The organism is Actinomadura sp. CNU-125 (genome assembly GCF_001942465.1).
Lineage (GTDB): Bacteria > Actinomycetota > Actinomycetes > Streptosporangiales > Streptosporangiaceae > Spirillospora.
The window spans coordinates 1-54,538 of record NZ_MKJY01000177.1 but is presented as its reverse complement, the minus strand read 5'-3'; the positions used below and the strand labels follow the sequence as shown (position 1 = coordinate 54,538).

Annotated in this window: 54 protein-coding genes, 1 tRNA gene and 5 pseudogenes (1 of these 60 cut by a window edge); 14 read left to right on the top strand and 46 right to left on the bottom strand. The window is 70.8% G+C overall.

The features are described from left to right. A pseudogene (nucS, locus tag BJF79_RS21225) lies at positions 1-673 on the top strand (endonuclease NucS) (it extends 7 nt beyond the left edge of the window). Positions 674-957: 284 nt separating this feature from the next. On the opposite strand, the gene BJF79_RS21220 reads toward nucS, so the two are convergent. After that, positions 958-1,626 (bottom strand): hypothetical protein, encoded by a 669-nt coding sequence (locus BJF79_RS21220; protein ID WP_075899854.1) that lies wholly within the window; start codon positions 1,624-1,626, stop codon positions 958-960. Positions 1,627-1,906: 280 nt separating this feature from the next. Between BJF79_RS21220 and BJF79_RS21215 the strand changes: the two genes are divergently transcribed. Then, on the top strand, positions 1,907-3,181 hold the full coding sequence (locus BJF79_RS21215; protein ID WP_075899852.1) for a SecY family transport protein: 1,275 nt from the start codon (positions 1,907-1,909) through the stop codon (positions 3,179-3,181). Positions 3,182-3,284: 103 nt separating this feature from the next. Beyond that, positions 3,285-3,716, top strand: a complete 432-nt coding sequence (locus BJF79_RS21210; RefSeq protein ID WP_075899850.1) for a hypothetical protein — start codon at positions 3,285-3,287, stop codon at positions 3,714-3,716. Between the two features lie 73 nt (positions 3,717-3,789). On the opposite strand, the gene BJF79_RS60905 is transcribed toward BJF79_RS21210, so the two are convergent. Then, a complete protein-coding gene (locus BJF79_RS60905) occupies positions 3,790-3,924 on the bottom strand; it encodes a hypothetical protein (RefSeq protein ID WP_262402357.1) in 135 nt (44 codons plus the stop codon). A gap of 128 nt (positions 3,925-4,052) precedes the next feature. Next, positions 4,053-4,676, bottom strand: a pseudogene (locus BJF79_RS60900) (LysR family transcriptional regulator); the annotation flags it as partial. Between the two features lie 167 nt (positions 4,677-4,843). Between BJF79_RS60900 and BJF79_RS21200 the strand changes: the two are divergent. Next, complete coding sequence (locus BJF79_RS21200) at positions 4,844-5,293, top strand: carboxymuconolactone decarboxylase family protein (protein WP_262402349.1); 450 nt, start codon at positions 4,844-4,846, stop codon at positions 5,291-5,293. Positions 5,294-5,528: 235 nt separating this feature from the next. Here BJF79_RS21200 and BJF79_RS21195 read toward each other — a convergent pair whose 3' ends face one another. Genes BJF79_RS21195 through BJF79_RS21180 form a run of 4 tightly spaced genes read right to left on the bottom strand, consistent with a single transcriptional unit; the run spans position 5,529 to position 6,806 of the window. Next, complete coding sequence (locus BJF79_RS21195) at positions 5,529-5,702, bottom strand: DUF397 domain-containing protein (RefSeq protein WP_075899846.1); 174 nt, start codon at positions 5,700-5,702, stop codon at positions 5,529-5,531. Then, positions 5,699-5,866, bottom strand: a complete 168-nt coding sequence (locus BJF79_RS21190) for a DUF397 domain-containing protein (RefSeq protein WP_075899844.1) — start codon at positions 5,864-5,866, stop codon at positions 5,699-5,701. The genes BJF79_RS21195 and BJF79_RS21190 overlap by 4 nt, the downstream gene beginning before the upstream one ends. After that, positions 5,863-6,036, bottom strand: coding sequence for a DUF397 domain-containing protein (locus BJF79_RS21185; protein WP_075899842.1), 174 nt, complete (start codon positions 6,034-6,036; stop codon positions 5,863-5,865). Before BJF79_RS21185 ends, BJF79_RS21190 begins: the two co-directional genes overlap by 4 nt. Beyond that, positions 6,027-6,806, bottom strand: a complete 780-nt coding sequence (locus BJF79_RS21180; protein ID WP_075899840.1) for a helix-turn-helix domain-containing protein — start codon at positions 6,804-6,806, stop codon at positions 6,027-6,029. The genes BJF79_RS21185 and BJF79_RS21180 overlap by 10 nt, the downstream gene beginning before the upstream one ends. A 124-nt stretch (positions 6,807-6,930) precedes the next feature. Here BJF79_RS21180 and BJF79_RS21175 point away from each other — a divergent pair, with 124 nt between their 5' ends. Both BJF79_RS21175 and BJF79_RS21170 read left to right on the top strand, forming a co-directional pair. Next, positions 6,931-7,320 (top strand): ATP-binding protein, encoded by a 390-nt coding sequence (locus BJF79_RS21175; protein ID WP_075899838.1) that lies wholly within the window; start codon positions 6,931-6,933, stop codon positions 7,318-7,320. Continuing rightward, positions 7,317-7,541 carry a hypothetical protein gene (locus tag BJF79_RS21170; protein WP_075899836.1) on the top strand — a complete coding sequence of 75 codons (225 nt, stop codon included), beginning with the start codon at positions 7,317-7,319 and terminating at the stop codon, positions 7,539-7,541. The genes BJF79_RS21175 and BJF79_RS21170 overlap by 4 nt, the downstream gene beginning before the upstream one ends. On the opposite strand, the gene BJF79_RS21165 is transcribed toward BJF79_RS21170, so the two are convergent. Both BJF79_RS21165 and bla read right to left on the bottom strand, forming a co-directional pair. Then, the gene (locus tag BJF79_RS21165) at positions 7,528-8,175 is read right to left on the bottom strand and encodes a DUF6461 domain-containing protein (RefSeq protein ID WP_262402355.1); all 648 of its coding nucleotides are present in this window, start codon (positions 8,173-8,175) and stop codon (positions 7,528-7,530) included. The two genes, BJF79_RS21170 and BJF79_RS21165, sit on opposite strands and share 14 nt — an antisense overlap. Positions 8,176-8,250: 75 nt before the next feature. Further along, on the bottom strand, positions 8,251-10,170 hold the full coding sequence (gene bla, locus BJF79_RS60895; protein WP_262402348.1) for a class A beta-lactamase: 1,920 nt from the start codon (positions 10,168-10,170) through the stop codon (positions 8,251-8,253). Positions 10,171-10,313: 143 nt separating this feature from the next. Between bla and BJF79_RS21150 the strand changes: the two genes are divergently transcribed. Further along, positions 10,314-11,171, top strand: coding sequence for an NAD-dependent epimerase/dehydratase family protein (locus BJF79_RS21150; RefSeq protein ID WP_262402347.1), 858 nt, complete (start codon positions 10,314-10,316; stop codon positions 11,169-11,171). A 94-nt stretch (positions 11,172-11,265) separates the two neighbouring features. On the opposite strand, the gene BJF79_RS21145 is transcribed toward BJF79_RS21150, so the two are convergent. Next, positions 11,266-12,414 (bottom strand): epoxide hydrolase family protein, encoded by a 1,149-nt coding sequence (locus BJF79_RS21145; RefSeq protein WP_075899834.1) that lies wholly within the window; start codon positions 12,412-12,414, stop codon positions 11,266-11,268. A gap of 82 nt (positions 12,415-12,496) precedes the next feature. Between BJF79_RS21145 and BJF79_RS21140 the strand changes: the two genes are divergently transcribed. The 3 genes from BJF79_RS21140 (at position 12,497) to BJF79_RS21130 (ending at position 14,954) form a co-directional block, all read left to right on the top strand. Then, entirely contained in the window at positions 12,497-13,480 is a 984-nt protein-coding gene (locus BJF79_RS21140; RefSeq protein ID WP_075899832.1) for a helix-turn-helix transcriptional regulator, read from the top strand. Between the two features lie 92 nt (positions 13,481-13,572). Further along, positions 13,573-14,169: a TetR/AcrR family transcriptional regulator gene (locus BJF79_RS21135; RefSeq protein ID WP_075899830.1), complete on the top strand. Its 597-nt coding sequence runs from the start codon at positions 13,573-13,575 to the stop codon at positions 14,167-14,169. After that, positions 14,166-14,954: a site-2 protease family protein gene (locus BJF79_RS21130; protein WP_075899828.1), complete on the top strand. Its 789-nt coding sequence runs from the start codon at positions 14,166-14,168 to the stop codon at positions 14,952-14,954. The genes BJF79_RS21135 and BJF79_RS21130 overlap by 4 nt, the downstream gene beginning before the upstream one ends. 15 nt (positions 14,955-14,969) lie before the next feature. Here the strand turns inward: BJF79_RS21130 and BJF79_RS21125 are convergent, their stop codons facing one another. Next, positions 14,970-15,665, bottom strand: coding sequence for a TetR family transcriptional regulator (locus BJF79_RS21125; RefSeq protein ID WP_262402346.1), 696 nt, complete (start codon positions 15,663-15,665; stop codon positions 14,970-14,972). Positions 15,666-15,714: 49 nt separating this feature from the next. Here BJF79_RS21125 and BJF79_RS21120 point away from each other — a divergent pair, with 49 nt between their 5' ends. Continuing rightward, positions 15,715-16,536 carry an SDR family oxidoreductase gene (locus tag BJF79_RS21120; protein ID WP_075899826.1) on the top strand — a complete coding sequence of 274 codons (822 nt, stop codon included), beginning with the start codon at positions 15,715-15,717 and terminating at the stop codon, positions 16,534-16,536. A 27-nt stretch (positions 16,537-16,563) separates the two neighbouring features. On the opposite strand, the gene BJF79_RS21115 is transcribed toward BJF79_RS21120, so the two are convergent. The 3 genes and pseudogenes from BJF79_RS21115 to BJF79_RS21105 form a co-directional block, all read right to left on the bottom strand. Further along, a complete protein-coding gene (locus BJF79_RS21115; protein ID WP_075899824.1) occupies positions 16,564-17,052 on the bottom strand; it encodes a GNAT family N-acetyltransferase in 489 nt (162 codons plus the stop codon). Positions 17,053-17,054: 2 nt separating this feature from the next. Next, positions 17,055-18,556, bottom strand: a pseudogene (locus BJF79_RS21110) (aldehyde dehydrogenase family protein). 419 nt (positions 18,557-18,975) lie between these two features. Continuing rightward, on the bottom strand, positions 18,976-20,601 hold the full coding sequence (locus BJF79_RS21105; RefSeq protein ID WP_075899822.1) for a GMC family oxidoreductase: 1,626 nt from the start codon (positions 20,599-20,601) through the stop codon (positions 18,976-18,978). A gap of 78 nt (positions 20,602-20,679) precedes the next feature. Between BJF79_RS21105 and BJF79_RS21100 the strand changes: the two genes are divergently transcribed. Next, entirely contained in the window at positions 20,680-21,306 is a 627-nt protein-coding gene (locus BJF79_RS21100) for a cob(I)yrinic acid a,c-diamide adenosyltransferase (protein ID WP_075899876.1), read from the top strand. Positions 21,307-21,380: 74 nt separating this feature from the next. Here BJF79_RS21100 and BJF79_RS21095 read toward each other — a convergent pair whose 3' ends face one another. From BJF79_RS21095 to BJF79_RS20965, 27 genes and pseudogenes are all read right to left on the bottom strand, one after another. Next, positions 21,381-22,952 carry a M28 family peptidase gene (locus BJF79_RS21095; RefSeq protein ID WP_143220067.1) on the bottom strand — a complete coding sequence of 524 codons (1,572 nt, stop codon included), beginning with the start codon at positions 22,950-22,952 and terminating at the stop codon, positions 21,381-21,383. 170 nt (positions 22,953-23,122) lie between these two features. Then, a complete protein-coding gene (locus BJF79_RS21090; RefSeq protein ID WP_075899820.1) occupies positions 23,123-23,614 on the bottom strand; it encodes a DUF2550 domain-containing protein in 492 nt (163 codons plus the stop codon). 31 nt (positions 23,615-23,645) lie between these two features. Further along, on the bottom strand, positions 23,646-24,035 hold the full coding sequence (locus BJF79_RS21085; RefSeq protein WP_075899818.1) for a F0F1 ATP synthase subunit epsilon: 390 nt from the start codon (positions 24,033-24,035) through the stop codon (positions 23,646-23,648). 74 nt (positions 24,036-24,109) lie between these two features. After that, positions 24,110-25,539 (bottom strand): annotated as a pseudogene (gene atpD / locus BJF79_RS21080) (F0F1 ATP synthase subunit beta). 3 nt (positions 25,540-25,542) lie between these two features. Further along, positions 25,543-26,442, bottom strand: coding sequence for a F0F1 ATP synthase subunit gamma (locus BJF79_RS21075; protein WP_075899816.1), 900 nt, complete (start codon positions 26,440-26,442; stop codon positions 25,543-25,545). A 6-nt stretch (positions 26,443-26,448) separates the two neighbouring features. Continuing rightward, on the bottom strand, positions 26,449-28,086 hold the full coding sequence (atpA, locus tag BJF79_RS21070; protein WP_075899814.1) for a F0F1 ATP synthase subunit alpha: 1,638 nt from the start codon (positions 28,084-28,086) through the stop codon (positions 26,449-26,451). Between the two features lie 40 nt (positions 28,087-28,126). Then, positions 28,127-28,954 carry a F0F1 ATP synthase subunit delta gene (locus BJF79_RS21065; protein ID WP_075899812.1) on the bottom strand — a complete coding sequence of 276 codons (828 nt, stop codon included), beginning with the start codon at positions 28,952-28,954 and terminating at the stop codon, positions 28,127-28,129. Further along, on the bottom strand, positions 28,951-29,508 hold the full coding sequence (locus BJF79_RS21060) for a F0F1 ATP synthase subunit B (protein WP_075899810.1): 558 nt from the start codon (positions 29,506-29,508) through the stop codon (positions 28,951-28,953). The genes BJF79_RS21065 and BJF79_RS21060 overlap by 4 nt, the downstream gene beginning before the upstream one ends. 31 nt (positions 29,509-29,539) lie before the next feature. After that, complete coding sequence (atpE, locus tag BJF79_RS21055) at positions 29,540-29,773, bottom strand: ATP synthase F0 subunit C (RefSeq protein WP_026402447.1); 234 nt, start codon at positions 29,771-29,773, stop codon at positions 29,540-29,542. A gap of 105 nt (positions 29,774-29,878) precedes the next feature. Continuing rightward, on the bottom strand, positions 29,879-30,676 hold the full coding sequence (gene atpB, locus BJF79_RS21050) for a F0F1 ATP synthase subunit A (RefSeq protein ID WP_075899808.1): 798 nt from the start codon (positions 30,674-30,676) through the stop codon (positions 29,879-29,881). 61 nt (positions 30,677-30,737) lie between these two features. Beyond that, a complete protein-coding gene (locus BJF79_RS21045) occupies positions 30,738-30,962 on the bottom strand; it encodes an AtpZ/AtpI family protein (RefSeq protein ID WP_075899806.1) in 225 nt (74 codons plus the stop codon). A gap of 108 nt (positions 30,963-31,070) precedes the next feature. Further along, positions 31,071-31,490 (bottom strand): hypothetical protein, encoded by a 420-nt coding sequence (locus tag BJF79_RS21040; RefSeq protein WP_075899804.1) that lies wholly within the window; start codon positions 31,488-31,490, stop codon positions 31,071-31,073. A gap of 399 nt (positions 31,491-31,889) precedes the next feature. Next, a complete protein-coding gene (locus BJF79_RS21035; RefSeq protein WP_075899872.1) occupies positions 31,890-33,065 on the bottom strand; it encodes a glycosyltransferase family 4 protein in 1,176 nt (391 codons plus the stop codon). Positions 33,066-33,204: 139 nt separating this feature from the next. Continuing rightward, the gene (locus BJF79_RS21030; protein ID WP_083733626.1) at positions 33,205-34,272 is read right to left on the bottom strand and encodes a DUF2207 domain-containing protein; all 1,068 of its coding nucleotides are present in this window, start codon (positions 34,270-34,272) and stop codon (positions 33,205-33,207) included. 435 nt (positions 34,273-34,707) lie between these two features. After that, positions 34,708-35,649 carry an L-threonylcarbamoyladenylate synthase gene (locus BJF79_RS21025; RefSeq protein WP_083733625.1) on the bottom strand — a complete coding sequence of 314 codons (942 nt, stop codon included), beginning with the start codon at positions 35,647-35,649 and terminating at the stop codon, positions 34,708-34,710. 61 nt (positions 35,650-35,710) lie between these two features. Next, entirely contained in the window at positions 35,711-36,571 is an 861-nt protein-coding gene (prmC, locus tag BJF79_RS21020) for a peptide chain release factor N(5)-glutamine methyltransferase (RefSeq protein WP_075899798.1), read from the bottom strand. Beyond that, on the bottom strand, positions 36,568-37,632 hold the full coding sequence (prfA, locus tag BJF79_RS21015) for a peptide chain release factor 1 (protein WP_075899796.1): 1,065 nt from the start codon (positions 37,630-37,632) through the stop codon (positions 36,568-36,570). The genes prmC and prfA overlap by 4 nt, the downstream gene beginning before the upstream one ends. Positions 37,633-37,748: 116 nt before the next feature. Continuing rightward, the gene (rpmE, locus tag BJF79_RS21010; protein WP_075899794.1) at positions 37,749-37,967 is read right to left on the bottom strand and encodes a 50S ribosomal protein L31; all 219 of its coding nucleotides are present in this window, start codon (positions 37,965-37,967) and stop codon (positions 37,749-37,751) included. A gap of 213 nt (positions 37,968-38,180) precedes the next feature. Then, the gene (locus BJF79_RS21005; protein WP_075899792.1) at positions 38,181-38,834 is read right to left on the bottom strand and encodes a response regulator transcription factor; all 654 of its coding nucleotides are present in this window, start codon (positions 38,832-38,834) and stop codon (positions 38,181-38,183) included. 53 nt (positions 38,835-38,887) lie between these two features. After that, the gene (locus BJF79_RS21000) at positions 38,888-40,231 is read right to left on the bottom strand and encodes a sensor histidine kinase (RefSeq protein WP_262402344.1); all 1,344 of its coding nucleotides are present in this window, start codon (positions 40,229-40,231) and stop codon (positions 38,888-38,890) included. A gap of 259 nt (positions 40,232-40,490) precedes the next feature. Further along, positions 40,491-42,621 (bottom strand): annotated as a pseudogene (gene rho, locus BJF79_RS20995) (transcription termination factor Rho). A 456-nt stretch (positions 42,622-43,077) separates the two neighbouring features. Then, positions 43,078-44,016: a homoserine kinase gene (gene thrB / locus BJF79_RS20990; protein ID WP_075899790.1), complete on the bottom strand. Its 939-nt coding sequence runs from the start codon at positions 44,014-44,016 to the stop codon at positions 43,078-43,080. Next, complete coding sequence (thrC, locus tag BJF79_RS20985; protein ID WP_075899868.1) at positions 44,017-45,084, bottom strand: threonine synthase; 1,068 nt, start codon at positions 45,082-45,084, stop codon at positions 44,017-44,019. It abuts the gene before it with no gap. Positions 45,085-45,187: 103 nt separating this feature from the next. Next, complete coding sequence (locus BJF79_RS20980) at positions 45,188-46,474, bottom strand: homoserine dehydrogenase (protein ID WP_187357033.1); 1,287 nt, start codon at positions 46,472-46,474, stop codon at positions 45,188-45,190. 14 nt (positions 46,475-46,488) lie between these two features. Beyond that, on the bottom strand, positions 46,489-47,880 hold the full coding sequence (gene lysA, locus BJF79_RS20975; protein WP_075899786.1) for a diaminopimelate decarboxylase: 1,392 nt from the start codon (positions 47,878-47,880) through the stop codon (positions 46,489-46,491). Beyond that, entirely contained in the window at positions 47,877-48,485 is a 609-nt protein-coding gene (locus tag BJF79_RS20970) for a DALR anticodon-binding domain-containing protein (RefSeq protein WP_075899784.1), read from the bottom strand. The genes lysA and BJF79_RS20970 overlap by 4 nt, the downstream gene beginning before the upstream one ends. Positions 48,486-48,521: 36 nt before the next feature. Further along, on the bottom strand, positions 48,522-48,884 hold the full coding sequence (locus BJF79_RS20965; RefSeq protein ID WP_075899866.1) for a response regulator transcription factor: 363 nt from the start codon (positions 48,882-48,884) through the stop codon (positions 48,522-48,524). A 128-nt stretch (positions 48,885-49,012) separates the two neighbouring features. Here BJF79_RS20965 and BJF79_RS20960 point away from each other — a divergent pair. After that, positions 49,013-49,084, top strand: a tRNA-Arg gene (locus BJF79_RS20960). A gap of 48 nt (positions 49,085-49,132) precedes the next feature. Here BJF79_RS20960 and BJF79_RS20955 read toward each other — a convergent pair. After that, positions 49,133-49,762, bottom strand: a complete 630-nt coding sequence (locus BJF79_RS20955; RefSeq protein WP_075899782.1) for a TetR/AcrR family transcriptional regulator — start codon at positions 49,760-49,762, stop codon at positions 49,133-49,135. A gap of 58 nt (positions 49,763-49,820) precedes the next feature. On the opposite strand from BJF79_RS20955, the gene BJF79_RS20950 reads away from it, so the two are divergent. Continuing rightward, the gene (locus BJF79_RS20950; protein WP_075899780.1) at positions 49,821-50,285 is read left to right on the top strand and encodes a VOC family protein; all 465 of its coding nucleotides are present in this window, start codon (positions 49,821-49,823) and stop codon (positions 50,283-50,285) included. A 70-nt stretch (positions 50,286-50,355) separates the two neighbouring features. Here BJF79_RS20950 and cysN read toward each other — a convergent pair whose 3' ends face one another. The 4 genes from cysN to BJF79_RS20930 form a co-directional block, all read right to left on the bottom strand. Continuing rightward, positions 50,356-52,275 carry a sulfate adenylyltransferase subunit CysN gene (gene cysN, locus BJF79_RS20945; protein ID WP_075899778.1) on the bottom strand — a complete coding sequence of 640 codons (1,920 nt, stop codon included), beginning with the start codon at positions 52,273-52,275 and terminating at the stop codon, positions 50,356-50,358. Continuing rightward, positions 52,275-53,213, bottom strand: a complete 939-nt coding sequence (cysD, locus tag BJF79_RS20940) for a sulfate adenylyltransferase subunit CysD (RefSeq protein ID WP_075899776.1) — start codon at positions 53,211-53,213, stop codon at positions 52,275-52,277. Before cysD ends, cysN begins: the two co-directional genes overlap by 1 nt. 47 nt (positions 53,214-53,260) lie before the next feature. Further along, the gene (locus BJF79_RS20935; RefSeq protein WP_075899774.1) at positions 53,261-54,031 is read right to left on the bottom strand and encodes an SDR family NAD(P)-dependent oxidoreductase; all 771 of its coding nucleotides are present in this window, start codon (positions 54,029-54,031) and stop codon (positions 53,261-53,263) included. A gap of 22 nt (positions 54,032-54,053) precedes the next feature. After that, positions 54,054-54,538: hypothetical protein (locus BJF79_RS20930; protein WP_262402343.1), on the bottom strand; the 485-nt coding region annotated here is incomplete at its 5' end.

Here is a 54,538-nt window from a genome sequence, read left to right as displayed (position 1 = left end):
TCGTCATCGCCCGCTGCAGCGTCGATTACGCCGGCAAGCTCACCGCCCATCTCCCGATGGCCCCCCGCCTGATCCTGATCAAGGCGGACGGCAGCGTGAGCATCCATGCCGACGACCGCGCCTACAAGCCGCTGAACTGGATGAACCCGCCGTGCTCCCTCCGCGAGGAGCCCTACACCGACAACGGCGCCGTCGCGCGCTGGACGGTCACGCACGGCAAGTCGGGCGAGCGGCTGATCCTCACGATCGAGGAGATCCTGCACGACGCGAGCACGAACTCGGGCTCGACCCGGGCCTGCAGAAGGACGGCGTCGAAGCCCACCTGCAGGAACTCCTCGCCGAGCACATCACCACCCTCGGCGACGGCTACACGCTCGTCCGGCGCGAGTTCCCCACCGCGATCGGCCCCGTCGACATCCTCTGCCGGGACGCCGACAGCGCCACGGTCGCCGTCGAGATCAAGCGGCGGGGCGAGATCGACGGCGTCGAGCAGCTCACCCGCTACCTCGAACTCCTCAACCGCGACCCGCACCTCGCGCCCGTCCGCGGGGTGTTCGCGGCGCAGGAGATCAAGCCGCAGGCGCGCGTCCTCGCCACCGACCGCGGCATCCACTGCGTCACCCTCGACTACGACGCCCTCCGCGGCATCGAACACGAGGGCACCCTCTTCTGACGGCCGCGTCCGCCCGGACACCGGAAAGACACCTTCGTTCGCCGGACTGTGCGCCCACGGGCGCGCGGTCGGACGGAGCGAGCGGATGACGGACCGGGTCGACCTGCGCGGCGCGCGGGTCACGGCGATGCCGTCCGGATCGAGCCGTGCGCCGCGTCCGGCGCACGGCTCGTCGCGTCCGGCCATCCCGGTGCGGTGCGGCTGTGGGAACCGGCCTGGAGGCCGGGCGCCCGACGGTGACCGGCCGATCCCGCCGGGGACCGGCCGGCGCGTCCGTCCGGGCGTCAGGAAACGGTGCGGGTGATCGTGATCGGCGAGGTGACCTTGAACTCGCCGGTAAAGGTGACGGTCTCGCCGTCGGCGTCCACACCACCCGGGCAGCCGGTCGAACCGTCCTCGTTGGCGGTTGTATACGGGAGGGCGGTCCCGGTGGTGTACTTCAGGATCTGGGTGTTGTTGTTATAGGTCGCATTGACGTCACCGAATGCGAACTTGCAGTTGTCACCGAAGACCGTGATGCCCCACGGGGAGTACAGGTCTCCTCTGAGAGTGGTCGTGCCCGTGGCGGCGTCGTAATCGGTGGCGACGTACCGGAGACGGCCGTTGCCCAACCCGGGGTAATACCCGACCATGGGGGCGACGCTCCCGTTGGGGCGTGTGCATTCGGTATCGATGGTCGTCTCCGCGTACCCCACGATCGCGGTCGTGCCGGTCCGGGGTCCGTCTGCCATCGGCCCCGATTGTGTGACCGCGGGACAGGTGACCAACGTTTCCCCCGCCTCGTTCTTGATGGTCATCGAACCCGTCGATTCGGCCAGGTAATAGCCGTTGGGGTCGGAGTTGACGACCGTCCAGGTGGTGGTGGCGGCGTGCGCGGGAAGCGCCGTCGCGCCGAGCGCCAGAGGCGCGGCGGCGGTCGCGGCGAGAGCGAGGATCCGAGAGGACAGACGCATGGGGGTGATCGACCTCCTTCTGCCCGCCGAGCGGGCGCCAGTGGAAGATCCACTGGGTGAGCAAGATCAACGTAACTCGAATCCCACGAAGATCAACGACCGCTTTCGGCCACACTTCGAGCGATTTCGAGGCAACCAATAACGGTTTAGTTCTTCCGCTGTCCTATTAACGGTCGGGCCGATACGCGCCGACCAGCCGCAACGGGGCCGCGCAAAGTTTCACCTCTCGTTCACGGGCGCTGCGCTGACAGCTAATGAACATTGGTGTACATATGGCTGGGTGAGGGCCCTCCTACGCACCCCCGGCGTCCGGACGAAGCTGCTGTTCACGCTCCTGGCCGCGCTGCTCTACCGGATCGGGCAGAACGTGCCGAGCCCCGGCGCGGACGTCGCGGCGCTCCGCGACGCCGCCGCCGCGGCCGTCCGCGACGACCCCGTCTACGGACTGCTCGACCTGCTCAGCGGCGGCGGGCTCCTGCACCTTTCGGTCCTCGGCCTCGGCGTGTTCCCGCACGTCGCCGCCGCCGTCACGACGGGCTTCCTCACCCCCGCGATCCCCCGGCTGCGCGCGCTCGCCGCCGAGTCCGGCGGCGCCGCGCGGATCGGACGGTACATCGACGTCCTCGCCGTCGGCCTGGGCGCCGCGATGGGGACGGCCGTCGCGATCGCCGCCCACGAACGCGGCGTCCTGACCGGCCCGGGGCCCGTCGCGGTCGCGGTGTCGATGACGACCGGGACGGCGATCACCGCGTGGCTGATCCGGCTGCTCTCCGCACGCGGCTTCGGCCACGGCGTCGCACTCCTGTTCTTCACGCAGGTCGCCGCCGTCTTCCCCGGCCTCCTGCGGGACGTCCGCGAGACCGACGGCACCGCGACGTTCGCCGCCGCGCTCGCGGCCGTCCTGCTCACGACGCTGTTCGCCGTCGCCGCGCTGATCACCCTCACGCAGGCCGAGCGGCGGGTGCAGATCCAGTACTCGCGCAGGATGATGGGCGCCCGCGCATACGGAGGGCACAAGGTCTACATTCCGGTCCCGCTCCATCGATCCGGGCTCCGCTCGGTGCTCACGGCGCTCGCGCTCCTGCACGTCCCGGCGGTCGCCGCACGCCTGTGGCCCGGGGGCGGACGGCCCGACGGCCTGTGGACCGCGCCCCTGCACGACGACGCACGGTTCCTCCTCGCGCTGTTCGCACTGGCCGCACTCGCGAACGCCGCATCGTCCGCGGGCGCCCTCGACGTCACCGGAACGACGAACCGGCTCGCGCGCGAGGGCGCCTTCGTCCCCGGGATCCGGCCCGGCCGTCCGACGGCCGAATACCTGTCGTACGTCCGGTCGCGCGTCACGTTCGGAACGCCGATCGTCCTCGGTGTGCTCGCCGTCCTGCCGACCGCCGCGCTCGTCCTCGCAGGGGTCGACATGCCGCACCTGGGGACGTGCTTGCTGATCCTCCTCGGAGCCGCACTGGGCCCGGTCACCCGAACGGTGAAACAGGCCGTATTCGAACAGAAACTGCACGAGTACGCGCCGTACCTGCCGACGGGGCCCGCACGTTAACGCGTCCCGTCCATTCGTCGAACGATTTCCGCTCCGGTACCGATGCATGAGCCATTCCGCGAGACTTCCCCCCAGCGATTTCACCCCCCGGAGAGGTAACCCAATGCGCGCGATCGCCGCACTTGTGCCCGTCCTCGCACTGACGGCCGCCTGTCAGAGCGGGCCGGACAACGCGCTCTGGCAGATCCAGCCCGGCATGACGGTCTACATCGACGGCTGGGACCAGGACGGCGACGTCGGCGACCGCGCACTCGTCGAACAGAAAACCTCGAAAATGTGGGTCGTCCCACGGGACGCACCGTTCACGTACTCCCCGAGAAACGGCTTCACCGTCGAAGTGAAACTCGACGCCGCCCGCGGATTCGCCGTCACCGACCTGGGCGGCGTACCGGTAGGCCGCGACCACGACCACTGCCTGGAGAGCGGCGAGACCTACGCGTCCATGGACGTCCCGGCGAACACCCTCATATGGGAACCCGACATCAACGAAGGCATGAGCAACGACGACTGCGTCCTCGGCCCCGAACGCGACTGATCGCCCGACCGAACGGGCGCCCGCGAGGGCACGGAACCGCGGCCCGCCGCGCCCTATGCCGCCGCCTGACCGGTCACGGGCGCGGACCGAGGTCGCGGATGGTCCGGGCGAGGGCGCGGACGGCGTCGTTCTCGGCTTCGCGGCGCCAGACGAGGGCGTACGACAGGGGCGGCGTATCCGGCAGGGGCAGCCACCGGATGTGCGGCATGGACCAGTACTTCGTGACGTGGGCGGGAAAGCCGTGGACGATCTCGCCCGTGCTGACCAGGTGAATGATGTCTCGCCGTTGGCGACGACCTGGCTGCGCTCGATGGGGCGGCCCCGCGGGGTCTGGAACGGCAGGTAGCGGTCCTCCCAGTAGTCCGGCATGGCGGGGGCGGTGGCGTGCCGGCGTCCGGCGAGCGCCTCCAGCGGCACCGACGAGCGCGCGGCCAGTTCGTCCTCGGCGGACACCGCGAGCAGCCGCGCATCGGTGAACAGGACCGGGCCCACAGCCAAGTCGGGCTCCTCCACCGGCAGCCACACGATCAGGGCGTCCAGCTCACCGGCGCGGAGCCGCGCGAACGGGTCGGTGAACGGGGCGCGGCGAATCTGCAGCCGCCACTGCGGGTGCCGGGAGCGGAAGGTGTCCCAGAAGGGATGGAGGTCGGCGGTGTTGAACGGCAGCATGCCGACGCGCAGGACGTCGGTGACGCCCCGGGCGGCCAGCCGTGCGCGCTCCAGGCTTTCGTGCAGGCCCGCGTATACGGGCCGGAGGTCGTCGCGGAGCCGGCGGCCCAGCGCGGTCAGGCGGATCTGGCGGCGGTTGGAGCGGTCGAACAGCATCCCGCCCAGGTGGCGCTCCTGCTGCCGGATCGCCTGGCTGACCCGCGCCTGGGACACGTGCAGGCGCGCGGCGGTGCGGCCGAAGTGCAGCTCCTCGGCCAGGGTCAGGAAGATCTCGATGTCACGCAGCTCCACCGGCGTCCCTCTCGGGTCATAACCCGCGCGTTATCAGCACGTGCCCGAAGTTTACGTTGATCGTCTCCTGCGCCCCGACGAAGCTTGGTGATGCCGCCGGCGGCCCTTCAACGCGCCCCCTTCGGGGCCGCATCACCCTGCGAGAGGAACCGACCATGCAAGCACGCATGACCAATCCCGCTTTCGTCCTGTCCGACGGCGTGAAGGGCATCGGCACCATCTTCAAGGCGGTGAACCAGGGCGGCATCTCCCACGAACTGCAGGAGATCGTCGGCCTGCGCGCCAGCCAGATCAACGGCTGCTCGGCGTGCGTGCACGCCCACAACACCAACCTGCTCAAGGCCGGGGAGACCACCGAGCGGATCGCCGCGGTCTCCGCGTGGCGCGAGGCGCCGTTCTTCACCGACGCCGAGCGGGCCGCGCTCGATCTGACCGAGGCGGTCACCCGGCTGGCCGACCGTTCCGGGGACGCCGTGGACGACGAACTGTGGGACCGAGTCGCCGACCACTTCGACGAGAAGCAGATCGCCGCGCTGATCCTGCTGATCGGCGTGACGAACATGTTCAACCGCCTCAACGCGTCCATCAAGGAGCCCGCCGGCGCCTCCTGGAGCTGACACGGGGCGGCACCGGCCCGATACCGCACGGGCCGGTGCCGCTCCCCCTGGCCCAGACCAACGAACCCGGCGTCACCCTGGACGACACGACCCCTTCACGGACGAGCGCGGCGCCCACCGACTCGCCCGGCTCCGCATGACCGCCGCGCAGGAACCACCAGTCCGTCCCGCGCGCCCGCGCCAACTCTCGATGCCCGCCCCGACCGCGCCATCCCCGGCCTTAGATCACAGTGGCCTACCGCTTGAGTTCGTCCAGCAACACCCGGAACGCGGCGGGAGCAAGCACGAGATGCCCGCCCTCCGGCGCCCGGCTGTCACGAACCCCGCCCCCGGAAGGCAGAGCCGCGACTTCCACACACTGTCCCGACGTTCCCTCAGCCGATCGACTGGACTTCCGCCACCGAGTCATTTCCACTGCTCGACCAACTTACGGAAGCAGGCAGGGCTGAGGGTCAGGTGCCCGACGTCCGGCGCCTTGCTGTCACGCAGGCCCACACCGCCGGGGAGCGCCGCCAACTCCACGCACGCGTCACCCTGCGACCCGCTCCGGCTGGACTTCCGCCATCGGGTCATTTGCACTGCCCGATCAATCTGCGGAAGGCCGCAGGGGTGAGGACCAGGCGACCGCCGTCAGGGTCCTTGCTGTCACGCAGGCCCACACCGCCGGGAAGCGCCGCCAACTCCACACACGCGTCGCCCTGAGAGTCGCTCCGACTAGATTTCCGCCACTTGATCAGCTCCATCGGGTGGTCACCTTCCGAATGAACTCGACGGACTCGCTCGGACTCAACGCGTGCGCCTGGATGAACGAAAACGCGCTGACGACATACAAGATATCGGCGGGATCACTGGTGGTCACCCCACCCCGAGCATTGGCCATGTAGACCAACTCCTCTCCCGTTGGCTGAGTCGCCAGGTTGAATGAACCGGCCAGTCCCCAGTAACGCCCGGTCGGTGCGATCTGGAGCACGATGTTCTCCATCTGGGCGACTTCGATGAGACGCTCGCACTGCTCTCGCATGACGGCGGGCCCGCCCACCTCGGTGAAGAGGATGCCTTCACTGAGCACGACACTGACCTTGGGTGGATGCTGCCGCTTCAGGATGGCCTGACGCTTGAGTCGAGATTCGACGGCCTGTTCTGTGTCGAGCAGTGCGCGCATGTAAGCCTCGGTCTGGAACAAGCCGTAAACGGCTGTGAGTTCGAACGCGCGCAGGAGCACGGCGGTGGCCTCGGCCTTGGGGTAGTCGACGAAGAACTTGGGGTACGCCGCCGAGCTCAGGAGGTCGGTCCAGGCGTCCACCAGGGTCGGCGCGCACTTCATGGCCTCGTCCAGCCGCTCCGCGAAGTCCTGGCGGCATCGGGTCGTGCCGAGTTCGACCTGCGCGATGTACGAACGGGTGACGGCGGCCAGTTTGGCCAGCTCGACTCGGGAGAGCTCGCGCTCCTTGCGCAGCCGGGCGACCTCCGCGCCGAAGCCGAGCGTCTGGGGGGTGGGCTTCCTCGTGGCCATGGTGAACCTCCGAACGGACAGCGGATGACACCGCTACTTCTGTGAGCCGTCGCTTTCCTGGTGACGCTACGCACCGAAGTGAATCCTGTGCGTGGAGTCACAAAAATTCGGAGGTGACGGTTTTATGTCCGAACCGGCAACCCGCGTGATCAAGGCGGATCCCGGGGCGATCAAGGAGGCGCGCGACTTCGTCGCGGTGACGTTCGGTGCGTGGCGGCTTGCGGACGACGTCGCGCGGACGGTGATCAGCGAGCTGGCCACGAACGCGGTCCGGCACGGGTCGCGGGCGGGCGACCCCGTGGTCGTCCGCGCCTACCGGCGGGACGACGGGGCGGCCGTGGTGGAGGCGTGGGACGTGTCGGACGCGCTGCCGATCGTCCGCCCGGTGAACTTCGCGGCCGAGTCGGGGCGCGGGCTCCTGCTGATCGAGGCGCTCGTGCGCCGGTGGGGCACCCGTCCGCTGAGCGAGGGCGGAAAAGTCGTGTGGGCCGAGATCGAGCCGGTGCCCGCGTGAACGACGGGGTACTGCTGCTCTTCCTTCGGAAACTGTTCCCCGAATGGGCGATCACGCGGGATCGGGACGACGTGTGGCGCGCGACCGGTCGCGTCCACATCTCGGCGTCGTCCAGCGATGGTCTGCTGGAGATGCTCGCGGTGGCGGAACCCGGTGCCGCGGAGCGCGTGGCGAGGTTCTTCGGCTCCTGCAGCGAGGACGCCGAGTTCAAGGCCTCTTGACCGCGCTCCACGGCACGATCCCGGCGGCGAAGGTCGCTTTGTCGAGCAGTTCCGCAGTGACGCGGACTCCCGTCAGCCGCTCGGCCAGGGCGAACGCGGCCTCGGTGTGCAGGGAGGGTTCACGATCGTCCCAGCCTCGCAGTTCGAAGCCCACCTCCGCCATCGACTCCACAAGCCCGTCAGGCGCGGAACCGGCTCGGTGGATGGGGAGCATCGGCTCGAAACTTGTCCGGAGTTCGCCGTCCTCGTACCAGCAGAACCGGTCGTCCGCGTTGACGTTGCGGAAGTGGGAGACCAGACGAGTGCCGCGCGCCAGCGGCGCCACAAGGTGGTCCCTGACTCCCAGGGCGCCGTGAACCTCTAGGCCGAGAACCCACTCGCCTTGGTCCCCCGGAACACTGGCGGCCCCGATCAGGTACCGGCGGCCGCCGGAGCGGTTCCGCCGGTACTCGGCGAAGACTTCCGTGCTCCGCTCTTCCAGCGCCGCGTAGCCGGAGAGCTCTCCAAGCGGCTCGGCCTGCATATCTCGCAGGAATTGCTGCACGGTGATTCCTCTGACCAGGACCGCGCAGTACCCCTCAAGCAGTTCCCGGTACTCGCTGATCCACCGATAGTCCGTCGCGGTAGGCGCCATGATGATCACCGTGTCAGAAGCGCGGGCGGCGGGTGGCGTATTACCGCGTAAGCGACGGGTTGTGGCCTGGTGCGGTCAGAGGCGGCCGAGGGCTTCGGCGAGGGCGGTCGCGGTGTGTTCGATGGCCTCGTTGTCGTTGGGTGTGTCGTCGGTGGTGCGGTTGGTGAGGACGGAGAGGATCATCGGCGCGTTCGTCCCGGGCGACCAGACGATCGCGATGTCGCCCGCGGTGCCGTGGTTCTTCGCGCCGCCGGTACCGGTCTTGTCGCCGACCGTCCAGTCCTCGGGGAGTCCGGCGCGGATGCGGGCGGCTCCGGTGAGGCTGGCCTTCAGCCAGCCGACCAGCCGCGCCCGGTCGTCCGGGTGCAGCGTCTTGCCGGTGGTGAGTTCGGTGAAGGTCCGGGCGGACGCCGCCGGGGTGGTGGTGTCGCGGACCTCGCCGGGCTCCCACTCGGTCAGGTACGGCTCGGGACGGTCGAGGCGGCTGACCCGGTCGCCGGTGGAGCGGAAGAACTTCGTCAGGCCGGACGGTCCGCCGATCTGCGTCAGGAGCGTGTTGCCCGCGAAGCCGTCGGACTTCGTGATCCCGGCGCGGCACAGCTGGGCGGGCGTCATGCCGGTGTCGGTGTACTCGGTGGTCTCCGGGGAGTTCTCGGTCAGCCCGGCCATGTCCTCCGGCGTCCAGCGGATCACCTTGTCCATGAGCCCGGGGCTGCCGGTGCGTGCTTTGTGCAGCACCGCGGAGCACGCGAACACCTTGAACATCGAATTGAACGGGAAGCGTTCATCGGGCCGGTAGCCGACGGTTTTGCCGGTCCCCAGGTCGATGCCCACCGCGCCGATGCGCGTCTTGTGCGCCTTCTCCAGTTCCCGCAGCTTCTTGTTCAGTTCCGCATTCGGGGCGATGGCGGTGTCGGCGACGGGCGTCACGGCACGGGGGTCGTCGGTGGCGGGATCCGTGGCGCAGGCCGCGCCGCCGAGGAGCGCGCAGGTCGTCAATGCCGCTACGCCCGAGCGCGGCCGGAGAAATCGGGTCATGCAGAGTAGAAGATCATCGGCCGTTCGGTGATGTCCAACACCGGTGTTCGGCGACGATCGGAAGCCCGTCACCCGGCGGGGGCGGTCAGGCGGGTTCGGGCGATCTTGCGGAAGTCGGCGACGAGGCGGTTGCGGTCGTCGGCGCGGACGGCGAGGACCACGTGGCTCGGGTCGATGCCCTCGATGGGGATCGTGGTGAGGTCGGGACGGACGGCGTGGGGGTGCGGGCGCGCGGTGATCGCGACGGCTTCGCCCGCGGCGACGAGCTCGAACTTGTCTTCGAGGGCCTCGATGACCGGGCCGTCCGCGGCGGCGCCCGTCGGGGCGCGGGTCGACGCGCCAGAACGCCTCCCAGGCCGGGTCGGAATCGGGCACCCGGGGGATGGGCTCGTCGGCGATGTCGTCGAGGGTGATCGACTCCTTGCCGGCCAGCCGGTGGTCGAGCGGGACGACGAGGACGCGCGGCTCGTCGTAGAGGACGGTGACGTGCAGGCCGTCGGTCGGGAAGGGGAGGCGGGTCACGACCGCGTCCACGCGGTGGTCGAGCAGGACGGCGCGGGGTTCGTCCCAGCCGGTGTGGACGGTGCGGACGTCGGCGTCCGGGTGCCTGCGGCGCAGTTCGCGGACGGCCGGGGTGACGATGACGTTGGTGTACCCGACGGTGATCCGGCTGGGTTCGGCGGCGGCGCGGGTCTGGGCGGCGGCCTGCGCGGCCGAGCGCAGCAGCGCCCTGGCGCTGGGCAGGAACACCTCGCCCGCCTCGGTGAGCCGGGTGCCCCGGGGCGTGCGGTCGAACAGGCGGGCGCCGAGCTGCCGTTCGAGGCCGCGGACCTGGCGGCTCAGGGACGGCTGCGTGATGTGCAGCGCCTCGGCGGCGCGGCCGAAGTGCCGGTGTTCGGCGACGGCGGTGAAGTAGCGGACGAGCCGCAGGTCCAGATCGGCGGCCGTGTCGGGCATATGCCCATTCTACCTGCGGTGATGCCCGGACCGTATTGCGCGTTGCGGAACAAGCTTTGGACGCGTGCGCCCTTCCCTCCCGACGATGGACGTACCGGACGGCGCGCGATGCCGTACCGGTTCTGCATCCGAGGGAGTTCATTGTGCGGTATTTCGTTACCGGTGCGTCCGGGTTCATCGGTTCGGCCCTGGTCCGCGAGCTGATCGGCGCCGGGCACCGGGTCGTGGGGCTGGCCCGGTCGGACGCCGCCGCCGCGTCGCTCGCGGCGGCCGGCGCCGAGGTGCACCGCGGTTCGCTGGACGATCTCGGCGGTCTCGCCGTCGCGGCGAAGGCCGCCGACGGCGTCGCCCATCTTGCGTACAACCACGACTTCACGGACATGACGGCGGCGGGGGCGGCCGATCTGCGGGCGGTCGAGGCGATCGGCGGGGCGCTCGAAGGCTCCGGGAAGCCGTTCGTGGTCACGTCCGGGACGCTGCTGGTGGCGTCCGGACGCGTCGCGACCGAGGAGGACGCGGTCGACCTCGAAGGGTTCGGCGCGGCGCGGGGACGGTCGGAGGTGGCGGCGATCGAGCTGGCGGGACGCGGCGTGCGTTCGTCGGTGCTGCGGCTGCCGCCGTCGGTGCACGGTCGCGGCGACCGCGGGTTCGTCCCGACGCTGATCGGCGTCGCCCGCGAGAAGGGCGTGGCGGCCTTCGTCGGGGACGGCTCGAACCGCTGGCCGTCCGTGCACCGCCGGGACGCGGCGCGGCTGTTCCGGCTGGCGCTGGAGGGCGCGCCCGCGGCGTCCGGCTGCACGGAGTCGCGGACGGCGGGGTGCCGATGCGGGAGATCGCGGGCGTCATCGGCCGCCACGTGGGCGTCCCGGTGGCCGGGGTCGCCCCCGAGGAGGCGGCCGCCCACTTCGGCTGGATCGGCCCGATCGCGTCGATCGACAATCCGGCGTCGGCCGAGCCGACGCGGAAGCGGCTGGGCTGGGAGCCGGAGCAGCCGGGTCTGATCGCCGACCTGGACGAAGGCCACTACTTCGGTTCTTGATGGTCCGCGCGAGCGGCGGGCGGGCCGGACAGTGTCCGGTCCGCCCGCTCGCTGTGTCAGGCCGTGCGCAGCGCGGTGAAGAACGCGCGGATGTCGGCCGTGACGTCGGCGGGGGCCTCCATCGCGGCGAAGTGGCCGCCCTTGGGGAACTCGCTCCAGTGCACGATGCCGCTGTTGTCGCGTGCGGCGAGGGACCGGATCGTCTGGAAGTCGTCGGCGAAGACCGCGACGCCCGTCGGGGCGGCGTTGACCGCGGGCTCGGCCCCCGAGCGGGCCTCCTCGTAGTAGTACCGGCTCGCCGTGGCCTGCGTGTTCGTGAACCAGTAGAGGGACACCTGGAGCAGGATCTGGTCGATCGTCACGAGGCTGGTGCCGTTGCCGAAGGAGTTGAGCAGTTCGCTGTAGGCGAGCTGCCCGACGGGCGAGTCGGCGATCGCCGCGCCGATCGTCTGGGGCCGGGAGGCGTTCATCGTGTTGTAGCCGCCGACCGACTGGAACCACTGCATGTGCTCCAGCGCCGCGTACTCCTTCGGGCCGAACCCGTCGAACTCGGCGGGGTCGCCGGAGGGGAAGGAGAACAGCTGCAGGACGTGCATCCCGAGGAATCCGGGCGGGTCCAGCAGTCCGAGTTCGCGGCAGAGCATCGCGCCCATGTCGCTGCCGTGCGCGCCGTAGGAGTCGTAGCCGAGGCGGCGCATCAGGGTGTCGAAGACGCGGGCGACCTTCGCCTGCGTCCAGCCGTCGCCGTGCAGCGGGGTGCTGAAGCCGAAGCCGGGGATCGACGGGACGACCACCGAGAACGCGTCCTCGGCCCGGCCGCCGTGGGCGACGGGGTCGGTGAGCGGGCCGATCATGTCGAGGAAGTCGGCGAACGAGCCGGGGTAGGTGTGCAGCAGGAGCAGCGGCGTCGCGTCCGCCTCCGGCGACGGCACGTGGACGAAGTGGACGGTCTGGCCGTCGATCTCGGTGAGGTGGTGCGGGAACGCGTTCAGCCGCGCCTCGGCCGCCCGCCAGTCGAACGAGGTGCGCCAGTACTCGACGGTCTCGCGCAGGTAGCCGTTCGGGGTGCCGAGCGCCCAGTCGTCGGACGCCGCGGGCCGGGGCAGGCGGGTACGGGCGAGCCGCGCGCGGAGGTCGTCGATCTCGGCCTGCTCGATCGCGACGGTGAAGGGGCGGATCTCGGTGGCGTACTGCGTCTTCGTCATGTCCCTTACGGTAGGAGGCATATAGGAAGACTTGATTCCTATATGTCGGCGATACTGAAGAAATGTTGGAACGTCCGCACGCCTGCTGGCGCTGCTCTCGCTGTTCCAGTCCCGGCCCGACTGGACGGGTCGGGAGCTCGCCGAACGCCTCGGCGTGAGCGACCGCACCGTCCGCAACGACATCGGACGGCTGCGCGAGCTCGGCTACCCGGTCGACGCGACGCGGGGCGCGGCGGGCTCCTACCGGCTCGGCGCGGGAACGAAGCTGCCGCCGCTGCTGCTGGACGACGAGGAGGCCGTCGCCGTCGCGATCGGGCTGCGCGCGGCCACCGGCGTCGGCGGCATCGCCGACAGCGGCGCCCGCGCCCTGGCGAAGCTGGAGCAGGTGCTCCCGCACCGGCTGCGCCGCCAGGTCGTCGCCCTGCACGAGGCCACGTCGCGGCGCGCGGAGAACCTCGACACCGACGTCGCCGACCCCGAGACCGACGCCGCGCTCCTCACCGCGATCGCCGCGGCGGTCCGCGACGGCGTCCGGCTCCGCTTCGACTACGCCGCGGCCGTCGAGCCCGCCGGAACCGAACCGCCGTCGGCGACGGCCGCGACCGCGGGGCGCAAGCTGGTGGAGCCGTACCGCCTCGTGAGCTGGCGCCGCCGCTGGTACCTCGTCGCCCGCGACCCGGACACCGGCGCCTGGTCGGCCTTCCGCGCCGACCTGATGACGCTCCGCACGCCCGGCGGCCCGGCCTTCGTCCCCACGCCGCTGCCGGGCGGCGACTACACCTCGTTCGTCCTGCGGGACGTGGCGGCGACGGGCTGGAAGGTCCACGCCCGCGTCACCGTGCACGCCCCGGCCGAGCGGGTCCTGTCCCGGATCAACGCGACGGTCGGCGTCGTCGAGTCCGTGTCCGCGGACCGCTGCGTGCTGGTCACCGGCGCCGACAGCCTGGAGACGGTCGCCGCCTACCTCGGCATGCTCGGCCTCGACTTCGAGGTCGTCTCCCCGCCGGAGCTGCGCGACCATGTCGCGGCCCTCGGCCGCCGCTACCTCCGCGCGGCCGGCTGCTGACCGTCCTGGCCTGAACCGGCCGCGGCCGTCCCGCCCCCGGCCGCCGCGACGGGTGAGATCGGTCACCGGGCGGGGGCCGGTAGTGTTCAGGCATGCCCCCGGTCGCCTCCGACGCCACCCGTGAGCGCATCATCGACGCCGCCGAAGACTGCTTCGGCCGGTTCGGGGTGGCCAAGACCACCGTCGAGGACATCGCCGCCGCGGCGAAGCTGTCCCGGGCGACGGTCTACCGGGCGATCACCGGGGGACGCGACGAACTGATCCTCGCCGTCGTGGTGCGCGACCTGCTGCGCTTCCTCGACCGGCTCACCGAACGGCTCCGCGCGGAGCGGTCGGTGCCGGAGGCGATCGTCGAAGGGACGCTCGACGCCGTCGAGTACGTCCGGGGCGCGCCGACGATCGCGCACTTCCTGGTGCCGGAGGCGGCGGGGCACATGCAGGCGGCGGTGGCGGGCGCGGCCCGGCACGTCCTCGACTTGTGCTGCGAGTACGTCCGTCCGCACTTCGAGCGCGCGCAGCGGCAGCGGCAACTCAGGCCGGAGATCGAGGTGGAAGGCACGGTGGAGTTCCTCTTCCGGATCATCACCTCGCTGATCGTGATGGACCGCGGCCGGGACGCCGACGGGCTGCGCCGCTTCCTGCGCACCTACGTCGTACCGGCCATCGCGGCGGAAGGGGCTTGCAGATGACGGACATCGCGCGCAAGGCGCGGGGAGGTTCGGCGGTCCGGCCGAGCCCGGTGTTCCTGGCGATCGTGGCCGTGACCGTGCTGGCCGGGCTGGTCACGTGGCGGTACGGGCAGATCACCGACCAGCCGGCCCGGATCGCGCTGTTCGTGTTCGTGCTGGCCGGGTGGGTGCTGTCGCTGTGCCTGCACGAGTTCGGGCACGCGTTCACGGCGTTCCGGTCCGGGGACCACAGCGTCGCGACCAAGGGCTACCTGACGCTCAACCCGTTCAAGTACGCCGACATGGTGCTGAGCTTCGCGATCCCGGTGCTGTTCATCCTGCTCGGCGGGATCGGCCTGCCCGGCGGCGCGGTGTGGATCGACCGGCACGCGATCCGCGGGAAGATCCGGCACAGCCTGATCTCGGCGGCGGGCCCGCTGTCGAACATCGTGTTCGCCGCGGTGCTGGCCGTCCTGCTCAACCTGTTCGCGGACGACTCCCACAGCATCTTCTGGGTCGGCGTGGCGTTCCTGGCGTTCCTCCAGGTGACGGCCGCGGTCCTGAACCTGCTGCCGATCCCGGGCCTGGACGGCTTCGGGATCGTCGAGCCGTACCTGCCGCGGAGCTGGGTGCGGCAGGCGAACCAGTACGCGGGGTACGCGTTCCTGGTGCTGGTCGCGCTGCTGTGGCTCGGCCCCATCAACGAGGGATTCTTCAACCTCGTCTACTACATCACCGACGCGATCGGCCTGGAGGAACTCCAGATCACGATCGGCCACGCGCTGTTCCAGTTCTGGCGGCAGTGACCCGTCAGTGACCCGTCAGTCCGCCGCCTCCGCCTCGCCGTCCGCGAGGCGGAGGCGGCGGACGATGCGGGCGAGCTGGTCGGCGTAGCGTTCGCGGAACTCGGGTGACTCCGGGTCCACGCCGAGGACGCGCCGGACGAGCGTGGGCCGCGTGACCGGCAGCGACACCATCGCCTGCAGGGCGAGCATGACGTACCCGGGGTCGAGGTCGGCGGCGATCTCCCCGGCGGCCTTGCGGCGATCCATGTCGGACAGGTCCTCGGGCGGCCCGGCCGCGGCGTCGCCGACGTCCGCGGTGAGGCCGCGCCAAGACTCCAGCCGACTGCCGCGCGGATCGGCCATGGCGATGCGCAGGTACATGAGGACGAGCTCGTGCAGCGGGATCGCGGGATCGTTGAACTCGGCCTCGCGCTCCCGCCAGCGGCGGCCGAGTTCGCGGTACAGGCCCTCCTTGCCGCCGAAGTGGTAGCTGATCAGCTGCTTGTTGACCCCGGCGCGGTCGGCGATGTCCTGCACGCGGGCGCCCGCGTAGCCCTTGGCGGCGAACTCGTCCAGCGCCGCCTCCAGCAGGAGCGCCCGCGTGCGCTCGGCGTCGAGCCTGCGCTCGTCCGGTTCGGGCGCGCGGCGCGCCCGCGGCCTGCTCTCGCTCTCCGTCACGCCGTCATGGTAGCCGCGCGGCATCGACTTCATCCAGTTGGTTGACAAGTTCATCCGTTTGGTTGAAGCATGGCGTCATCCGAACGGAAAGCGAGAACGCGCCATGTTCCTTGTCACCGGAGCCACCGGTAACGTCGGCCGCCACGTGGTCGGCGAGCTGCTCTGCGCGGGCGCGAAGGTCCGCGCGCTCACCCGCGACCCGGCGTCCGCGCGGCTGCCCGCCGACGTCGAGGTCGCCCGCACCGCCGACATGCCGCTGGACGGCGTCACGGCGGTCTTCCTCAACCCCGCGGTGTTCTGGGGCGGTCTCGGCGACCTGCTCCCCCGCGCCGCCGGGCACGGCGTCCGGCGCGTCGTGATGCTGTCGTCGGCCGCCGCGCTCGACCCCGACCCGGCGAACGAACTGGCCGCCCACCATCTGGAGTTCGAGGGGGCGATCGAGGAGTCCGGGCTGGAGTGGACGTTCCTGCGTCCCGGCGAGTTCGCGTCCAACGCGCTGGGCTGGCGGAACGCGATCCGCGCGGGCGAACCGGTGCGCGAACCGTACGCGACGGGACGCACGACGCCGATCCACGAACGCGACATCGCCGCCGTCGCGGGCCGCGCCCTGCTGACGGACGCGCTCGTCGGCGCCCGTCCGGTGCTGAGCGGCCCCGAGGCGCTGACGAACCCGGAGAAGGTCCGCGCCATCGGCGCGGCGATCGGCGCCCCCGCGTCCTTCGAGGAGATCACCCCCGAAGCGGCGCGGGAGGCGATGCTGTCGCAGCCCTACATGCGCGAAGGCCTGGTCGACGTGCTGCTCCGGCTGCGCGCGTCGTCCGTGGACGCCGAGGTGGAACCGACCGGCGAGGTCGAGCGGATCACCGGACGTGCGGGACGCACGTTCGCCGACTGGGCCGCCGACCACGCCGACGACTTCCGCTGAGCCTCCGGCCCCGCGCGGCCGGGACCGTCAGTGGATCTCGACGAACCCGAGCCGGTGGTAGAGCAGGCGGGCCCGGCGGTTGCGGCGGGTCACGGCGAGGGTGAGGGTGTCGTGCCCCTGCTCGGCGAGGGCGTGCATGACCGCGAGGATCAGCTCGCGGCCGAGGCCGCGGCCGGTGTGCGGCGGCGCGGTGAACAGGAACGCCAGCAGCGGCTCGTCCCGGTAGACGGTCACGAGCGCCGCGGCGACGGGACGTCCGTCCGGTTCGGCGACGTACGACGCGTCCGGCAGGAACGGGCCGTACTCGCCGGCCAGCGTCAGCCGCAGCTCGCGCAGCGCACCGTCGGGGCCGCCGACGTCGTCCTCGTCGGGGGTCCCGCGGTAGGCGTCCCACATGAGGGCGCCGAGGACGGGCAGGTCGGCGGCGGCGAACCGGCGGAACCCGGCCGGGGGCGGCGGCACCGGGCGCAGCGGGGCCCGCCAGCCGCTGCGCACCGGTGCGAAACCACCGTCCATGATCACCGCTTGTAGTGCTTGCCGTGCAGCATGTTGATCAGGCCGAGGACCCGGGCCATCTCCTTGTCGGAGCGGCCGAACGAGGTCAGGTTCAGGGTGCCGAACCGCTGCCGGGTGATCGCCTTCGGGCGGGCGAACTCGCGCAGCCCGTCCGCGCCGTGGATGCGGCCGAAGCCCGACTCCCCGACGCCGCCGAACGGCAGCGCGGCGACCTGCGCGAACGCGGCGAACGCGTTGATCGAGGTCATCCCGGAGCGCATCGCGCGGGCCGCCTCCATCGCGCGGGACTTGTTGCCGGAGAAGATCGTCCCGGCCAGGCCGTAGTTGACGCGGTTGGCCTTCTCGACGGCCTCGTCGAGGCTGCCGACGCGGTGCACGGTGATCGTCGGGCCGAACGTCTCCTCGCAGACCGCCGCCGAGTCGTCCGGGACGTCGGTGAGGACGACCGGCTCCACGTAGGGCTTGCGGACGGACTCGGGCCCGCCGACGACCGCCTTGCCGCCCTTGTCGATCGCGTCCTTGATGTGCCGCTCGATGATCTCCAGCTGGGAGGCATCGTGATCGGGCCGTAGGCGGCCTCGCGGTCGAAGCCGGGCCGCAGCTCGCGGGCCTTGTCGGTGAGCTTGCCGAGGAACGCGTCGTAGGCGCGGTCGACGACGTAGATCCGCTCGACGCCGATGCAGGTCTGCCCGGCGTTGGACATCGCGCCCCACAGCGCGGCGTCCGCGGCGGCGTCGAGGTCGGCGTCGGCGTCGACGATGCAGGCGTCCTTGCCGCCGCACTCGGCGACGATCGGGGTGAGGTTCTCGGCGCAGGCCGCCATCACCTTGCGGGCGGTGGGCGCCGAGCCGGTGAAGGCGAGCTTGCCGATGTGCGGGGACGACGCGAGCGCCGCGCCCGTCGCGCCGTACCCGGTCACGACCTGGAGGACGGGGTGCTCGGGGACGACCCCGGCGACCAGCTCGGCGAGGTAGGTCCCGACGCCCGGGGTGAACTCGGACGGCTTGAACACGACGGCGTTCCCGGCGGCGAGCGCGTAGGCGATCGAGCCGATCGGGGTGAAGATCGGGTAGTTCCAGGGACCGATGACGCCGACGACGCCGAGCGGCTGGTACTCCAGCGTGCACTTCTGGTTGATCGCCATCATGCCCGGGTAGACGCTGCGCGGCCCGAGCACCTTGCCGGCGTTGCGGGCCGCCCAGTCCAGGTGCGAGATCGCCATGATCGTTTCGAGCTGGGCGTCGGCGACCGGCTTGCCGGTCTCCTGGTGGATGATCTCGGCCATCCGGTTGAGGTTGCGGGCGAGCGCTCCCTTGATGTTGAGCAGCCGCAGCCGCCGTTCGCGCCGGCCGAGCTCGCCCCACCAGCGGGACGCCTCCGTGGCGCGGTCGATCGCGGCGGCGACGTCGGTGGCGTCATGGACGGGATGCTCGGCGACGACCTCGCCGGTGGCCGGGTTCAGCGACGCGAACGTCTTCTCGGTGCTCTCCGTGGCCACGGACATGGGAACCTCCCGGGAGGGCCAGTAAGTGTTCGCTTGCATGCGGGGTACTCGCTAGTAAAGCACCTTATGCCGCATATCCTCGACCCCTCCCCCGTACCTATAAGGCGATGCGTACCCGGAGGGCCCCATCTAAGGCGGTCCCGGGCCCGGAGATAAGCCGTCGTCCCGATGCGGAGGGGGGCGCCTTAGGACGAACCTCGTAGATGTCGGGCCGCGAGGGCCCGGCGGAAACGAGGAGACACCATGATCCGCCCGGAGATCACCAAGGACATCATCGACGACCGCGTACGGCGCGCCCGGAGCGAGGCCCGCAAGGCCGCCCGCGTCCGGATCGCGAAGGCCCTCAAGCGGTGACGCCCGCAGGCTGTACGCACCCGTACCGAACGCCCCCGACCGGAAGGTCGGGGGCGTTCCTCGTCTTATCGGGCGTTGGCGGTGGTCGTCGCGGTCGCGTCCTCGGTCGCGGGCTTCAGCGGGGTCCGGCCGCGGATCAGGTCGGACGCGCGCTCCGCGATCGCGATCGTCGGGGCGTTGGTGTTGCCGCGCGGGACCGACGGCATCACGGACGCGTCGACCACGCGCAACCCGTCGACGCCCCGCACGCGCAGATCGGTGTCCACGACCGAGTCCCCGTCACCGTGACCCATCGCGCACGTGCTCGTCGGGTGGAACAGCGTCGCGCACTCCCGCCGGACGAACTCGGCGATCGCCGCGTCGTCGGACGCCTGCTCGCCGGGGGCGTACTCGCCGCCGAGCAGGTTCGCCAGCGGGCCGGTGTCGGCGATCGCGCGGGCCTGCTTCACCCCGGCCACCAGGATGTCGAGGTCCGGCTCCGCGGCGAGGTACGCCGGATCGATCAGCGGCTTGGCGTGCGGGCTCGCCGAGCGCAGGGTGAGCGCGCCCCGGCTCTGGACCGCGATCGCCGTCACCATCACCGACAGCAGCCGCTGGGACGGTTCGACGAGCCCCTGGTCGATGAACGGGGTCGGCATCACGTGGTACTGCAGGTCCGGTGCGGGGAGCCCCTCGGACGTCCGGACGAACCCGCCCGCCTCCGCGACGTTCGACGCGTACGGACCCCGCCCCAGGGCCGCGTGCAGCGCGAATGCCGCCGGGTTGGCCTGCTCCCAGAGGTTCTTGGTCCGGGGCGTAGCGAACATGACGTTCACGAACGGGTGGTCTTGCAGGTTCCGGCCGACCGGTGAGTCGACGAGCGCGTAGATGCCGTGCTCGCGGAGATGATCGGCCGGTCCGATCCCCGAGAGCATCAGCAGTTGCGGGCTGTTCACCGCCCCGCCGGAGAGGATCACTTCGGCGTCCGCGCGGGCCGTCAGCGGCTCCCCGCGCACCTCGTACGTCACGCCCGCCGCCCGTCCGCCCTCGATCAGCACGCGCGTCGCCAGCGCGTCCGTGACGACGGTGAGGTTCGGGCGGTGCTCGACGGGACGCAGGTACCCGTCGGCCGCCGACCAGCGGCGTCCGCGCCGGTGCGTCACCTGGTAGAAACCGACGCCGTCCTGGTCGGCGCCGTTGAAGTCGGGGTTGGCGGCCAGCCCGTGCGCCTTCGCCGACTTCACCCACGCCTGCGTGAGCGGATGCTTGAAGCGCAGGTCCTCGACGCGCAGCGGGCCGCCGACGCCGTGGTACGGGGTCTCGCCGCGCTGCTGGTCCTCGGCGCGGCGGAAGTACGGCAGCAGGTCCTCATAGCCCCAGCCGGTGCAGCCGTGCCCGTCCCGCCAGGTGTCGTAGTCGTGCCGGGCGCCCCGGATGTAGATCATCGCGTTGGTGGACGAGCTGCCGCCGAGCGTCCGCCCGCGCGGCCAGTACACGCTGCGTCCGGCGGCGTGCTCCTGCGGGACGGTCGAGTAGTCCCAGTCGTACGGGCCCTTGATCAGCGACGCGACGGCCGCCGGAATGTGGATCTCCGGGGCGTCGTCGGGCGGGCCCGCCTCCAGCAGCAGCACCGTGACGGACGGATCCTCCGACAGCCGGGCCGCCAGCACGCACCCGGCGCTGCCCGCGCCCACGATGATGTAGTCGTACACGACGCCTCCCGGCGGACGATGTCGGTCGAACCCTACCGAACGCTCTTCGGCGCGAAGCCCGGCGTTAGGGTGACCGACATGGCGAAGAACAGGGAGAACCCCGTCGTCCTGTCGAAGATCTACACCCGGGTGGGCGACGACGGGACCACCGCGCTCGGCGACGCGTCCCGCACCCGCAAAACCGATCCGCGCCTGGCCGCCTACGCGGACGTGGACGAGGCCAACGCCGCGATCGGCGTCGCGCTCTCCCTCGGCGCCCTGCCGCAGGACGTCGCGGCGCTCCTCGTCCGCGTCCAGAACGACCTGTTCGACGTCGGCGCGGACCTGTGCGCCCCGGTCGTCGCGAACCCCGAGTACCCGCCGCTGCGCATCGACCCGTCCTACATCGAACGCCTCGAAGCCGCCTGCGACGAACAGAACGAAAAGCTGCGGCCGCTGCGCAGCTTCATCCTTCCCGGCGGGACGCCCGGCGCCGCGCTGCTGCACGTCGCGCGGACGGTGACGCGCCGCGCCGAACGCTCCGGGTGGGCGGCGGTCGAGGCGCACGGCGCCGCCGCCGTGGACGCGGAGGACGCCGTGGAGGGCGGGGTCAATCCGGTGGCCGTGAAGTACCTCAACCGGCTGTCGGACCTGCTGTTCATCCTCGGCAGGGTCGCGAACGCCGAACACGGCGACGTCCTGTGGAAGCCGGGCGGCGACCGCTGACGCGACGCACGATCCGCGGAACGAGGACGGGGCGGGTGCCGGTCGGTCGGCACCCGCCCCGTTCGTCCGGTCGGTCAGCGGACCAGGTGACCGCCGCTCCACATGGGGGCGGCCGCGGCACGCCTCGCCGGTAGCGTCCGGGCGGCGCCGTTGACGGCGACCGTGCTCGCCGCGAGCAACTGCGTGACGTGCGCGACGCCGTCGACGTTCGTGTCCAGCAGCTTCGTGTTCACGTTCTTCGGCCCGTCGCACTTCTGGTGGTAGCACGGGTCGTACGCCTTGCCCGCGCGTCCCCCGTACGCCTTCGCCTCGGCCGCCGTCTTGACGCCGTCCGCGCCGGTCGCGAGACCGCCCGCCGGGATGCCGTGCTCGATGAACGGGCCGTAGTCCGACCGTCCGTTGAAGATGTAGTCGGTGGTCGGCAGGCCGCGACCCTCGAAGTACTCGCGGAACATCTTCTCGATCGCCGCCGAACCGGCCGGCGGGGTCGCGCCCATGCCGAGCGAGTGGTCGCCGTCGTACACGCCGCGGACCCCGTTCGGGGAGCCGAGCATGTCGAAGTTGAGGTTCAGGGCGATGTGCCGCCGGTCGGACGGGTCCAACTCCTCGACGTAGTGGGTCGAACCGCGCAGCCCCTCCTCCTCGGCGCCCCACCAGGCGAACCGCACCCGGTTCCGCAGCCCCGCCGCGTCGAGCTCGCCGATCTCCTCGGCCACCGCGAGCAGCGCGGCCGCACCGGTCGCGTTGTCGTTGATGCCCGGACCGTCCGGCACGCTGTCGAGGTGCGCCCCGGCCACCACCACGTTGTCGGCGCGGCCCCGCCCGGTGTCGGCGACGACGTTGCTGGACGTCTGCTTCCCGTGCTCGGTGTCGGTCTTCACCCGCATCGTCAGCTTGCCCTTGGCCGCGGCCTTCACCAGTTCGGCGCCGACCTCGTGGCTCGGGGCGACGACCGGAAGCTTCGCGGGATTCCCGAGCGTCCCGCTGATCGGGCCGTCCTCACCCGGCTTGTTGTAGATGATGGCCGCCGCGGCACCTGCGGCCCGCGCGCGCTTGGCCTTCAGCTCGAACGTGCACTTCCCGCGCTGCATCAGCGCGATCGCACCCTTGTCGAACCCCTTGAAGTCCTTCTTCTCGCACCCGCTGGTGCCTTCCTTGCCCTTGGCCGGGACGTCCACGGGGATCACGCGGGCGGTGACGTCCCCGGAACCGGAGTACATCATCGTGGCGAAGTCCAGGTTCGCCTCGTAGGCCTTCCCCTTGCCGCCGCCCTTCCCCTTGCCTTTCCCCTTGCCCTTGCCGGACGTGCGGGCCATGACGGGGTCGGAGCGCTCCAGCCAGTACGGGTAGGTGAACTTCTGGACGGTCGGGGAGAACCCCGCCTTGCGCAGCCGCCCGACGACGTACTTCACCGACACGTCGTACCCGGGCGTGCCCGCCGCGCGGTTGCCGCCGTTGTACTCGGCGATCTCGGCGAACGCCGCCAGGTGGCGCCGCACGTCCTTGATCGTCACGAGGTCGGCGAGGTCGTCCTCGGACGGCGCCGCGGCGGCGGCCGGGCCCGCCGGGGGCATGGCCGACAGCGCCAGGATCAACGCGGTCGCGGCGGGCAGCGTCACGGCCGAACCACTGAGCAGCTTGCGCACTTGCACTCCTGACGACGGAGAGAGATGACTGATCGTGATCTTCTCCGTGCGTTAAGTGCACATCAAGCCGCACGGCCGTTCGTGAAACGAACCGATACCGCGCCCTTACCGGTCCATGCCGAACCGGTAGGCGAAACGCACGAACGCGGCCGGGTCAGCGACTCGGGCGGCTACTCGGACGGCGACTCAGGCGGCGACTCGGGGACGTGGAGGTCGACCGGGAAGCCCGGGGGCGCGGCTTCCAGCCAGGCGAGGAAGCCGGTCAGCGCGGACGCGCCCATCGCCAGTTCGACGGTCAGGTCGCCGTCGCGGACCTCGATGATGCTCACGTCCGGCAGCAGGCCGTCGGCCTCCTCCGGATCCGGGCGCCTGCGGTTGGACACGACGAGGCCCCGGCGGTGGATCACCTGCCGGGGCCTTCTGCTGAGACCGAACACGCGGTGCCAGTGCAGGACATCGCCTTTGTAGCGGCCGATGCCCAGGCGCCATACTCCCGGGGCGCCGCCCTCCACGGCCGGCAGCTCCCGCAGGCTGCACTCCACCGCGCCGCCGCCGCGCACGAACAGGCGGCGGCGTACCGCCATGGCGAGGAAGACGAGCACGCACACCGCGGCGAGGGCGGCGAGCACCGCGCCGACGTCCAGTGCCAGGTGCTCGCCCAAATCCCCCCGCCGTTCCGCTCTGCCTCGTTTACTAGGCTTCGACGCCCGCCGCGCGCAGCCGCGCCAGCGCCCGCCGCTCCGCCGTGCCGTCTTCGTCGTCGCCGGACGCCTGCGCCGCCTCCAGCGCGCGCTTCGCCGCCGCCACGTCGACCTCGTTGCTCAGTTCGGCCTGCTCGGCCAGCACCGACACCTCGTCGCCCGCGACGGAGAAGAAGCCGCTGCCGACCATCGCGGTGACCGGCGCGCCGCCGTCGGCGGGCTCGATCTTGACCACGCTGCCGTCGAGGAGGACGCCGAGCACCGGGGCGTGCCCCGGCAGGATGCCGAGCGAGCCCTCGATGGTCTGCGCGACCACCATCTTGGCGTCGCCGGACCAGACCTCGCGCTCCGGCGAGACCAGCCCGACCTTCAGGGTTGCCACGTCACAATCCTCCGATTACTGGAGCGGTTCCGGCGCGCGGTCCCCGGCGGGGGACCCGGCCGCGCCGGAGCGGATTACTTCTCCAGCTCCTTGGCCTTCTTCTCGACGTCCTCGATGCCACCGCACATGAAGAACGCCTGCTCGGGGATGTGGTCGTACTTGCCCTCGGCGATGGCCTTGAAGGACGCGACCGTCTCGTCCTTCGGCACCGTCACACCGGGCTGGCCGGTGAACTGCTCGGCCACGTACATCGGGTGCGACAGGAAACGCTCGATGCGCCGCGCCCGCTGGACGGTGACCTTGTCCTCTTCGGACAGCTCGTCGATACCGAGGATCGCGATGATGTCCTGCAGCTCCTTGTACTTCTGCAGGATCCGGATCACTTCCTGGGCGACGTCGTAGTGCTCGTTCCCCAGGACCTGCGGGTCCATGATCCGCGAGGAGGAGTCGAGCGGTCGACCGCCGGGTAGATGCCCTTCTCGGTGATGGCCCGGGAGAGCGTCGTGGTGGCGTCCAGGTGCGCGAACGTGGTGTGCGGCGCCGGGTCGGTGATGTCGTCGGCGGGCACGTAGATCGCCTGCATCGAGGTGATCGAGTGACCGCGCGTCGAGGTGATCCGCTCCTGCAGCACGCCCATCTCGTCCGCCAGGGTCGGCTGGTAGCCCACCGCGGACGGCATGCGCCCGAGCAGCGTGGAGACCTCCGAGCCGGCCTGGGTGAACCGGAAGATGTTGTCGATGAACAGCAGCACGTCCTGGTTCTGGACGTCACGGAAGTACTCGGCCATCGTCAGCGCCGACAGCGCGACCCGCAGACGGGTGCCCGGCGGCTCGTCCATCTGGCCGAACACGAGGGCGGTGTCCTTGAGGACGTTCGCCTCTTCCATTTCCACCCAGAGGTCGTTGCCCTCACGGGTGCGCTCGCCGACGCCCGCGAACACCGAGGTGCCACCGAAGTTGCGGGCGACACGCCGGATCATCTCCTGGATGAGGACGGTCTTGCCCACACCGGCGCCGCCGAACAGGCCGATCTTCCCGCCCTTGACGTACGGGCAGAGAAGGTCGATGACCTTGATGCCGGTCTCCAGCATCTCGGTCTTGGACTCCAGCTGGTCGAACGCCGGCGCCTTGCGGTGGATGCCCCAGCGCTCGTTGACCTCCAGGGAGGCCGTCGGGACGTCCAGCGTCTCACCGAGGGCGTTCCACACGTGCCCCTTGGTGACGTCGCCGACCGGAACCGAGATCGGCTCGCCGCTGTCGACGACGGGCGCACCGCGGACGACGCCGTCGGTGGGCTTCATCGAGATGGCCCGGATCATGTTGTCGCCGAGGTGCTGGGCGACTTCCATGGTCAGGGTCTGGGTGTCCTCACCCAGGGTCGCCTCCACACGGAGGGCGTTGTAGATCTCCGGGATGGCGTCGGCGGGAAACTCCACGTCGACGACCGGGCCGATGACACGGGCGACGCGCCCGGTCGCGGTCGCCGTCTCTACCTGTGCAGTCATTATCTACTCCCCGCCAGAATCGGCGAGCGCGTCAGCGCCACCGACGATCTCGCTGATTTCCTGGGTGATCATGGCCTGCCGCACCTGGTTCATCTGGCGCGTGTAGACCTCGACCAAATCGTTCGCGTTGTCGGTCGCCGACTTCATCGCCCGCTGCTTCGACGCCTGGTAGGACGCCGCCGACTGCAGGAGCATGTGGAAGATGCGGCTCTCGACATAGTTGGGCAGCAGCAGATCCAGTGCGGCCTGCGCCGACGGCTCGAAGTCGTACGCCGGCGGGACCTTGCCGTCCAGCCCCTTGTCCTCCTGGATCTCCAGGGGCATGAGGCGGGTGACCCGCACCTCCTGCGTCAGCATCGAGACGAACTCGGTGTAGACCACGTGGATCTCACCGACGCCGCCCTCCGCGTCCGTCTTCAGGAAGTCGTCGGTCATCCGCCGGCCGATCCGCTCCGCCGAGGCGAAGTCGGGCCGGTCGGTGAAGCCCGACCACGTCTCCTGGATGTGCCGGTCGCGGAACCGGTACCAGGTGATGCCCTTGTTGCCGATCACGTACGGGACGGGCTCGCGGCCCTGCTCCCGCAGCCGCTTGATCAGCGCCTCGGCCTCACGGATGACGTTGACGTTGTACGCGCCGCAGAAGCCGCTGTCGCTGGTGACGATCAGCACCGCGCTGCGGTTGTCGGTCGGCTGCTCGTGCAACAGCGGATGATCGACACCGACGTGGTGGCTCACCAGCGCGGACAGGGCCTGCGTGATCTGGTCGGCGTACGGCTTGGACGCCGCCACCGCCTGCTGGGCCTTGACGATCCGCGAGGTGGCGATCATCTCCTGGGCACGCGTGATCTTGGCCGTCGACTTGACCGACCTGATCTTCTGCCGGAGTTGGCGAACCTGGGCCATCGCCCGTCAGCCCTTCTTGACGCGGGTGATCGTCTCCTGGCCGACGGCCTCCTCGTCGATCGCCTCGACGTTCTCCTCCGCGCCCAGCAGCTCACCCTCGCTGGTCTGGAAGCCCTTCTTGAAGGACGTCATGGTGCGCTCGAGAGCGGCGAGACCGTCGTCGGAGAGCTGTCCCGTCTCGCGGACGGAGGTCAGCAGACCGCCCTCCTCGCGCTTGACGTAGTCCAGGAACTCGCGCTCGAAGCGACGGACGTCGGCGACGGGGACGTCGTCCAGCTGGCCGGACGTGCCCGCCCACACCGAGACGACTTCCTGCTCGACCGGGAACGGGCTGCCCTGCGGCTGCTTCAGCAGCTCGACCAGGCGCGCGCCGCGGTCCAGCTGGGCGCGGGACGCGGCGTCCAGGTCGGACGCGAACGCGGCGAACGCCTCCAGGTCACGGAACTGCGACAGCGCCAGCTTCAGCGAACCGGCGACCTTGCGCATCGCCTTGACCTGGGCGGAACCGCCGACTCGCGACACCGAGATACCGACGTTGATGGCCGGCCGGACGCCCTGGTTGAACAGGTCCGTCTCCAGGAAGCACTGCCCGTCGGTGATCGAGATGACGTTCGTCGGGATGTAGGCCGACACGTCGTTGCCCTTGGTCTCGATGATCGGCAGACCCGTCATCGAACCGGCGCCGAGGTCGTCCGACAGCTTCGCGCAGCGCTCCAGCAGACGCGAGTGCAGGTAGAAGACGTCGCCCGGGTACGCCTCACGGCCCGGCGGGCGGCGCAGCAGCAGCGACACCGCGCGGTACGCCTCGGCCTGCTTCGACAGGTCGTCGAAGACGATCAGGACGTGCTTGCCCTGGTACATCCAGTGCTGGCCGATCGCCGACCCGGTGTAGGGGGCGATGTACTTGAAGCCGGCCGCGTCGGACGCCGGGGCCGCCACGATCGTGGTGTACTCCAGCGCGCCGGCCTCCTCCAGGGAGCGGCGCACGTTGGCGATCGTGGAGCCCTTCTGGCCGACCGCGACGTAGATGCAGCGGACCTGCTTGCTCTCGTCGCCCGACTCCCAGGCTTCCTTCTGGTTGATGATGGTGTCCACGGCGACGGTCGTCTTGCCCGTCTGCCGGTCACCGATGATCAGCTGGCGCTGGCCGCGGCCGATCGGCGTCATGGCGTCGATCGCCTTGATGCCGGTCTGCAGCGGCTCGCTCACCGACTGCCGCTGCACGACCGTGGGGGCCTGCAGTTCCAGGGCACGACGCTCGGTCGTCTCGATGGCGCCCTTGCCGTCCAGCGGGTTGCCCAGCGAGTCGACGACACGGCCGAGAAAGCCGTCGCCGACGGGGACCGAGAGGACCTCGCCCGTCCGGCGGACCTTCTGGCCCTCCTCGATGCCGCTGAAGTCACCCAGGACGACGGCGCCGATCTCGCGCACGTCCAGGTTCAGAGCCAGGCCGCGGGTACCGTCCTCGAACTCCAGGAGTTCGTTCGCCATCGCGGAGGGCAACCCCTCGATGTGGGCGATACCGTCGCCCGAATCGACGACGGTGCCGACCTCTTCGCGCGCGGCGGCCTCGGGCTCGTACGACTGGACGAAGCGCTCCAGCGCGTTCCGGATCTCATCCGGACGGATCGTCAGCTCCGCCATGATTCCTCTCTTGCTCCCTTTTGGGTCAGCTCTGCCGGCCTCAGCCGGTGCCGAGCCGCCGGCGGACGTCGTCCAGCCGTCCGGCGATCGTGCCGTCGATGATCTCGTCCCCGATCTGGATCGACAGGCCGCCGATCGTGGACGGGTCGAGCTCGATGTTCAGGTGTACGTCGTGGCCGTACGCGGCGGCGAGCACCGCCGCGAGCCGCGTCCGCTGCGACTCCGAAAGCTCCACCGGCGTGCGCACCAGCGCCACCAGCCGCTGCCGGCGCCGGGTGACGAGCTTGCCGTACTCGCCGAGCCCGCCCTCCAGCGTACGTCCTCGGGGCCGCAGTACGACCTCGGTGACCAGGGCCGACGTGGCCGCGGTGACCTTGCCGTCCAGCAGCGCGCCGAGGACCCCGACCTTGCGGTCGTCCGGCAGGGCGCGGTTCGTCAGCGCGGCGCGCAGTTCCGCCTCGCCCTCGACGAGCCGGGAGAACCGGAACAGCTCGTCCTCCAGGTCGTCGATCTTGCCGTCCGCCTCGGCGCGCGCGGCCTCGGCGGTGACCGCGAGGACCTCCACCGCGTCCGCCAGCTCCGAGGGGGACGACCAGCGCAGTGCGACGACGTCGGCGACCAGCCCGAGAGCGGCCGGGGTGACCTTGCCCTCCAGCAGGATCCGGACGAGCTGCGCCTTGTCGGCGCCGTCCCGCGAGGGGTCCGACACCGCCCGCCGCAGCCCGTGCTCGCGGTCGATCAGGTGCAGCACCGAGAACAGGTCGCCGCCCAGCCGGGCCAGGTCCGCGTCGCCGGAGGCGACTACCGCCTCCAGCCGCTCCCCGGCCTCGGCCAGCGACGCCCTGCTCACCGCTCCCGTGATGGTCATGATGTGATCTGCTCCTGCGTGCGAGCACGGTCCTCGAGCTCTTCGAGGAACCGGTCGATCACCCGGCTCTGCCGCGCGCTGTCCTCAAGGGACTCGCCCACGACACGTCCGGCGAGGTCGACCGAGAGCGTGCCGACTTCGGCGCGCAGCGCCGCGAGGGCCTGCTGGCGCTCCGCCTCGATCTCGGCCTTGGCGGCCTCGGTGATGCGGTTGGCCTCGACCTGGGCCCGCTCCTTGGCCTCCGCGACGATCTCGGCGGCCTGCTCCTCGGCCTTGCGACGCGCCTCGGACGCGTCGACGGCGGCCTTCTTCTCCCGCGCCTTGTAGTCCTCGAGCATGCGGTCGGCCTCGGCCTTGGCCTCCTCGGCCCGCCGGAGACCGCCCTCGATCTCGTCGTGCCGCTCCTCCAGCGTCTGCTGGATGCGCGGCACGAGGATCTTGCCGACGACGATGAGGACGATCAGGAACGAGAAGATCCCGACGACCAGCTCGTACGGGTGCGGAAGCAGAGGGTTGTTCTCCTCCGCCGCGAGGACGGAAGTCGCTGTGATCATGTCTACAGCCCCTCCTCGGGTTGAGGCCCGATCAGATGCCCTGGAAGATGAACGGCGCGACCAGGCCGATGAGGGCCAGCGCCTCGGTGAGGACGAAGCCCAGCATCATGTTGGTACGGATGACGCCGGTCAGCTCCGGCTGGCGGGCGATCGCGTTGACGCCCTGGCCGAAGATGATGCCGATGCCGATGCCGGGGCCGATCGCGGCGAGGCCGTACCCGATCGCGGTGACGTTGCCTTCGACGGCGGCGAGCACTCCCGTCATGGGTTCTTTCCTTTTCTGTCGGCCGGCGGAGTGTCCGCCGGTCTGGCTTATCGAGGTTGTCTGTTTGGGGCGCCGGCCGGGGGGCAGAGCGACACCGTGTGGCCTTTAGTGGTCGGCTTCCAGTCCGCTCTGGATGTACATGGCGGCCAGCATCGCGAACAGGAAAGCCTGCAGGAACTGGATGAGCAGCTCGAACGCGGTCAGCAGGATGGTGACGATCACGCCGACGATGCCCACTCCGAACCCCATGGCCGTGGGCTTCTCGAACAGGAACCAGAAGCCGACGAGGCTGAAGAACGCCAAGATCATGTGCCCGGCGAACATGTTGGCGAACAGCCGCACCGCGTGGGTGAAGGGCGCCAGGATGAAGGTCGACAGGTACTCGATCGGCACCAGCAGGAAGTAGACGGGGAGGGGCAGCCCCTTCGGGATCATGTCCGTGAAGTACTTGCCCGGCCCCTGGTGCTTGATGCCCAGGTAGATCTTGATGAAGTAGATGAACAGCGCCAGCACGATCGGGAACGCGATGTGCGACGCGATCGGGAACTGCAGCACCGGGACGACCGCGAAGATGTTCCACACCCAGACCAGCAGGAACACCGACATGAGCAGCGGCATCCAGCGCTCGGTGTTCTTCCCGAGGAACGGGCGGGCGATCTGGTCGCGGACGAACACGTAGCCGATCTCACCGATGTTCTGCATGCCCCGCGGCACCAGCTTCGGCTTGGCGAACGCGCTCCAGCAGAAGGCGCACACGACGAGGGCGCCGACGACCGCGAACAGCACCGGCTTGGTCAGCCACTCGGGGCCGCCGGCGAACAGGGGCGGGAAATCGAAGAGCTCCGGCCCCGGGGCCTGGAACTCCCCTCCACCGGTGGAGGCGAGGACCGTCTGCGCGTTCACGCGGCGTTCCCTTCATCAATGTGGCGATGGATCACGAAGGCTTCCTCGGCGGCGGGGCCGCTCAGGCGGAATGGCGACCGTACTTCACGTACATCAGGTAGATGGCGAGCCCGATGCCGATGACCACGCCGACCGGGGTGAACCACATCTGTCCCGTCCACTTGGCCAGCAGCCAGCCGAGGCCGCCCCAGATGATCATCCCGGACAGGAGGTAGCTGGGTGTGGACCAGGCGGCGTCGGAGAATTCCCGTTGACCGTCCTCCGGCCGACGCTTCTGCTCGCTCATCGCGCTCCGGACGATAGCAGGCCATCATGGCGGTGGTCATATTGGAGTAGTCCCTGAGAACCGGACGCGGTGTCGGCACTGGCGCCGGCACCGTGCGTGAGCGCTTCATCACGGGCTCCGGTCCAGGGCGCTCTCGGGCTCGTCAATGTAGGGCCTCCCCCGCTGCAACGTGACCCGGAACTCCGCCGCGATCCACGTCAGGGCCAGTCCGATGACCGACCAGGCGAAGACCGTCGTGTTCCAGATCGACACCTCGTCGATGAGCGTGACCAGCACCATCACCACGAGGATTTTCACGACGTAGCTGGCCAGCGCGGCCAGCATCATCGTCTGCGCGGAGATCCGGCCGGCCCACGACACCACCAGGGCGCTGAGGGAGAAGAAGGCGATCACCACGATGGCGGCCAGGGCCGCGCCGAAAAGTCCCTTGGTGCCCGCGGTCAGCAGGCCGATCAGGACGGCACCCACGCCGACCACCGCGGTCGGGATCGCGGCGCCGCGGAGCATCCGGGCGTCGGAAGGTTGCATGAGGGCTCCGGCTGGTCACGTTGAGTGTTCGTCTCTTGTTCGTGAAAGGTATCACAAGCGTCCGGAATGTCCACAATTACCCTCTAGGTAATGCGATGTCCGGCAGCCGCTCGGCTCATCGACGCACGTCGGCGGATACCGTTCGCGCGACGTTCCACCGAGGTGGGGGGCATTGTGGCCGACGCCGGCGCCCGGAATGTCTCCGGGCGGATGCCGACAGAACCGACCATAAGCGAACACACCGAGTGACGCGTCCCTGCTCGCCTGATCATTACCGACGGGTACGCGCGCCGCCCCCGGTGTGCGGGGGTCCGGACGTCACAGAGTGGCGCAAATCACGGAACCATCGCGCGGAACGACCGTCCGGGCGGGCCTTCGGGGCGGGTCGGACCGCGTTCGTCAGACCGGCATCTTCGTGCGGGCGGCGGGCTCGGCGCCGTCCCCCGTGTCGCCCGGACCGGACGCGTCCTTCCGGCGGCGCCGTCCGCGACCGGGCCCGGCCAGCACCAGCACCACCCCGCCGACCGCGACGAGCAGGGTGACCCCGAGCGTGATCCACGCCGCGTCGAACACCGCCAGCCCGACCAGCCCGGACGCCAGCAGCCCCACCCAGAAGTACATGATCAGGACGGCGCGGCGGGTGGAGTGGCCGAGCTGCAGCAGCCGGTGGTGCAGGTGCTGCTTGTCCGGCGAGAACGGCGACCGGCCCTGGTTCGTGCGGCGCCACACCGCCAGCAGCATGTCCATGAACGGAACCGCCGCCACGGCCGGGACGAGCAGCAGCGGCACCCAGAACGGGAACAGCCCGTTCGACAGGACCGCCGGGTCGAACTGCCCGGTCAGCATGATCGTCGACGCGCTGAGCAGCAGCCCGATGAGCATCGACCCGGTGTCGCCCATGAAGATCCGCGCCGGGCTGAAGTTGTGCGGCAGGAAACCCGCGCAGATCCCGAACAGCACCGCCGCCGTCAGCGTCGCGGACGTCAGCGTCGTCATGCCGTTCGCCTTCGACAGCATGTACGCGTACGAGAACAGCGCGAGCGCCGCGATGCCCACGACGCCCGCGGCCAGGCCGTCCAGGCCGTCGATGAAGTTGACCGCGTTGATGGTGGCGACCACGACGAACACCGTCAGCGGCACCCCGTACGCGGGCGGCAGCGACAGCGACTCCCCGTTCGGCAGCGGGATCACATAGATCTGGATGCCCTGCATGATGAAGATCCCGGCCGCGGCGACCTGCCCCGCGAACTTGGTGAGGGCGTCGACCTCCCACCGGTCGTCGGCGATGCCGACCAGCACGATCAGCCCGCCCGAGATCAGCAGCGCCTTCGCGACCGTGATGTCGCCGTCCTGCAGGACTTGGCGCATCTGCGGCAGCCCCGTCGCCACGACCAGCGCGGCCACCATCCCGCCGAACATCGCGAGCCCGCCCAGCCGGGGCGTCGGGATCACGTGCACGTCGCGGTCGCGCGGGACGGCCTGCGCGCCGAACCAGACCGCGAACCTGCGGACCGCGGGGGTCAGCACGTAGGAGACGAGAGCGGCGACCAGAATGGTCAGCAGGTACTCCCGCACGCCCTCGCGCCTCCCCTCGCAGTTCTTCGCGCCGTCCACGCCATCGACGCCGGCCCGTGGCCGGTGCCGGTGTCCGTGCCGGGCTCGCGCGCGTCCGTCCGCACGCGTCCCTCGATACGTAGACGGCCGTCCGGGGCGATCAGTTCGCCTCGGGACCGACCAACTGTAATCCCAACTCGTGCCCGCCCGTGTGCGCTACGGCTCTCCTACCCGGTGAGCGAAAACGATTCCAGCCCCTGCGGACAGCAGCGCGAGCCCCGCCAGACAGGGGTCTCCCAGCGAGAACGCCCACGGCCCGCGGGCGAGGACGTCGTCGGCCGCGCTGCGCGACGATCAGCATCGCGCCCGCCGCGACGAGCCCGGTTCCCGCCGCCGCGCCCGGCGGAGGCGGGGGCGGAGGCCGTGCGGCGGTCGGCGCGCCGCCAGCACCACGGCCCCGACCGCGAGCGCGAGCATCGAGTCCCCGCCCACGTCCCCGCCCAATGCGGACGCGCGTACGCGGGCGGCGGCGCCCTCGACCGCCCGGTCGGGGCAGCCGCACCCGCACCCGCATCCCCTCCCCCGCCGCCAGCCCGTTCTGCGTGAAGTCGATCGCGTAACGGCCGTCCCGGTCCCGCGCGCACGCGACGCTCGCCCCGGGCGTCCCCGTCGTCCCGGCGAGGCACGTCACGTCGCGGAGCCGCACCGGCCCCTCCACCCGGACCGCCGCGTGCTCGATCGGGACGTCCCAGCCCGTCCCGATCGCGTCCCATTCGAGCTCGTCGAACCCCGCGCGCGGCGTGAACGCCCGCAGGACGTCGTACTCGATCACGTACGCCTGCCGTCCGCGCACCTCCGGCCCGCCGGTGCCGACGCCGATCCGCAGGTGGTGGCCGAGCTTCGTCGTCCGCACCCGCGCGGGCGCCCCGGTGGACGAACTGGCGCGCACGTCCCGGACCTCGTACACGCGATCGCCGTCCCGGTAGCGCAGGCGCCGCACGATGCCGCGTCCGTCGTCGGCGAAGTCGAAGGTGATCGTCTCGCGCACGTGCAGCACCCCGTCCGCGCGCAGGGTGAGCACGACGTCGTAGGTCGGGATCCGCGGGCGCGCCCGCCGGTCCGCCGCGGCGGGCACGACCAGCAGCGCCACCAGCACCACCACGAGCGGCGCCACCAGCATGCCCGCGGCGATCGCGGGCCCCCGAACACGGCCACGCACGTCTCGCATCGTCGCATCGCTACCCGGCGCCCGATGCCCTAACGCCCCGATCCTCGGGTGTGACGTACCGCTCCCGGGACACCCCCGCCTCCCGCGCGCCTGCCGGGGCACCGTCCGGGAGCCTTGCTGGAGGCCTCCACACGCCTCGCCGGTGGCCTCCGGGCGCCCGTCCGGGGAGCCTGCCGGAGGCCTCCCGAGCGTGGCCCGGGAGGCACGCCGGATGCTTGCCGGGCGCCTCGCCGGATGGCTTGCGGGTGTCTGCCGGGCGCCTCGCCGGAAGTTGCCGGATGGCTGTCGGGTGCGCCTGCCCGGACGCCTCTTGCGGGGGCGTGAGTGCGTCCGTCGCGGGCGTTGGGCTTCGTCGCTTGGCCCCGTGGCGGTCCCGCCGCCGTCACCCGTCTCCGCGCCTTCCACGGACGGCTGCGGGGCCTTCCGCGCGTGCGCCTACCGCTTCTCGTCGGTGGACGAGGTGTCGGAGGCTCCCTTCGCGTCGTCCGCAGGGGTGTCCGAAGCCGCGGCCTCGGTGGTTTTCGAGAGGTTCGCGCTGTCTGCGGGCTCGTCCGTCTTCGGAGCGTCGTTCGCGGGGGGCGCGGGCTCGTCCGGCCCGTCCTTCGCGGGGGCGTCCTTCGTGAGGGACGGGCGGGGCCCGTCGGACGACTCCGCCGCGTCGTCGTCGCGGGTGTTCGGCGACGTCTCCTTCGTGAGGGAGAGCGGGGCGGCGTCCGGTTCGTCCTTGGCCTCGTCGTCGGTGAGCAGGATGCCGACGATGGCGCGGATCTTCTCGACCGGGACGGCGCCCGCGCGCAGCAGACGCGGGGCGGGGCCCGTCAGGTCGACGATCGTCGAGGCGTCGCCGTGCCCGGACGTCCCGCCGTCCAGGTACACCGAGACCGAGTCGCCGAGCATCTCCTCGGCCTCCGCCGCGGTCCGCGCGGCGGGCGAGCCGCTCAGGTTCGCGCTGCTGACGGCCAGCGGGCCGGTCTCCTTGAGCAGCTCGACGGCCAGTTCGTGCATCGGCATGCGCACCGCGACCGTGCCCTTGGTCTCGCCGAGGTCCCACATGAGGCTGCGGTTCGCGCGGCACACGAGCGTCAGCCCGCCCGGCCAGAACTCGTCGATCAGGTCCTGCCCGTAGGGGCCGAGGTCCTCGACGAGCGCGGTGGCGGCGCGCACCGACCCGACCAGCACCGGCGGCGGCATCTCCCGGCCCCGGCCCTTCGCCTTCAGCAGCGCCGAGACCGCCGTGGGGGTGAACGCGTCGGCACCGACGCCGTACACCGTGTCCGTCGGCAGGACCACCAGCTCTCCGCGCCGCACCGCCGAAACCGCCTCCGCGATCCCTCGCGTCCGCTCCATCGGCTCAGCGCAGTCATAACGTCGGCTCACGACGCCAAGTCTTCCACGCCCCGCGGCCCGGTCGGGCCGCACCGTCCTCCGGGGCGTGGTATCAGTCGGAGATCATGCGGGCGGTGACGAAACGGTCCCGGTCGGTGAGGTCGCGGCGGTTGCGGACGTCGCGCCAGCCGTTCTCCTCGGGGAACGTCCAGTAGACGGCGTTGCCCTGCAGGTCGCTGTGCTCGACGGCGACGTGGCCGCCGGGGCGCAGCAGGCGGCGGGCGGTGCGTTCGACGACGCGCATGGCGTCCAGGCCGTCGTCGCCGCCGCCCCACAGGGCCGCGGCCGGGTCGTGGTCGCGGACGTCCGGCGGGACGTACTCCCACTCGCTCATCGGGATGTACGGGGGGTTGCTGACGACGAGGTCGACGGTGCCGTTCAGCTCGGGCAGCGCGGACGCGAAGTCGCCCAGGTGGAGGCGGACGCGGCCGCGTTCGTCCAGTTCCTCGATGTTGCGGGTGGCGTGGACGAACGCGGTGGGGTCCTTCTCGACGGCGTGCACGCGCGCGCGGGGCGCCTCCAACGCGATCGACAGGGCGATGGCGGCGGAACCGGTGCCGAGGTCGACGACGAGGGGGTCGCGGACGTCCATGTCGCGGAGCGTCTCCAGCGCCCAGCCGACCATCACCTCGGTCTCGGGGCGGGGCACGAACACGCCCGGGCCGACCTTCAGTTCGAGGTAGCGGAAGAACGCGCGCCCGGTGATGTGCTGGAGCGGCTCGCCGGCCTCGCGGCGCGCGACGAACTCCCAGAACCGCGCGTCGAACGAGCCGTCCGGGACGCCGTGCAGCTCGGACCGCTTGACGTCGTGGACGGCCGCGGCGAGTTCCTCGGCGTCGGCGCGGGGGGAGGCGGCCCCCGCCTCGGCGAGCCGCGCGGTGGCCCTGGCGATCTCGTCGAGCAGCAGCGTCATGATTCCTGGGCTTCGGCCAGTCGGCGTTCCATGTCGGCGTCGACGAGCGCCTGCGTGACGTTGTGCAGGTCGCCGTCCAGAACTTGGTCGAGGTTGTACGCCTTGTACCCGACGCGATGGTCGGAGATCCGGTTCTCCGGATAGTTGTAGGTGCGGACGCGTTCCGAGCGGTCGACCGTCCGGACCTGGCTCTTGCGTTCGGCCGCGGCCGCCGCGTCCGCCTCTTCCTGCGCCATGGCCAGGAGGCGGGAACGCAGGATGCGAAGCGCCTGCTCCTTGTTCTGCAGCTGACTCTTCTCGTTCTGGCACGACACCACGACGCCCGTGGGCACGTGCGTGATGCGCACCGCCGAGTCGGTCGTGTTGACGCTCTGCCCACCCGGACCGGACGAACGGTAAACGTCGATCCGCAGGTCGTTCGGGTCGACCTGGACGTCCACGTCTTCGGCTTCGGGCGTCACCAGGACACCGACCGCGCTGGTGTGGATCCGTCCCTGCGATTCCGTGGCGGGAACCCGCTGCACCCGGTGGACGCCGCCCTCGAACTTCAGGCGCGTCCAGACTCCCTCTTCCTGGGAGCCCTTCGCCTTCACCGCGACCGTGACGTCCTTGTAGCCGCCCAGGTCGGAGGGGTGGGAGTCCAGGACCTCGGTCTTCCAGCCGATCCGTTCGGCGTACCGGAGGTACATGCGCAGCAGGTCGCCCGCGAACAGCGCGGACTCCTCGCCGCCCTCACCGGCCTTGACCTCCAGGATGACGTCCTTGCCGTCGTTGGGGTCGCGGGGCACCAGCAGCCGGCGGAGCCGCTCCTCCAGGTCCTCGCGGCGCTTCTCCAGCTCGGTGGCCTCGGCGGCGAACGTCTCGTCCTCGCCCGCGAGCTCCCGCGCGGCGGCCAGGTCGTCCTCGGTGGCGGTGAAGTCGCGGTAGGTCTCGACGATCGGCTTCAGCTCGGCGTAGCGCTTGCCGAGCCGCCGCGCGACGTTTTGGTCGGCGTGCACGGACGGATCCGCGAGCCGCTCCTCGATGCCCGCGTATTCGCTGATCAGATCGTCGAGATTCACGGTGTGTCCTGGCCGGTCCGGCCCGGGGACCCCTGGCGGCCTCCGGATGCAGGCTTCGGACGTCCGGGGACCGCGCGGGTCCCCGGACCGTCCCTGGTCGCTGGTGCGCGCTCGTCCTACTTGTCGGCCTTCTTCTTGCCGAAGCGCTGCTCGAAGCGCGCCACCCGGCCGCCGGTGTCGAGGATCTTCTGCTTGCCCGTGTAGAACGGGTGGCAGTTCGAGCACACGTCCGCGTGGATGACCCCGTTCGGGGCGGTGCTGCGCGTCTCGAAGGTGTTGCCGCACGTGCACGTCACGGTCGTGACGACGTACTCGGGGTGAATGTCGGCCTGCATGAGTTTCTCCTCGCTTGAGGCGGTCGCCGGACGCCCCCGCCTTCGACTTCGCACGGCCGCGTTCGGAGCGACGGGCCGTGGAGATGTGGGAGGCGCGAACCGGTACCGCAGCGGTTGCACTCCAAGTGTGCCAGATACCCGAACGTGCCGAGGTCACCGGGCATTCCCGATCTCGCCGCGCCCCGGCCGGCCGGCGCACCCCTCGCGACCGCCTCAGCCGCCGGCGCGTCCCAGGTAGGTGAGGACGGCCATGACGCGCCGATGCTCGCCCTGCGCGGGCTGCAGGCGCAGCTTCGCGAAGATGTTGGAGATGTGCTTCTCCACGGCCCCCTCGGTGACGACCAGGTCCGCCGCGATCGCGCCGTTCGCGCGGCCCTGCGCCATCAGCCCGAGCACCTCGCGTTCGCGCGGGGTGAGCCCCTCCATGGGGTCCCCGTCGCGGCGGCGGCCCAGCAGCTGCCCGATCACCTCCGGGTCGATGACCGTGCCGCCCGCCGCGATCCGGCGCACCGCGTCGATGAACTCGGCGACGTCCGCGACCCGCTCCTTCAGCAGGTAGCCGACGCCTTCCGCGCCGCCGCCGATCAGGTCGGTGGCGTACCGCTCCTCCACGTACTGCGACAGCACCAGGATCGGCGTCCCCGGCCACCGCTCGCGGACGGCCAGGGCGGCGCGCAGCCCCTCGTCGGTGAACGACGGCGGCATCCGCACGTCCACGATCGCCAGCTCGGGGCCGTGCTCCTCGACGATGCCGATCAGCCCGGGACCGTCCCCGACCGTCGCGACGGTCTCGATCCCGGCGTCGGCCAGCAGCCGGACGAGTCCCTCCCGCAGCAGCACCGAATCCTCGGCGATCACAACCCGCATCCCCCCATTATCGGGCCCGTCCCGGCTGCGGACGACGCGTGCCCGCGAAGGCGCTACCAGGTGCAGGGAAGGTCGGCCCGGATGATCGTCGGGCCGCCGGGCGGGCTGTCGACGATCAGCATTCCGTCGATCGTGGCGGCGCGGTCGGCGAGGCCGGCCAGGCCGCCGTCCGGGGACGCGACGGCGCCCCCGACGCCGTTGTCGATGATCTCGACGACGACCCAGGCGTCCTCGCGCTCCACCCGGACGCTCGCGCGCGTGGCGCGGGCGTACTTCGCGATGTTCGCGAGCGACTCGGCGACGATGAAGTACGCGATGCTCTCCACGGCGGCCGGGGGACGCTCGGGCAGGTCGACGTTCACCTCGACCGGGACGGGCGCGCGTGCGGCGAGCCCGGACAGTGCGGGGTCGAGGCCGCGGTCGGTGAGGATCGCCGGGTAGATGCCGCGGGCCAGGTCGCGCAGCTCGGCGATGGCCTCCTTCGTGCCCGTGTGCGCCTGCTCGATCAGCGCCCGCGCGCCCTCCGGGTCGTCTTCGAGCTTGGCGCGGGCCCGTCCGATGTCCATCGCGACGGCGAGCAGCCGCTGCTGGGCGCCGTCGTGCAGGTCGCGTTCGATGCGGCGGCGCTCCGACTCGGCGGCGTCCACGCCGCGGGCGCGGCTGGCCTGGAGGCGGTCCGCGCGGGCCTGCTGCCGCCGCGCCTCCGTCTGGGAGGCGTTCGGGCCCAGCAGGAACACCGCGTACAGGGCGTGGCCGATCGCCAGCACGCGCGTCACGTACATCGCGAGGACGAGGACGGCGCAGCCGGCCAGCACGGCGAACACCGCGTCGAGGATGTTCTGCGGGTGGTAGGTGAACCAGTCGCCGAGCTGGATGCGCATGTCCTCGCCGAGCGCGACGACCACGGGCGCGACGAGGAGGACCGCGGCCGTCGACCAGAGGGTCGCCGAGACGGTGAACTCGATGATCGTGACGGGGAACAGGAGCGCGAAGTACCCGAAGTCCTTCCAGGTGGCGGGGTCGACCGCCATGCCCTTCAGCTTCTTGAGCAGGTGGCCTTCCGGCAGCGGCCGGTAGGGGCTCGGGATCGTGACGCCGAAGGCGCCCCTCATCAGCTGCCGTTCGAACATCGCGCCGGCCCGCCACAGCAGGAGGAGCAGGGCCGCGAGCGGCACCCCGACCCAGATGACGACGAGGCCCGTCGACAGCGCGACCCCGGTGACCAGGATCGTGAACCAGGCGGTGCCCGCCATCAGGGCGACGAGCTGGTAGGCGGCCGAACGCCAGGTGAGCGACGAACGCACCATGTCCAGCGGCCGCCAGGACGCCCGCACCACGGACCGTCTCGAATCGCCGCCCCGCACGGCGCCTTCCGGCGCCGTCGTCAACCCGCCCATGTCAGCCCTCCACGGCTCTTCATGCTTACGCTTCAAGAGTGGTCGACCGGGGGGCGGGTCGCCATGACGTCTACCTGTAATCCCGAGGTAGGGCTAACCCCACCATGGCGGGGCGTCGGCGCTGCGCGGCGCCGGGTCGCGCCGGGTCGCGCCGCGGGCGTCCGGACGCACGTCGCCCCCGGCCGGACGAACCGGGCCAGGGGCGACGGGGACGTTCGTGCGCGAGCGTGCACGTTCGCGTGCGCGCTCGCGCGTGACCTCAGCGGTCGTCGGCGACCGTCGTCTTCTGCACCTGCATCAGGAACTCGGCGTTCGACTTCGTCTCCTTCATCTTCTCGATGAGGAGTTCCAGCGCCTGCTGGGTGTCGAGGGCGTGCAGCACCCGGCGGAGCTGCCAGACGACCCGCAGCTCCTCGGGAGCCATGAGGATCTCTTCCTTGCGGGTGCTGGACTGGTCGACGTCCACCGCCGGGAAGATCCGCTTGTCGGCGAGCCCCCGGTTGAGCTTGAGCTCCATGTTGCCGGTGCCCTTGAACTCCTCGAAGATGACCTCGTCCATCCGCGACCCGGTCTCGACCAGGGCGGTGGCGAGGATCGTCAGCGAGCCGCCGTTCTCGATGTTGCGCGCGGCGCCGAAGAAGCGCTTCGGCGGGTACAGCGCGGTCGAGTCGACACCACCGGACAGGATCCGCCCGGACGCCGGGGCCGCCAGGTTGTAGGCGCGGCCCAGCCGGGTGATCGAGTCGAGCAGCACGACGACGTCGTGGCCCAGCTCGACGAGGCGCTTGGCGCGCTCGATGGCCAGCTCGGCGACCGTGGTGTGGTCCTCGGCGGGACGGTCGAAGGTCGAGTGGATGACCTCGCCCTTCACCGTCCGCTGCATGTCGGTGACCTCTTCCGGACGCTCGTCCACCAGGACGACCATCAGGTGGCACTCCGGGTTGTTCTTGGTGATCGCGTTGGCGATCGCCTGGAGCACCATCGTCTTGCCGGCCTTGGGCGGCGACACGATCAGGCCGCGCTGCCCCTTGCCGATCGGCGACACGAGGTCGATGATCCGGGTCGTCAGGATGCCGGGGTCGGACTCCAGGCGCAGCCGCTCCTGCGGGTACAGGGGCGTCAGCTTGCTGAAGTCGACGCGGCCCTTGGACTGCTCCGGCTCCATCCCGTTGACGGTGTCGAGCCGGACGAGCGCGTTGAACTTCTCGCGCCGCTCGCCCTCGCGGGCCTGCCGGACCGCGCCGGTGATGACGTCGCCCTTGCGCAGCCCGTTCTTGCGGACCTGCGACAGCGAGACGTACACGTCGTTCGGGCCGGGCAGGTAGCCGGTCGTACGGACGAACGCGTAGTTGTCGAGGATGTCGAGGATGCCCGCGACCGGGATGAGGACGTCGTCCTCGGTGAGCACCGGCTCCTCGTAGCGCTCGCGGCCGCGGCCGCGGTTGCGCTCGCGGAACCGGCGGCCGCGCCGACCCCGGCCGCCGCTCTCGTCGTCGTCGTGCCGGCCGCCGCCGCCCTGGCCGTCCCGGCCGCCGTCGCGGTTGTCACCGCGGTTGTCACGGTCACCGCGGTTGTCGCGGTCGCCGCGGTCGTTGCGGTCGCGGCCGCCGTCCCGCTGACGGCCCTGGCCGTCGCGGTCACGGCCGCGCTGCCGCTGCCGGCCGCGCCCTCGCGGTTGTCGCCGCGCTCGCGTCCGCCCTGGCCGCCGTCGCGGTTGTCGCCGCGCTCGCCCCGATCGCCGCGGTCACGGCCGCCCTGGGATTCGGCGTCGTCACCGTCGCGGTTCTGCCGGTCGGCCCGGCCGTCGGACGCGGCGCGCGCGTTCCGCGTCCGCCGCGCTCCCCCTTGTCGGCGCGCTCGGGCTTCTCGGCACGCTCGGACTTCTCGGCGGACTTGTCCGGCTTGTCGGCAGGCTTCTCCGCCTTCTCGACCTTGTCGGCCTGCTCCGCCTTGTCGGTCTTCTCGACCTTCTCGGCGGTCTGCTGCGGCTTGTCGGCCTGCTCGGCGGGCGCCTGCCCGGTCGCGGGGGCGGCCTCGGCGGGCGCCGTCGCGTCGTCGGACGCGTCGCGCTTGGCGGCGCGGGTGCGCCGGGGGCGCTCGGTCTTGGCCGGGGCGGCGGCTCCCTGCTCGCCGCCCGCGGAGCCCTGCCCCTGGTCGCCGCCGCCCTGCTTCTCCTGAATGGCGGCGATGAGCTGGCTCTTGCGCATCCCGGTCGTGCCGGTGATGCCGAGCTCGGACGCGATCTGCTTCAGCTCGGGCAGCACCTTGGCCGACAGGCCGGTGCCCTGCCGGCGGCGCCGGGGGGTGGCGGCGGGCTCCGCACCGGCCGGAACGGCGTCGGCCGCGGGCGCGCCGGAGGCGTCCGTCAGGAGTTCGCTGGATTCGCTCACTAAGGGTCCTTCCCAGGGAGCGGGTGTCGGCCGGCGTTCGGCCAGTCAACCCGGTAGTGCGGCCCGGCGGGGGCGCCGAGTCGGGCTCCGCCGCACGCGATGGGGTCGCGAGCGGCGATGTCTGGGCACAGCCAGATGGTGGTCGGGACGGTTCGCTCGTGCGTGTCCCGGGTCCCGCTACGTCCGAAGTTTCGCTGGAATGCCTGACATCGGGATGTCACGGTCTCGGGAAGCCTAGTACGCGGGACCGACACGGCCGAAGGGCCGATCTGGCGACGCGCGGCTGACGAGCACGCTGCCCCGAACGGGGCATCTGGTGCGGCATTAAGCCTAACATCACCGGGGCGCACTGCTATTCCCCAGAGGCCGATGTCTTCGCATTTTACCTCGGTGGATCTCGCCGGATCCCGGACCGGCATGCAGCGGTGCGCGAGCGCGCTCCGGTGGTGCCGGGGGTCAGGGCCGGACGGGCGGTTCACCGGCCACGACGTGCGCGCCGCGGTCCGCGACCTGCAACGGGTGTTCGTGCCACCCATTACCCAGTTGAAGCTCCATCGAATCAACTTGTGATGCAGTTGTGAAGGACAGGACAGTAGGACCGGCCCCAGAAATCACGGCGGGCACACCGGCATCGCGCAAGCGCGCCACGAGCGCCGCCGAATCCGGCATCGCGGGTGCCCGGTAATCCTGGTGCAGCCGATCCTGCGTCGCGTCCAGCAGGACGCCGTCGAGTCCCGCGGTGAGCGCGGCGACGAGCAGCGCGGCCCGTCCGGCGTTCGCCGCGGCGTCGGCGTGCGGGACGGTCTCGGGCAGCAGCCCGCGCGCGCGCTCGGTGGCCAGGCGTTGCTCGGGGACGAACGCCACGACCTGGTCGATCCGGGGGTCGAGCCGCACGAGGCGCGGACCGTCCGGTGTCGTCCACGCGACGGTCAGTCCCCCGGCGAGACACGGTGCGACGTTGTCGGGATGCCCCTCGATCTCGGTCGCGAGCCGCAGCACCTCGTCGTCGTCCAGTACGGAACCGTCCGGGTGCAGCGCGCGCGCGGCGATGAGCCCGGCGATGATGGCGGCCGACGACGACCCCAAGCCCCGGCTGTGCGGGATCCGGTTGCGGCACCGCAGCCGGACGCCCTTCGGCTGGCCGGGTCCGGACGCGCCGAGTTCGGCGATCCGGTCGAACGCGGCCCGCAGCGTCGTCACGATCAGGTGCCGCTCGCCCCGGTCCGCGACCTCGGCGCCCTCGCCGTCCACCTCGATGACCGTCGCGTCGTCGATCACCGCGACCTCGACGTCGTCGTGCAGCGTCAGCGCCAGACCCAGCGAGTCGAAGCCCGGCCCCAGGTTCGCGCTGGTCGCGGGCGTCCGCACCGACACCGGCCCCTGCGGTCGGCCCATTTAGGTCAGGCCAAGCGCGGAGGCGGCGGCGTGCGCGTCGACCTTGACGGTCGTCGGGGCGGGCGCCCCGGAGATCGCCCAGTCGGGGTCCTTGAGGCCGTTTCCGGTCACCGTGCAGACGACCTTCGAGCCGCGCTCGACACCGCCCTGCTCGGTCGCCTGCAGCAGTCCCGCGACGCTCGCCGCCGACGCCGGCTCGACGAACACGCCCTCCTCGCGGGCCAGCAGCCGGTACGCGGCGAGGATCTGCCGGTCGGTGACCGAGTCGATCGCACCGCCCGACTCGTCCCGCGCGTTGATCGCCAGCTGCCACGACGCCGGGTTGCCGATCCGGATCGCCGTCGCGATCGTCTGCGGCTTCAGCACCGGCTCGCCCTTGACGAACGGCGCGGCGCCGCTCGCCTGGAAGCCCAGCATCCGCGGCCGCCGCGACGACCCGCCGTCCTCCGCGTACTCCTTGTAGCCCATCCAGTAGGCGGAGATGTTGCCGGCGTTCCCGACCGGCAGGCAGTGGACGTCCGGTGCGTCGCCGAGCGCGTCGACGATCTCGAACGCGGCCGTCTTCTGCCCCTGCAGCCGGTACTTGTTCACCGAGTTGACGAGCGCGACCGGGTAGTCCACCGCGAGCTTCTGCGCGAGTTCCAGGCAGTCGTCGAAGTTGCCGTCGACCTGCAGCAGCCGCGCGCCGTGCACCAGCGCCTGCGCCAGCTTGCCCATCGCGATCTTGCCCTGCGGCACCAGCACCGCGCACGTCATCCCGGCCCGCACCGCGTACGCCGCCGCCGACGCCGAGGTGTTGCCGGTGGACGCGCAGATCACCGCCTTCGCGCCCTCCTCGGCCGCCTTGCTGATCGCGACCGTCATGCCGCGGTCCTTGAACGAGCCGGTCGGGTTCGCGCCCTCGACCTTCAGGTACACCTCGCAGCCGGTCAGCTGGGACAGCCGGTGGGCCGGGACGAGCGGCGTGCCGCCCTCCAGCAGCGTGACGACGGGCGTCTTCTCCGTCACCGGGAGCCGGTCGCGGTACTCCTCGATGAGACCGCGCCACGCGCGGGCGTTCGGGTTCACGTCGTTCTCCTTGCCGACCTGCGGCCCCGGGCCGGGCAGCCGCACCGACCTGCGATGTCGTCCGAATTCTAGTGCGTCCGCGGCGCGCCGATCGCGCGCCGCGTCACTCCTCGCCCTCGACGCGCATGACGCTCGCCACCTCGCGCACGATCGACAGGCCCCGCAGGCCCTCGACCGTCGCCGACAGCGCGGCGTCCCGCGCCCGGTGCGTCACCACGACGAGCTGCGCCTCCTCGCCCATCCCGACCTGCCGGACGGTCTGGATCGACACGTCGTGCCGGGCGAACTCCTCCGCGACGGTCGCGAGCACGCCCGCCTCGTCCGCCACGTCCAGCTGGATGTAGTAGCGCGTGACGGTCTCGCCCATCGGCAGCACCGGCAGCTTCGCGTACGTCACCTCGACCGGCCCCGGCGTCCCCCCGGCGACGTTGCGCGCCACCGCGACCAGGTCGCCGAGGATCGCCGACGCCGTCGGGGCGCCGCCCGCGCCCGCGCCGTAGAACATCAGCGATCCGGCCGACTCCGCCTCGACGAACACCGCGTTGTAGGCGTCCCGGACGCTCGCGAGCGGGTGCGACCGCGGAATCATCGCCGGGTAGACGCGCACCGACACCCCGCGCCCGTTGCGTCCGTCCTCGGACGGGACCCGCTCGCAGATGGCCAGCAGCTTGACGACGCAGTCCATCCCCTTGGCGCCCGCGACGTCCCCCGGGCTGACCTCCGTGATCCCTTCACGATGCACGTCGGCCGCGGTAACGGGCGTATGGAAAGCGAGCTGCGCCAAGATGGCGGCCTTTGCCGCGGCGTCGAACCCCTCTACGTCGGCCGTAGGATCCGCTTCCGCGAACCCAAGTGCCTGGGCCCCTTCCAGAGCGTCGTTGAACCCGGCGCCATGCGTGTCCATCTGGTCGAGGACATAGTTCGTGGTGCCGTTCACGATTCCCAGCACCCGATGCACGTGGTCGCCGACCAGCGAGTCCCTGAGCGGACGCAGCAGCGGGATCGCGCCCGCGACGGACGCCTCGTAGTACAGGTCCGCCCCGTACTCCCGCGCCGCCGCGAACAGCGTCGCACCGTCCTCGGCCAGCAGCGCCTTGTTCGCCGTGATGACCGACTTGCCGGACTTCATCGCTTCGAGCAGCAGCGTCCGGGCCGGCTCGATCCCGCCGATCACCTCGATGACGATGTCGACGTCGTCCCGCGTGACCAGCGCTTGCGCGTCCGTCGTGACCAGCTCCGCCGGCACCCCCGCACGGACCCGGTCGGGCCGCCGCACGGCGATCCCGGCCAGCTCCAGCGGCGCGCCCACCCGCGCGGCCAAGTCGTCCGCCTGCTCGTGCAGCAGCCGCACGACCTCCGTGCCGACGACGCCACAGCCCAGCAGCGCCACCCGCAGTCGGCGTTTCACGCTTCGACCTCCGCATCCAGCCGCAGCAGGTCCTCGGCGCCCTCCCGCCGGACGATCACGCGCGACCTGCCGTCCTTCACCGCCACCACGGCGGGCTTCGGGACGTGGTTGTAGTTACTGGCCATCGAACGACAGTACGCACCCGTCGCGGCGACCGCGACCAGGTCACCCGCCGAAATATCTTCGGGGAACCACAGGTCGCGCACCACAATGTCGCCGCTCTCGCAGTGCTTGCCGACAAGCCTACTGAGCATCGGGCGCTCATCGGACGACCGGCTCGCCAGCACGCCGGTGTACTCGGCCCCGTAGAGGGCGGTCCGCAGGTTGTCGCTCATCCCCCCGTCGACCGACACGTACGTCCGCAGCCCCTCGACGTCCTTCACCGTGCCCACCTCGTACAGCGTGACGCCGCCCGGACCGGCGATCGCGCGCCCCGGCTCGACCGTCAGCCGCGGCATCGACAGCTCGTACGCCCGGCACTCCCGCGCGACGATCTCGCGCAGCCCGTCCGCGATCGACTTCGGATCGTGCGGCTCCTCCCCCGGCACGTACGCGATCCCGTAGCCGCCGCCGAGATCGAGTTCCGGCAGCTCGACACCGTGCTCGTCCCGGATCGCCACGAGCAGCTCCGCCAGCCGGTGCGCCGCCACCTCGAAGCCGTCCACCTCGAAGATCTGCGAACCGATATGACTGTGCAACCCCACGAGCTCCAGCTGTTCGAGTGCCAGCACCCGCCGAACCGCCTCGAGGGCGGCCCCCGAACTCCGCGAGAACCCGAACTTCTGGTCGTCATGCGCGGTCGCGATGAACTCGTGTGTGTGGGCCTCCACCCCGGTGGTCACCCGCACCATCACCTTGGGCCGAACCCCACGTTCCTTGGCCAGATAGCCCAGCCGTGCGATCTCCTCGAACGAGTCGAGCACGATCCGTCCGACACCCGCGTCGAGTGCCTTCTCCAGTTCCCACGTGGCCTTGTTGCTGCCGTGCAAGGTAATGCGCTCGGTCGGAAACCCCACCGCCAACGCGACAGCGAGCTCCCCGCCACTGCACACGTCCAGGCCGAGGCCCTCCTCGTTCAACCACTTGACCATCGCCCCGCACAGGAACGCCTTGCCTGCATAGTGGACGTCACCGTCGTGGAAAGCCGCCGCGTACTCACGCATCCGGCTCCGCACGTCGTCCTCGTCATAGACGAACAACGGCGTCCCGTACTCCCGGGCCAGATCCCGCACATCGACGCCGCCCACGTACATGACACCGTCCTCACGGACGGTGTTCCGGGGCCACACCCGCACGTCGATCGCGTTCAGATCGTCCGCCGGCCCCGCCGGGTGGTCTTCGGGCAGGACATCAGCGTGCCGGCCACCGGCAGGATGTACACGACTCATATTCGCTCTCTTGGGGTCTCACCGATCATGTTCAGGCCGTTGCCAAGAACAACGCGCACCGCCTCGGCCAAGGCGACTCGCCCTCCCAGGCGTTCGTGCACGTCGTGGTACGCCCCGGCCACCTTCTCCAGACACAACACCAGCGGCCTGGCGTCCCGTTCCCGCTCCGCCTGCGCCGCGCGACCTGGGAAGTCTCCCAGCAAGGAAACCAGCGCCAACTCATCGGGCTCCGCGAACTCCAGCGGACCCGCCCCGCTCCCCCACCGAATCGTCCAGCAGGCCCGCGCGTACGCGTACCGCACCACGAACCCGGGGTTCTCGAACGTCCGAGGCCACTCGTCCCAACGGAACGCCGGCACCCGCGCGACCCCGTAACCGGGATCACTCCGGACAGACTCCACCAGCTCGCCCACATCAACCACGACACGCACGAACCCGCGCGAAACAACACCACCGACCCGTCGCGCGACGATCTCCGGGTCCACGCCCAGCCGCAGCGCCACGGGACTCTCGAACACCCCGGGCCCCCGCGCGAAAACCGGCACGTCCTCGGGCACTTCCCCCGCCCCGGCAGCGCGCACCGCCGCCGCCAACGCGGCGCTCACATCCGCAGGAGTCACCCTGGTGAGACTATCTGACCACTATCTGGACGCCGCCGCGAGTTTCCGCACCGTCTGGATCAGCTGATTCGGGTCGAACGGCTTCGTCACGTACGCGTCGACGCCGATCTCGTTCCCCCGCCGAACATCGTGCTCCTGCGCCCGCGCGGTGATCATCGCGACCCGGATGTGCTCCGTCGCCGGATCCTCGCGCAGCCGGATCGCCGTCACCCACCCGTCCAGCCGCGGCATCATGACGTCCAGCGTGATGACGTCCGGCCGGACCTCGCCCACCTTGTCGAGGCAGTCCCGCCCGTCGACGGCCGTCGACACCTCGAACCCCTCCAACTGCAGGTTCACGGCGATGAGCTGGCGAATCACCTCGTCATCATCGACGACCAGCACGCGTCCCAGTGGCTCGGTCACGGCCACGAAGTTAGCCCACTCCACCCCTCGCCGCACGGCGAACATTCCAGGTGCGCGTCACCCCGCCAACCCTGGTAACCTTCTACCGCGCCCAACACAGGGCGCACGCCCCCTTAGCTCAGGGGATAGAGCAACGGCCTCCGGAGCCGTGTGCGCAGGTTCGAATCCTGCAGGGGGCACCCACAGACGGGAACGGGCGGCGTCACCACCGCGCATGCGGCCGGAGGTTAGGCCGCCGCCAGGCGGGTGAGGCCGGTGATCAGCCATCGCTCGTACCGCTCGGGGGTCCAGCCGTGCATGCGGGCGCCGAGCAGGTAGGTCTCGTTGTGTACGAGGATCGCCGAGGTCTCCGCCAGCCAGTCGATGTCGTGGCCGTCCGGGAGCAGCCCGTCGCCGGCCGCCCTGGTCCAGAAGTACCGTAGGTTGTCGCGCGTCGCCTCGCGGCCCGCCTGCGCCGCCTCGGCCAGCCGCGGCTCGGCCGACGCGGCCTCCAAGGTCACCGCGAACAGGCCGCCCGCCCGGACCATCATCTCCCGCCCGCCGCGGGCCATCGCGGCGATCCGTTCGTCCAGCGTGGGGGCGCCGACTGCCAGGACGAACCAGGGCCGGCCATTGACGGCCACCGGGGCGGTGTCGCCGACCATCGCGACATCGACCACCCGCTTGAGCAGGGCGGCCTTCGTCCCGAACCGCACGTAGACGGTGCGCGCACCGACGTGCGCCGCCGCGGCGACGGCGGTGAGCGTCGTGCCCGCGTACCCGCGATCGAGGAACAGCCGGGTCGCGGCGCGCAAGATCTTCTCCTCGGTGTCGGCGACCCGTGCCGCGCGCAGATCGGCGTTGACGTCCTCCACCATGCGTTGCAGTATAACTGCATCGATGCAGTGTCACTGCATACATTGGAAAGCGGGGATCATGGCGGATGCGCCGACCCTGGCCGGGGTCCACCATCTGAAGCTGCCGGTGCGAGACATCGAGCGGGCACGTGGCTGGTACGAGAGCCGCCCCGGCTACGAACTCCTGATCGAATTCGTCGAGGAGGGCAGGCTGATGGGCGTCGCGATGCTGCATCCGCGCGGCGGCCCCGGCCTCGCCCTCCGGCTGGACCCCGAACGCGCCGAAGCGGCGGCCGGGTTCGACTACTTCGCGATCGGCGTCCCGGGCAGGGCCGCACTGGACGACCTCGCCGACCGGCTCGCCGGGATGGGCGAGTCCCACGCGGGGGTGCACTCCGCGACCATCGGCTGGATCCTTCCGGGCCTGCACGACCCGGACGGCCACGAGGTCCGCTTCTACACGGTCGAGCAGCACACGGACCAGTCCGGCCCGACGGCCGTGCACGACCCGCGCGAGCGGGAGCTCTGGCAGCGTCCCGGCTGACCGCCGGCGAGCCCGCTCGATCGGGCCGACGCCCGCCGCGGTGGAGCGGAACCGGGATCCGCCCCTGCCCTCATTCGAGGGCAGGGGCGAGTACGCCCGCCCGTCGCAGGTGGTCGATCACCTGGTCGGCGAGCGCCTCGGGCGTTTGCGTGCCGCCGGCGTCCAGATGCAGGTCCGGCGATGACGGGGGTTCGTACGGGGAGTCGATCCCCGTGAAGTTGGCCAGTTCGCCGCGCCGGGCCTTGGCGTAGAGGCCCTTGCGGTCGCGCGCCTCGGCCACCTCCAACGGGACGTCGACGTGGACCTCGAAGAACTCGTCGGCGCCGATGCGTTCGCGCGCACGCCGACGCTCGGCGCGGAAGGGGGAGATGAACGACACCAGCACGATCAGTCCAGCGTCGGCGAGCAGGCGCGAGACCTCCACGACGCGGCGGATGTTCTCCACCCTGTCGGCGGCGGTGAACCCGAGATCGGCGTTCAGGCCGTGGCGGACGTTGTCGCCGTCCAGCAGGTAGGTGTGGAGCCCCTGTTCGTGCAGCCGCTTCTCGACGAGATCGGCGATCGTGGACTTGCCGGCGCCCGACAGTCCGGTGAACCAGACCACCGCGGGCCGCTGCCCCTTGGCACGGGCCCGGGCGGGCTTGTCCACCTCGACGGACTGCCAGTGGACGTTGTGCGCGCGGCGCAACGCGAAGCGCAGCATGCCGGCGGCCACCGTGTCCTGGGTGAAGCGGTCGATGAGGACGAACCCACCCAGATCGCGGTTGTCGCCGTAGGGCGCGAAGGGGATCTGCCGGTCCAGGTGCAAATTGGCGACGCCGATGTCGTTCAGGCCGAGCGTGCGTGCGGCGACGTGTTCGAGCGTGTTGACGTTGACGGCGTACTTGGGCTGCGCCACCTGGGCCACGGCGGTGGTGGCGGCCAGCTTCATGAGGTAGGCGCGCCCCGGCAGCATCGGTTCCTCGCTCATCCACACCAGCCGGCATTCGAACTGGTCGGCCAGGGCGGGGGCGTCGTCCGCGGCCGCGATGACGTCGCCACGGCTGACGTCGATCTCGTCCGCGAGCACCACCGTGACGGACTGGTCCGCCACCGCCGTGTCGAGATCGCCGTCGGCCGTGACGATCCGGGCGACGGTGCTCTCACGGCCCGACGGCAGCACCCGGACCCGGTCCCCCGGACGGACGGCGCCTCCGGCGATCTGGCCGGAGAAGCCGCGGAAATCGTGACTCGGGCGGTTGACCCATTGCACCGGAAGCAGGAACGGGCCGGCGTTCCGGTCGTCGGCGACCCGGACCGTCTCCAGGTGCCCGACCAGGGACGGTCCGGTGTACCAGGGGGTGTTGGGGCTGGGGTGCAGGATGTTGTCGCCGCGCAGGGCCGACATCGGAATGCAGGCCACGTCGGTGAGGCCGATGCCGTCCGCGAAGGCGCGGTACTCGCTCTCGATCTCCTCGAATCGCTGCCGCGAGTAGCTGGCGAGATCGAGTTTGTTGACCGCGAGCACGATGTCGCGGATGCCCAGCAGCGAGACCAGATAGCTGTGGCGGCGCGTCTGCTGAAGGATGCCCTTGCGGGCGTCCACCAGGATGACGGCCAGGTCGGCGGTCGATGCCCCGGTCACCATGTTCCGGGTGTACTGCTCGTGTCCCGGCGTGTCGGCGACGATGAACTTGCGCCGCTCGGTGGAGAAGAACCGGTAGGCGACGTCGATCGTGATGCCCTGTTCGCGTTCGGCGGCCAGACCGTCCACCAGGAGCGCGAAGTCCAGGTCGCCTCCCTGGGTGCCGGCGGTTCTCGAGTCGCGCTCCAGCTCGGCGAGGTGGTCGGAGAACACGAGTTTCGAGTCGTACAGCAGCCGCCCGATCAGCGTGGACTTGCCGTCGTCGACGCTGCCGCAGGTGATGAAGCGCAGCATCGACTTGCGCTCGTGCCGGCGGAGGTACTCCTCGATGTCGGTGGCGACGAGGTCGTCGGCGGTGTGCGCCATCAGAAGTATCCTTCCTGCTTCTTGCGTTCCATCGAGGCGCCCGCGTCGTGGTCGATCACCCGGCCCTGCCGTTCGGAACTGGTCGTCAGCAGCATTTCCTGCACGATCGCCGGAAGTGTCGTCGCGGTGCTCTCCACCGCGCCGCTGAGCGGGTAGCAGCCGAGGGTACGGAAACGCACCATCCGCGGTTCGGGCGTCTCGCCGGGCAGCAGCCGCATCCGGTCGTCGTCCACCATGATCAGTGTTCCGTCCCGCTCTACCACGGGACGCGGTGCGGCGAAGTACAGGTCCACGATGGGGATGCCTTCGAGGTGGATGTACTGCCAGACGTCCAGCTCGGTCCAGTTCGAGAGCGGAAAGACACGCACGCTCTCCTCTGGACGCTTGCGAGTGTTGTACAGCCGCCACAGTTCCGGCCGCTGCCGCTTCGGGTCCCAGCGGTGCCGGGAAGATCGGATGGAGAACACCCGCTCCTTCGCCCGGGATTTCTCCTCGTCCCGCCGGGCACCGCCGAACGCCAGGTCGAACCCGTGCCCGTCCAGAGCCTGCTTCAACCCCTCGGTCTTCCACATTTCCGTGTGCAGCGCGGACCCGTGGTCGAACGGATTGATGCCCCGTTCGATGCATTCCGGGTTCCGATGAACGACCAGGTCCAGATCGCCGTCGCGTGCGATCGCGTCCCGGAACTCGTACATGGCCCGGAACTTCCAAGTCGTGTCCACGTGCAGCAGGGGGAATGGCAGCCTCGATGGGTAGAAGGCTTTGCGGGCCAGGTGCAGCAGCACCGAACTGTCTTTCCCGAGGGAATACAGCATCACCGGACGCTCGCTCTCGGCGACCGCCTCCCGCATGATCTGGATGCTCTCCGCCTCCAGGCGTTGCAGATGGGTCAATCCGCGCGTGCCCGAAACGGCGTCATCTCGAACTGTGCCGGCCATCGACTCCCTACCTTCGTTGCGACGCCGAATTGAAGTGAACGTCTCGCTCATTGGCGGAGGTGGGAGGCGCCGCCGATGTACCAGGTCTGGCCGTTGATCCATTCGGCCTCGTCGGACAGGAGGAAGGACACGACGGAAGCCAGGTCGTCCGGGGCGCCGAGTCGCGTCGTCCTCGCGGCGGCGATGAAGGCCCGCTGGAGTTCCTGGTCGTTCTGGCGTTCTTGTGTTTCGCCCATGACGAGGCCCGGCATGACGCAGTTGCTGCGGATGCCCGCGTTTCCCCAGTTCACCGCGATGTGCCGGGTGAGCTGGTTCACGGCCGCCTTGGACGCGTTGTAGGCGACATGGGACGGGTCGTTCCCGAGTGATCCCCCGGAAGAGGTGTTGACGATGCTGCCGGCGCCCTTGTCGAGCAGGTGCGGCAGGACGGCGCGGACGGTGCGGACGTAGCCGAGGAGGTTGACGTCCAGGGTGCGGCGCCAGACTTCCGGGTCGGTGTCCAGCAGGTTGGTGTCGCGTCCGATGTTGTCCGGGGACAGGTCCGCGCCGACGTTGTGGAGTCCGTCCAGCGTGCCGAACTCGGCGATCGTCCGGGTGACCAGTTCCTGGACGGACTTGTCGTCCGAAAGGTCGAACCCGACGGCGATGGCGCGGCCGCCCGCGCCGGTGACGCGTTCGGCGGTGGCCTCGGCTCCCGCGGTGTTGATGTCGGCGACGGCGACGAGGGCGCCTTCCTCCCCCAGCCGCCGGGCGGTGCCCGCGCCGATACCGGTGGCGCCGCCCGCCACGATGAACGCTTTGCCGCGCAGTCCGCGCATGGTGTGCTCCGTTTCCCAGTGGCTAGTCTCGGATGATCTTGTCGAGGGGGTTGGAGCGTTCGAGCATCCCGAAGGTCTCCTCGCCGTCCCAGCGGTAGCGCACTCCGGCCTGGTGGAGCGCGGGGAAGTCGGGCGTCTCGCGTTTGAGCGCCCGGATCGAATAGGTGTCGTCGGCGTGGTGGACGTCGTGAGTGGAGAACACGGTCTCGCCCTCGATCGCGACGGTCCCGGTCTCGGTCTCCAGGACCAGCGAGACGTCCTCGCCATGGGCTCGGAGCCTGGTCAGCCAGGGCGCCTGGACGACGCGTGCGGGGATGAGACCGCCGTCGCCGCTGAACACGAACCCCTCGTTGAAGGTGGGCCGCCCGTCCGGGCGGGGCGGGTAGGCGATGTAGCCGAACGCGCGCCCGCCGGGGAAGACGGCCGACTGCCAGCAGTGGCCCCAGAAGTCGGCGAGCTTGCGGACGCCCTGGCGGCGGATGCGCAGGCCGCTGCCGGTGAAGCGGT

Bases quoted from the DNA above. Each gene is read 5' to 3' on its own strand.
- BJF79_RS21220 (WP_075899854.1), bottom strand. From the start codon at position 1,626: ATGCGTCTGTCCTCTCGGATCCTCGCTCTCGCCGCGACCGCCGCCGCG.
- BJF79_RS21210 (WP_075899850.1), top strand. From the start codon at position 3,285: ATGCGCGCGATCGCCGCACTTGTGCCCGTCCTCGCACTGACGGCCGCC.
- BJF79_RS60905 (WP_262402357.1), bottom strand. From the start codon at position 3,924: ATGCCGCACATCCGGTGGCTGCCCCTGCCGGATACGCCGCCCCTGTCG.
- BJF79_RS21200 (WP_262402349.1), top strand. From the start codon at position 4,844: ATGACCAATCCCGCTTTCGTCCTGTCCGACGGCGTGAAGGGCATCGGC.
- BJF79_RS21195 (WP_075899846.1), bottom strand. From the start codon at position 5,702: ATGACTCGGTGGCGGAAGTCCAGTCGATCGGCTGAGGGAACGTCGGGA.
- BJF79_RS21190 (WP_075899844.1), bottom strand. From the start codon at position 5,866: ATGACCCGATGGCGGAAGTCCAGCCGGAGCGGGTCGCAGGGTGACGCG.
- BJF79_RS21185 (WP_075899842.1), bottom strand. From the start codon at position 6,036: ATGGAGCTGATCAAGTGGCGGAAATCTAGTCGGAGCGACTCTCAGGGC.
- BJF79_RS21180 (WP_075899840.1), bottom strand. From the start codon at position 6,806: ATGGCCACGAGGAAGCCCACCCCCCAGACGCTCGGCTTCGGCGCGGAG.
- BJF79_RS21175 (WP_075899838.1), top strand. From the start codon at position 6,931: ATGTCCGAACCGGCAACCCGCGTGATCAAGGCGGATCCCGGGGCGATC.
- BJF79_RS21165 (WP_262402355.1), bottom strand. From the start codon at position 8,175: ATGGCGCCTACCGCGACGGACTATCGGTGGATCAGCGAGTACCGGGAA.
- bla (WP_262402348.1), bottom strand. From the start codon at position 10,170: ATGCCCGACACGGCCGCCGATCTGGACCTGCGGCTCGTCCGCTACTTC.
- BJF79_RS21145 (WP_075899834.1), bottom strand. From the start codon at position 12,414: ATGACGAAGACGCAGTACGCCACCGAGATCCGCCCCTTCACCGTCGCG.
- BJF79_RS21135 (WP_075899830.1), top strand. From the start codon at position 13,573: ATGCCCCCGGTCGCCTCCGACGCCACCCGTGAGCGCATCATCGACGCC.
- BJF79_RS21130 (WP_075899828.1), top strand. From the start codon at position 14,166: ATGACGGACATCGCGCGCAAGGCGCGGGGAGGTTCGGCGGTCCGGCCG.
- BJF79_RS21125 (WP_262402346.1), bottom strand. From the start codon at position 15,665: ATGAACTTGTCAACCAACTGGATGAAGTCGATGCCGCGCGGCTACCAT.
- BJF79_RS21120 (WP_075899826.1), top strand. From the start codon at position 15,715: ATGTTCCTTGTCACCGGAGCCACCGGTAACGTCGGCCGCCACGTGGTC.
- BJF79_RS21115 (WP_075899824.1), bottom strand. From the start codon at position 17,052: ATGGACGGTGGTTTCGCACCGGTGCGCAGCGGCTGGCGGGCCCCGCTG.
- BJF79_RS21100 (WP_075899876.1), top strand. From the start codon at position 20,680: ATGGCGAAGAACAGGGAGAACCCCGTCGTCCTGTCGAAGATCTACACC.
- BJF79_RS21075 (WP_075899816.1), bottom strand. From the start codon at position 26,442: ATGGCCCAGGTTCGCCAACTCCGGCAGAAGATCAGGTCGGTCAAGTCG.
- atpA (WP_075899814.1), bottom strand. From the start codon at position 28,086: ATGGCGGAGCTGACGATCCGTCCGGATGAGATCCGGAACGCGCTGGAG.
- BJF79_RS21065 (WP_075899812.1), bottom strand. From the start codon at position 28,954: ATGACCATCACGGGAGCGGTGAGCAGGGCGTCGCTGGCCGAGGCCGGG.
- BJF79_RS21060 (WP_075899810.1), bottom strand. From the start codon at position 29,508: ATGATCACAGCGACTTCCGTCCTCGCGGCGGAGGAGAACAACCCTCTG.
- atpE (WP_026402447.1), bottom strand. From the start codon at position 29,773: ATGACGGGAGTGCTCGCCGCCGTCGAAGGCAACGTCACCGCGATCGGG.
- BJF79_RS21045 (WP_075899806.1), bottom strand. From the start codon at position 30,962: ATGAGCGAGCAGAAGCGTCGGCCGGAGGACGGTCAACGGGAATTCTCC.
- BJF79_RS21040 (WP_075899804.1), bottom strand. From the start codon at position 31,490: ATGCAACCTTCCGACGCCCGGATGCTCCGCGGCGCCGCGATCCCGACC.
- BJF79_RS21030 (WP_083733626.1), bottom strand. From the start codon at position 34,272: ATGCGAGACGTGCGTGGCCGTGTTCGGGGGCCCGCGATCGCCGCGGGC.
- prmC (WP_075899798.1), bottom strand. From the start codon at position 36,571: ATGACGCTGCTGCTCGACGAGATCGCCAGGGCCACCGCGCGGCTCGCC.
- rpmE (WP_075899794.1), bottom strand. From the start codon at position 37,967: ATGCAGGCCGACATTCACCCCGAGTACGTCGTCACGACCGTGACGTGC.
- BJF79_RS21005 (WP_075899792.1), bottom strand. From the start codon at position 38,834: ATGCGGGTTGTGATCGCCGAGGATTCGGTGCTGCTGCGGGAGGGACTC.
- BJF79_RS21000 (WP_262402344.1), bottom strand. From the start codon at position 40,231: ATGGGCGGGTTGACGACGGCGCCGGAAGGCGCCGTGCGGGGCGGCGAT.
- thrB (WP_075899790.1), bottom strand. From the start codon at position 44,016: ATGGGCCGACCGCAGGGGCCGGTGTCGGTGCGGACGCCCGCGACCAGC.
- lysA (WP_075899786.1), bottom strand. From the start codon at position 47,880: ATGAGTCGTGTACATCCTGCCGGTGGCCGGCACGCTGATGTCCTGCCC.
- BJF79_RS20955 (WP_075899782.1), bottom strand. From the start codon at position 49,762: ATGGTGGAGGACGTCAACGCCGATCTGCGCGCGGCACGGGTCGCCGAC.
- BJF79_RS20950 (WP_075899780.1), top strand. From the start codon at position 49,821: ATGGCGGATGCGCCGACCCTGGCCGGGGTCCACCATCTGAAGCTGCCG.
- cysN (WP_075899778.1), bottom strand. From the start codon at position 52,275: ATGGCGCACACCGCCGACGACCTCGTCGCCACCGACATCGAGGAGTAC.
- cysD (WP_075899776.1), bottom strand. From the start codon at position 53,213: ATGGCCGGCACAGTTCGAGATGACGCCGTTTCGGGCACGCGCGGATTG.
- BJF79_RS20935 (WP_075899774.1), bottom strand. From the start codon at position 54,031: ATGCGCGGACTGCGCGGCAAAGCGTTCATCGTGGCGGGCGGCGCCACC.